The organism is Desulforhopalus singaporensis, from assembly GCF_900104445.1.
Classification (GTDB): domain Bacteria; phylum Desulfobacterota; class Desulfobulbia; order Desulfobulbales; family Desulfocapsaceae; genus Desulforhopalus_A; species Desulforhopalus_A singaporensis.
The window spans coordinates 115,344-173,014 of sequence record NZ_FNJI01000002.1; the positions used below are offsets into that span (position 1 = coordinate 115,344).

Sequence of the window (57,671 nt, forward strand, 5' to 3'; positions counted from 1 at the left end):
TCAGCAGGATAATGTGCAGCAGGTCTCCCAGTTTTTCGGCCTGGAACTCCCCTTCGTGAAGAGCGTTCAAAAAACGCAGGATCCGCGGATACATGAGCTGCAGAATGGGGACCAGCTCGTCGCGCAACTCAACGCCTGCACGCAACATGTCAAGCCCCTCGCCCATGGTATCCAGGTTGGTGAGGGTCTTGCGCAGCAGGATAATAACCTCGTCGATATGAAACTCCCCTTCGAGTTCGCTGAAAAATTCTATGGATTTCGGGTATACCTGTTTGACCACCGGCCCCATATCATCCTTGAATTCAATTCCGGACTTGACCGCCCGGACCACTTCATTGAGCTCTTCAAGACTTCCCAGGAGAGTGGTGGACAGGGTCATCAGGTTCTCCCTGGAATACTCTTCGTCCACTCCGCCGAGCAATTCCGCTACGTCCGCCTGCACTGCGGTTCCGGGAGTCAGCCTGAGCTCCTGCCTTACTTCCTGGAGGATGTCTGCTTTCATCGATCGTACTTCATCTGAGAGCTTGTCCAGCTTCTCCAGAATCAACGCTTCGTTCATTTTTTCTCTCACTGGTTAACCTTTACCAGAACTGTTCTATTCCACCCGCTCCCACTGTTTCTTACCGTCGACGGTGGCGCCAGGCGGTCATGGGGAAATGCAGGCGAACCATTACACCCGCCTGCGGCCGTAAAACAGTTCTGTGTGCGACATTGTAGTATTGCTACACTGTAGTACCATAATGCATACCAAAAGAAAAGTCGAATATCGGCCATTTGGACGAATTTTTATGCCAAAGCGTAATCGTGTATCGGCGTAAAAATAAAAAAAACCCGCTGAGACTGTGCCTGTCTCAGCGGGTTTTACACCTCACTACTCTTTTCGGCTGCGAGGGTGATCCCTGCAGCGCCTATCTCTTGTCGGTCATGAATTTATTGCGCCGCAGCGGCGACCGCTTCCTTGAACCTGGCCACAAGATAGTCGCCATATTCCCCGTCGTCTTCAAACATATCGAAACAATATCCGTCCTCTCCGCCAAGACCGCCGGGTATCACTTCTCCGCGCTGTTCGGGGTCACTGATCATATCGCCGTAAAAACAGACTGAGAGCCATCTCTCGCCGGGATCGTCATCGATCACGTCGATAATGGCAAAGAGTTCCCTGTCCGTCTGGTTCCGGTGCCTGGGGCGAACAGAGTAGCTCACTCCGGGGCGGGCGACAAAGCTGAGCGTCACCCCGTCAAATGATGCCACTTCGTTGACGAAAAGCTCAAATTTGCCGCGCATGGGCTGCTCCTGGGGCTGCCACTGCTGGAGAAAAGATTCAACTTCCTGTAACACCTTTTGATTTTCACTCATGCTGTCACCTCTTTAATTATGGTATATAGAGCGTACATATTGTATTAATTCAGTAAAACACCTGGCCAATGTTATCCTTTTTTCATCTTTGATTGCAACTATTCTCCTGCTATGCTCCTTATAACCGCTCCATCCAAAACGCAGCACCCCGAAGTCCGGGAAGACAAGATCTCTACCATCCCGCTCCTGCTTGACAAGACCCAACAGCTGATAGCGAGGCTGCAACAGATGTCCTATCAAGAGCTTGCCGGACTGCTGAAAACCAGTGACCGACTGAGACGTTCGACCATTGCCAAAATAAACGCCTTCTCCCTGCCTTTCACACAGAAAAACAGCTGCCCTGCCATCTTCACCTTCAAAGGCGATAGTTACGACGCCATAACCCCGCACAGCTATTCCACGGAGGAGCTTGCCTACTGCCAGGATCACCTGCTGATCCTTTCCGGGCTTTACGGTCTGCTCCGCCCTCTTGACCTGATGCAGTCCTATCGCCTTGAAATGGGCGCAAAACTCGAAATTTCAGGTTACAGTAATCTCTACCAGTTCTGGAAAAAAGAGGTGACAGCAGAGCTAGACAGGCTGGTTGCGGGCCACCGGGAAAAAACGGTTGTCAACCTCGCCTCGGCGGAATATGCAAAAGTTATCGACACCGGCCAGCTTGGTTCGGCTTTTATCACGATAGTGTTCAGGCAGCACCATGACGGGCGGATCAAGACCATCCCGATCCATGCCAAGAGGGCCCGGGGACAGATGATCCATTTCGCCATAACCAACAGGATAGAAGCCCCGGAAAAACTCAAGGAGTTTAATAGTGACGGATATGTCTACAGCCAGGCGGACTCTTCGCCCGCAAGCTGGGTCTTTATCCGGCAGGGAAAAAGTGCATAAAAACTTGGATCAGGTCCCCGCGTAGAAGACAAAAGTATCACGACGCGGGTACCGATGCTGCCGCCAGGGGGGCATCAGAACATATATTTTACCGTAAAAAATCCCGCGGCGAGAAGAACAACGAAGAGTATCGTCAGCAGATTGAAGTATCGGTCGATAAAGTATTTTATACGGGCGCCAAACCTTCTGATCAGCCAGGCGACAAGAAAAAAACGGGCGGACCGGGCCACAAGCGACACCAGCATAAAGGTTATGAAATTGGACTTCACAAACCCTGCGGTGATGGTAAACAGCTTGTATGGGATAGGCGTAAACCCGGCGGTCCCGACAATCCACACGTCATATTCCCGGAAATAGTTCTGCACCACCTGGTATTTTTCAGCCATACCGTACCAGTTAATAACGGTCATCCCCAGGCTGTCCATGAACCAGAAGCCGAGGCCATAACCGAGCGCACCGCCCAGAACCGAACCGATCGAGCAGATGGCACCATAGCGATAGGACAAATGCGGCACCGCTACGCACATGGCGATCAGGAACACATCCGGGGGCACCGGAAAAAAGGAGGACTCGACAAAAGCGATGAGAAACAGGGCCCAGACTCCGTATCTGGAACTGATCCATTTCATACAGAAATCATAGAGTCGGCGCATCATCCCTGGAGACACCGTTGTTTCACCTGCTCCAGCCATACTTTCCCACAAGGTTGACAAAGCGGACACCGGCCAGAGTGGTAACCGTCACCCGGCCGTCTTTTTTCTCGAGAAGCTGCAGTTCCTGGACATGCTGATCCCCAACCGGGATAATCAGGCGGCCGTTCTCGCTCAACTGTTCCACTAGCGGCTCGGGAATTTCCGGTCCTCCGGCGGTGACAATTATTGCGTCAAAAGGCCCCTTTTCCGGCCAGCCCAGCGTGCCGTCGTCAAACTTTGCCTGGATATTGTAATAACGCAGCTTATCAAATACTTTTCTTGCACTGACCAGCAGTGAATTCACGCGCTCGACGGTATATACCTGCCGGCACAACCGTGACAGTACCGCAGCCTGATACCCCGATCCGGTGCCGATCTCAAGCACCGTCTCATCCCCTTTGAGCCTGAGTGACTGGGTCATCGAAGCAACTATATACGGTTGGGAAATTGTCTGGCCGGCGCCTATGGGCAGGGGATGGTCGCCGTAGGCGCGCACTCTCATGGCATCGTCGACAAACCAGTGTCTCGGCACCTCCTCCATTGTCTTGAGCACCCGCTGGTCAACAATATCCCGGCTCAGAAGCTGCTCCTGCACCATCCGCAATCTTGCTTTTTGGTATTGATCCATCATTCCTTTCTCTTCTGCCAGGGAAAATCATCCGTCCATTCCAGTTCATCCTGGTCGCTGGATGAGTAGTCGATACTCTCGACCACCCCGTTGTTAAAGGTGACGACCACCTGGGTTATTTCCGGAGCCCCAACATATTTGCCGAAAAACGGAGTTTTTTCCATCAGGCTCATGTTCTTGTCCAGATAGAGCCATTTCACCCTGTTCCCGTCAAGTTGCACTTGGTCATCAGGGTCGCCCAGGAAGATGAGCACGTCCTCCTTGGTGGACTCGCCTTCGCTGAGCAGCGACACGTCGGCACCCAGATGGCGCACTGGTTTGGTATAACAGGCAGACAACGCCAACAACATCCCAATAAGAAGCAATATCATCGGCAGGCGTATCGTTCTCATATTATCCATGGCCATCTCCATTTCGTAAGATTGGTTCATTCAACATCCATATAGTCTGTGGTCGGCAAATTTTCAACGAATAACTCATTTCGTCGAATCCACACAAAAAAAACTCCATGCCGGATTTTTTCGGCATGGAGTTTTTTTTACTGCAAGCAACCGTAAGAATCTACCCCATGTTACCCAACCATACGATCAAGAATGGAATAGCTCCGCTCAACCATTTTCAGCGGGTCGACCAGCAATCCGGCCTGGATCATTGCATTATCGTGGATCTGAAACACCACCTGCCTGGCAAAATCCTCGTCGTTTTTACGCAGCTCGATAAGCCTTTTGATCAGGCTGTTGCCGGGATTGATTTCCAGTTTCTTCTTCGATTTTTCCATCCCCGGAATTCCATGCTCCTTGCGGCTGGCGGCCATGATCCGTTCCATGGAGGAGGTCATGAACCCGTCAGGGTTGACGATCATCGCCGGAGCGTCGACCAGCCGCTTGGAAACCACCACCTCGGAAATGGAGTCGGCGAGTATTTCCTGCATCCAGTCGGTCAGCCCGGCAGCGCTCTCTTTATCTATGGTCTCTTCCTCACTGTCCTGGGATTTTTCTGCGTCTTTTTCATCCTCCTTGTCCAGGGAGAGGTCCGCCCGGTCGGCAGAGACCAGCTTCTTGCCTTCGAATTCCCCGAGATGATTCAGCACGAAATCGTCAATCGGCTCAAGGGTATAGATAATCTCAATGTCTTTTTTGCGGAACATTTCAACATACGGCCCGGCTTCTATTGCCGCACGGCTGGGACCGTTGATGAAATAGATTTCTTCCTGGTCGGGATTCATCCGCAGCAGATAGTCGGACAGACTGACTACCTTGCCCGCCTCGGACTTGGAAGACTCAAACCGCAGCAGCTTGCTTATCTCTTTCTGGTATTCATAATCCGAGGTCGCCCCCTCCTTGATAAACAGCCCGAAGGTAGACCAGAACTTCTCATATTTTTCCGGTTCCTGTTTTGCCTGTTCGTCAAGATACTTAAGGAATCTTTTGGTGATTACCTTTCTCAGCTTGGCCACAAGAGCGTTGTCCTGGAGAGCCTGGCGGGAGATATTGAGCGGCAGGTCCTCGCTGTCTACCACGCCTTTTAAGAACCTCAGCCAATCGGGCAGGATGTTCTTGGAGTGCTGGTCTATCAGTATCCGCTGGCAATAGAGATTGACGCCGGGATCCATCTTGCCGAACCCGAAAATCTCGAAATTTTCCTCCGGGACGAACAGCAGCGCATTGATCGCAAGCGGGGCGTCAGCGGAAAAGTGAAGCTTGTACATCGGATCGGTTGCTGCGTTGCCGACAAACTTATAGAATTCGTTGTACTCGTCATCGCTGATTTCATTTCTCGACTTGGTCCACAGCGCCTGCACGGTATTGACCGTGTCGGCGTCAATCTTGATGGGGAAAGGGACAAAGGCCGAATATTGCTTGATGATCGATTCAATCTTCCATTTCTGCGCGTAATCCCCGGCATCGTCCTTGAGCTCGACGATAATTTTCGTTCCACGGTGCAGCCCTGGCATCTCGCTTATAGTGAACGACCCTGTCCCGTCTGACACCCACTCATGTCCCTCACTTTTATCCCAGGACCGCGTCTGCACCCTGACGGTTTTACCGGCCATGAACGCCGAATAGAAACCGACCCCGAACTGTCCGATGAGATTAACGTCTTTCTTTGCCGCTTCCACCAGTTCGGCCAGGTAGGTGTTGGAACCGGAGTGGGCAATGGTGCCGAGATTGTCCTCGAGTTCACTCCTGCTCATCCCGATGCCGGTATCGGTGACGGTAAGGGTCTTGTTCTCCTCGTCTATATCGATGGCGATCTCAAGGGGGAGATGATCGTCGAACACCTCGGTTTTGGTCAGGCTTTCGTGCCTCATCTTCTCGAGCGCATCGGCAGCGTTGGAGATCAGCTCCCTGACAAACACATCCCGTTCGGTATAGAGGGAGTTGATCACAATATCGAGCAGTTTTTTGGTTTCCGCCTTGAATTCATAAGTAGCTTTTTCTGCAGTCATCGAGTTCCTCATTCGTTGCATTTCGTTGTGGCTGGAAAAAACTGTTTTCCCGGCCATTGATTTTTTATCCAAAGTCGGCCAAAATGTTAAGCATCGATAATATGGTGTCAAGAGCCTGGAAACACTCCTGCCGGCACCGTGCAAAACTGAAAAATGAAAATAATTGCCTTTAGCGACATACATTCGGCCACCGCTGTCTTTGAGAAGATACCGGGACTGCGGGAGGCGGATCTCGTCCTGCTCAACGGTGACCTCACGAACTACGGCGGTATTGCGGAGACCAAGCACGTTCTTGATGCGGTAATGCGCATAAACCCCAACGTACTCGCGCAGTTCGGCAACCTCGATCACGGGGAGGTCAATGACTATCTGGAACAGCTGGACATCAACCTGCACGGCCAGGCCAGGCTGGTACAAGACCGGGTCTGCCTGATCGGCGTCGGCGGCTCCAATTTCACCCCGTTCAACACTCCGTCCGAATTCAGCGAAAAAGCGCTGCACCGCCTGGCAGTCGATGGTTTTCGTCAGGCGGCGGAATATATCCGGCTTGCCGAACCGCTTCTGCAGGCCAAAATACCGGTGATACTGGTCAGTCACGCCCCCCCCTTCAATACCGGCGTCGACAGGATACATTCCGGAAAACATGTCGGCTCAACCGCAATAAGGACCGTAATCGAACATTACAGCCCGGCACTGTGCATCACCGGTCATATCCATGAAGGAAAAGGTGTGGATCTTATAGGCCAGACACCAATCTACAACCCCGGCATGCTCAGACGCGAGGGATGGGTCACAGTCACGGTGGAAAATTCTCAACTCAAAGCAACTCTTCAATGAACAATCATTACCAGACGATCATCCTTGGAGGCGGAGTCTCCGGCTTGAGCTTTGCCCGCACCCTGCAAAAACTCGACCCCGGCCATGACTTTGCGGTAATCGAACAATCCTCCCGGCCGGGCGGCGCCGTAGGAACTCATCAGGAAAACGGCTTCATCGTCGAACTCGGGCCTCACGGATTCCTCGACAACTGCCCTGAATCGCAGCAGCTGCTCAAAGACATCGGCCTGGACCACAAGTGCGTCAAGGCCCCCCTGAGCAAATTCGTCCGCTACGTCTACCTCAACGGCAAGCTCAACCTGATTCCGCAGACTCCCCGAAAAATTCTCATGGCGCCTCTCATCTCCTGGCCTGACAAGCTGCGGATCCTCGGTGATCTTTGCAAACCGCCTCTTCAGGGAGAACCCACCGTCGCCAAGTGGGTCGACTACCGTTTCGGCCCGGCACTTCTGCCATACCTTGACGCGGTCTTCACCGGAACCTATGCCGGCGACTTCAACAGACTCACAATCGACAGCGTGATGCCGGGGGTACGATCGCTCGAAAAAGAGTACGGGTCGGTACTGAAAGGACTTCTTGCGCGCATGAAGGCGGCAAGAAAAGAAGGAAAAGTAAACAACCGGCAGGGCCTGCCCGCGATGACCAGTTTTGGTGATGGCATGCATACCCTGGTAACAACTATGAGCAGCTCGCTGAGCCAGGGCGAGAATCTCTTTGTCAACAGCGAGGTAACGTCAATTGACCGGACCAGCGACGGCTGGTCGGTGACAACTGCAACAAGATCCGTTTCAACCACCAATCTGGTTCTCTGTCTGCCGATCAACAGCACCCTGGAACTGCTTGCGCCCCTGGATCCGGAGCTGCCCCTGAAGTCGGTGCCGCAAACCTGGATCACCACCGTCGCGTTCGGCTTCACCGACGATGTTGTCATCCCTCCCGGATTCGGGTTTTTAACTCCCGAACAGGAAAACAGATTTCTGCTCGGCACGCTTTTCAGCTCAAACATGTTCCCCGATAGAACCCCCAAGGGCCATGTGCTTATCGAGACCCTCGTCGGCGGCAGAAGACACCCGGAAAGACTTGCGCTGGACGACAAGACCCTCACCCAAAAGGCGCTGAGCGACGTAAGCGATATACTGGGGATAACCAAGCTGCCGGTCTATTCCCGGGTTCTCCGGCCGACAAGCGGTATTCCCCAGCTTGAACAGAACTATCCGCAGCTGTTGCATTGGAGGGATGAATTTACCAGGAAAAACCCGGGTCTTTTCATCTGCGGGTTCGGCTGGGGAGGTATAGGGCTTAACGATATGATAAAAACCAGCGTGCGCCTGGCAGGCGAACTGGCCGACGGCTGCGCCAGAAAGATGGACGCCGAGATAAAAAAAATCTATTTCTGAGGCCGGCTGTGACAACAAGCCGCACCTGATCCGCCACAAATAGCTCCGCAGCGCGAAACACTGCGCAGCTATTTGTCAAACTGCCGGACGCTGTCGAGCTCAGAGCTGTTTGACCTTGTCGTCTAAAATCTCAAGCTGGGCATTGACCGACGTGTCACGGATGAGTTTGTTGGTGACCACCTTGATGGAGTGCAACACCGTGGAGTGGTCCCGGTTGAACAATTTGCCGATATCGGCCAGCGAGTCTTCGGTGTGCTTCCTCGACAGATACATCGCTATCTGCCGCGGCACCGTGACTATTTTTTTGCGTGATTTTGACTGCAGCTCCTTAACACTCACCTTGAACTGCCTGCTCACCAGGTCGCAGATCATGGCGGCGGTAAGGTTCAGGTTCTGACCAACCACCGAGGCGACCACCTCCCGGACCAGATCCATGTCGATATAGCCTCCGGTCAACTGTGCCTTGGCCCTTACCGCAATAACGGCCGAATCGATCTTGCGCACGTCGCCCCTGACGTGACTTACCAGATAATCAACCAGATCTTCGCCAAGGTTCAGTTGATGCTGAACCGCCTTTCTTTCGACAATACGGCGCCGTGTGGAGCTGTCGGGTGCGTTTATGGTGGTGACAAGCCCCGACGTCATCCTGGATCGGAATTCATTATCGATTCCCACCAGCTCCCCCGGTGCGCTGTTGCTGGTCACGATGACCCTTTTGCCGGTATTAATCAGAAAATCGAGGATATCGTTGAGTTCTTCCTGGGTTTTTTTCTTGCCCGTGAGGGAGTGGATATCTTCAACCAGAAGTATGTCACAGTGTTCCTGGTATTTTCTCTTGAACTCATCCATGGTCCTGGTCTTTATTCCCTGAACCATTTCCGCAGCAAACTGTTTTGCCGTGAGATAGTGCAGCCTGGTCATGGGTGATTCCCGCAGCACCTGGTGGGCGACCGCATGGGTCAGGTGGCTCTTTCCCAGGCCGGTGTCGCTGTTAATATAGAGACAGGGACCGACAAGTTCGCTGTCGCCAACCATTGATCTGCACGCAGACTCCGCCAGAATGTTAGATTCACCGACGGCAAACTCCTCAAACGTATACTTCGGATGGAGATTGCGAACCCTTGAACCCCCTACAGGAATATTAGGCAGACGCATCTGCACCTTCGGCGATTTTTTCTTTTTCGCGACCGCCGTGGAGACAACGGGAACCTGTTGCCGTCCTTCACAGAAAATCACATTGGCGTTGTCTATCCCGTTTTCCTGCAGCTTTTCCTCGATCGCAGATCCGAAATTCTGTTTCACGTAAGCACTGAAATATCGGTCCGGACTGGAGATATAAAACTGTTTTCCCTGACTCTCTGCGAATTCGAGCGGTTCTATCCATAGCTGATAGATGTTGTCCGACAACGATGATTTGAGCGCTTCTTTTACATTATTCCAAATCATATACGAACCTTTCTCTCTCCTCAAATTGACCCGTTACGATCAATATCTGACAATAAAAACCTGTAAGCACCACTAGTTTTGCCGAAACCGTACTACTTTAAAACTGATCTGATCTATGAGTAACACCTGCAATGAACCATAGCATGGGAGTCACACGACGAGCAAAAGTGACGCCTGTGAATAAACTCGAATTCCGAGTTGCCGTCAAAGACGATTTCACCATATTTTATCATGAGCCCATGCAGTTATACACATCTCTCCTCAACCCCAGTAATAGCGTGGCCTGCGCTTGTTCCTCTTGGCGAGCCCTTATTTTATGAGGATTTTCAACAACCCGGATATTTCGGCGACATTAAGCATGGTTAGAGCTTTATTAACAAAGTTACCAACAATTATATTTTTTAATTAAACTTAATATTACTAAATTTATCTAAAGATAAATCTATATTTCTCAATATCTCTTAACAATGTCTTTTGATTCACTGTAAACCGTGGGATTCAGGTCGTTCTATTTTTTTTAAAAAAAAATTAAAAAACAGTCAGTGCGACAGCCCCCAAACTCACGCCACTCACCTTAGCAAAACCCTTGCCAGGGTAACCACCGATACCGAGGCTGCTCCTCCCGCCAACAGGGTACGGCTGCACTCGGCCACGGTCGTTCCCGTGGTAAAGACATCATCCACCAGGCAGATGTTTTTCCCCGCTATCTGGTGTTTTCCGGTCAAAGAAAATACATTTTTCAGGCTCTTCTTTCTCTCATCGGCGCGAAGACTCGCCTGGGCCACAGTCTCCCTCTTTTTTTCAAGCAGATTCTGGACAATAAGCGGCTGCTGCCGACAGAAAATCAAACGTGCGATCAGCGCCGCCTGATTAAAGCCGCGCTGTCGCAGCTTTGTTTTGTGCAATGGAACCGGTACCACAAAAGTTGACGGCGCCAGGACCTCGATCCTGCACCGGGAAAGCAGCTTCTCAATGGCGCTGGCCACTGTCTGGTCTTTGCCAAATTTCAGGGCGGTCACGAGTCGCTGCATCTTGTCATCATAGGGGTAAAATGATCGTGCCCGGGTATATGGAGGAGAATCTTTTAAGCAGCTTCCACAGAGCACCTTGTAATCGACGCCTCCACCAACGGGCATTCCGCAACATCGACAGAGGGGAGGTGAAAGGGGTATCATGGTGGCGGCACAACCGTCACAGAGCCTGGCCCTGCCATATCCGATTATCCTTTTTTGGCAAAAAATGCAGGAATCGGGGAAAAAAAGATCGATAACTCCGTGGGCCGCATGCTTTAACAAAATACCACCTGTCATTTTCTTTCTCGGCGAAAAGTCTTTGCCAACCATCATGGCGTTTCAACCAAACAACGCAGCAGCGCCCCCGGTCCCCGCGCTCTCCCTATGTGTGTGCCATCGCCATGTAACTTATAGATACCATTACTATAGGTGCAGATTCCAATATTTTTCATGCAGGATCGACTGCGGGGTTTGCAATTGACAATAAACATGGCATAATGTGCAGGTTTTAGGTTTTTGCCTGATCAATTGCAGCAGGGACTGAAACTGAGCTACTACCAGTTTTCCACCACGCTTTAAAACTCGAACAGATCGGCAGCTCGCGCCACGGAGAAAACATAGAGGATAGATTTATGATTGTAACGACAAGAGATTCCAAACGAGCCCAAAGAGCGCAACATCAGGCGAAGAAGTTTTGCGCCCTGGCAACAGTTTTGGCGGTTCTGTTTTTCTGCAATACCATGATTTACGCCCAAACTCCGCCTACAGCCTTCCTGCCGCTCGACATCAAGAGTGGCGGCAATGCTGCGGAGCTGCAGACCATTGTCGACCGGGCACTGCAGCAAGCGCTCGGTGACACCTCCATCTCGTTTCTGATGCGAAGCCAGGCGGAACAACTCGTCGATTACAGTGGAACCTGGCCGCCGCCCCCGGACAAGCTGCAGAAAATAGCCGAGCAAACCGGCACCGAAAATCTTGGCGTGGGCCAGCTTACCGTGATCGGCAACCAGCTGAGTATAGATATCAAACTGTTCGACCTGCTCTCCCCCAAGACCCCGACATACTACTACAAGACCGCTGAATCGGTGGAGCAACTGCCGGATATGTTGCAGGCTCTGGTTGGCGAGATAGAGCGATACGTCCAGCGGGAGATACGCATAGGTTCCATCACCCCGGAGGGCAACAGCCGCATCGACTCTGGAGCAATACTGCGCAAGATCAAGACAAAGGGGGGGGACCTGTACGACCAGGCCCAGCTCAGGGAGGATCTTAAGGCAATTTACCGGATGGGATATTTCAACGACGTGCAGATCGATGTTTCCGACAGCCCGAAAGGGAAAAATATCGTTTTCAGGGTCCTTGAAAAACCTGTCATCAAGTCAGTGATATTCAAGGGAGTGGAAGAGCTCAACGAGGATGATGTGAAAGGAGCTGCAAATATCACACCGCATTTTATCCTCAACCCAACCAAGATAACCGAAGCGGAAGAGGCGATAAGACAGCTTTACAAGACCAAAGGCTTTTACAACAGCCAGGTAAACGCGAAGATTTCCTATCCCGACGACACCGGAGCGGTTGTCGAGTTTACCATCGACGAAGGCAATAAAATATATATCAAGGAGATCACCGTAGAAGGCAACGAAGCCTTTGATGACGATGAGATACTCGACCAGATCGAGACCGGCGAGAGGTGGTTTATGTCCTGGCTCACCAATTCAGGGCTGCTGGATATGACCAAGATAAAGCAGGACATGCAGAAAATAGTCGCCTTCTATGGCAATAACGGATATCTCGACGCCAAGGTTGCGGATCCGGTTATTACCCAGGAAGAGGAGTGGCTCTACCTGAAATTCGTGGTCGAGGAAGGGACCCGTTACCGGGTTGGAAGGGTCTCTTTTACCGGTGACAATCTCGGTTCAGAGGACGAACTGTTACAGCTTCTCTCCGTTCGCAATACCGAATATATCAGCAGGCAGATCATACGCGACGATATCCTCAAGCTCACCGACTATTTTTCGGAAGGGGGATACGCCTTCGCCTCTATCCGCCCGAGGGTGCTCAAGGCGCAGGACTCCGACCGCATGGATATAATCTTTGATATAGATAAGGGTTCACTCGTCTATATCGACAGGATTACCATCCGCGGCAACACCCGGACCAGGGACAATGTCATCCGCAGGGAACTGCGAATAGCCGAGGGCGGTATATTCGACTCCAAAGCACTGCGGCAGTCCACCCAGGCGCTGCAGCGTCTGCAGTTTTTCGAGGAAGTAAACATCACCCCGGAACCGTCCATTGATCCCAACCGTATGAACGTCATCGTCGAGGTAAAAGAAAAAAGTACCGGAACGTTCAGCATCGGTGCGGGGTACAGTTCCGTCGACAACGTGATATTCATGGGCCAGATATCGGAAAACAACTTCCTCGGCAGAGGCGACACCCTCGCTCTGAGCGCCAACATCGGCGGAGCAAGTTCACTGTACAACCTGGCCTACACCAATCCGCATGTCAAAGACACCGAACTCTCCTGGGGTATGGACCTGTTCAGCACCGAACGTGAATATGACGATTATACCAAGGAATCCCAGGGTGGCGGGGTGAGGATCGGCTACCCGATATTTGGTCAATGGCGGGCATACGGCAATTACAGTTTCACCAACACCGATCTCACCGACGTGTCAGAAAACGCCTCCTATATCATTCGCAACTCCGTGGATCTTCACGTTACCAGCGCGCTGAAATTCTCTCTGGTTCGCGACACCAGGAACAGACGATACGGCGCCACCGAGGGATCCCGCAACGTGGTAAGCGTCAAATATGCGGGAGGGCCGCTCGGCGGTGACGCGGAATTTACCAAGGTAGAAGGTTCTACCAGCTGGTATTTCCCCCTGATCTTCAACACCACCCTGCACCTCAAGGGCGCAGCTGGCCAGGTTTTTGAAAACGAAACCGACAAACTCCCGGTATACGAACGGTTCTACCTCGGCGGACTCAGCTCCATCCGCGGGTTTGAATACGGCAAGGTAAGCCCCATTGACCCCGTTTCCGGTGAGAGGATCGGCGGCGACAAGATGTGGTACACAAATTCCGAGCTTATTTTCCCCCTGCTGGAGACCCAGGGGTTGATGGGGCTTGTTTTTCTCGATTTTGGTCAGGTACTCGACGATGAGCAGAACTTTACCGAATTCAACGACTCCATAAAGAAATCCACCGGGGTAGGCATCCGCTGGCTGTCGCCAATGGGTCCGTTGAGCCTGGTATGGGGATATAATCTCGACCCACTGGAGGATGAAGACGATTCGGTTTGGGACTTCAGCGTCGGAGGAACGTTCTGAACAGTTTTTTAAAAAACAGTACTGTTTAATCCCTTAAAACTCAACGGTTGCCGGTTGTACCCTTGGTACAACCGGCAATTTTGGTTTATGTTAGATACAAAGTTCACCACCCTACTGTCAGGGGAAAGTCTCTTGGCTGTTACGGGACTCAGAGGGGCAAGCCCGGCAGGGCTTGCCGCCGTTGTTGCCCAATCGCGTCCCGTCTGCTGCATAGTTGCAGACGAAGACCAGATCTCAATTTTCGAACAGGATTTCAATCTGCTCTCCCCAGGACCGGCAGTACAGTATCCCGGCCACGAAATTCCCCCATACACCCCGCTCTCGCCCGACCAGAGGATAACCGCAGCAAGACTGGCCTCCCTCTACCGGATGCACGATGGCAGCGCCCGGGTCATGGTCACGTCAATTGAAGCACTCATACGAAGGGTTATGCCCAGAGAAGTGCTTACAACAGCGGTGGAATATCTAGAGGCGGGCGAGGACTGCGATCACGATGAACTGCTTGGGAACCTGGACTATCTCGGTTATGAGAAAGTTTCCCTGGTACAATCGGTCGGCGACTACTCCGTCAGGGGGGGAATAATCGACGTTTTTCCTCCACCCTTTATGATAGGAACGGACCAACTCCATGAAGGCCCCATCCGCATTGACTTTTTTGGCGACACCGTCGATTCTCTGCGTTCCTTTGACCCGTTCAGCCAACGCTCAGTGGGCGAAATAGAGGAAGCGACCCTGCTGCCGGTGACCGATATCCTCCTCAGTCCTGAACCGAAAGAACGCAGAACAATCGCCAGGACCATTGCGAGGATAGGCGAGGAAAACGACTGGAGCAGTGAAGAAACAGCGAGGATGATAGACAAGACCGAACACGGTGTGCGCTATACGGGGATGGAGTTTTTCCTTCCGCTCTATAACCACGGACTTGCCCGCTCCACCTCATCGGTGCTTGACTTCTTACCGGAACAGACCGTCATTTTGACCATCGACCCGGCGGGGGTTTTCCAGAGCCTGGACCTTACCCTTGAGCGGATCAGGACCAACTTTGATGCAGCACGGGGGGCTGGCTCGCCAGCGCTTGCCCCCGAAGAGCTTTTTCTGGCAAAAGAAGAGATCAATCGGCAGTTCAGGCTGTTTAAACAGATTCATGTAACAGATTTTCCCAAGGAGAACCACGACACCATCGGGGTAAGGACCACCGATCACCTGCTGCTCAAGCAGGATATTTCGCTCAAGCGCTCCAAGCTGGGTCTGCTGCCCCCTTTGACGGAGCAGATTCTCAAATGGCAAAAACTTGGCGACAGGGTCGTCATCTGCTGCCGATCGTCGCGGCATACAAAAAATCTCGCAGAGCTCCTCAGCAGGCACAGCAGCGAGGTGCAACTGCTGGAACCGCCGCTTGACCTGCAAAAAACTGTCAGCGAGACGGCCTCCGACCGGATCTATCTCTGTGACCACCCGTTATCCAGCGGTTTCTCGCTTCTTGACAACAAACTGCACTTGCTCTCGGAGAGCGAACTGTTTGGAGAGATGCGGCTCGGCACCAGGAGCCGAAGAAAACAGAAAGGGGAACCGGTCCAGTTTACCGAACTCAGCGAAGGTGATATCGTGGTCCACCGCGACCACGGACTCGGGATTTACCGGGGACTGTCCACCATTGAATTCAATGCGCTGACCAACGATTTCATGCTGATCGAGTACCGGGACGGAGACAAGCTCTACCTGCCGGTCGATCGGTTCAACCTGATCTCGCGCTATCAGGGGCTCTCTGATCGGGAGCCAAAGATCGACAAACTCGGCCACCAGTCCTGGAAGACGACCAAAGCCAAAGTCAAGGAAGAAGTGTGGAAAGTGGCCCAGGAGCTGCTCGACATCTACGCAAAGCGCGAGATACGGCAAGGACACCAGTTCACTCCCCCGGGCGAACTGTTCAACGAGCTTGAGGAATCCTTTCCCTTTGACGAGACCCCGGGGCAGCGCCAGTCGATAAACGATGTCCTCGATGATCTCACCAGCGACAAACCGATGGACCGGTTGGTCTGCGGAGACGTCGGGTACGGCAAGACCGAGGTCGCGATCCGGGCGGCGTTCAAGGTTGTCGAGGACGGTCGCCAGGTCGCAATCCTGGTACCCACGACAGTGCTTGCCGAGCAGCACGCCAAGACCTTTCGTGAACGGCTCGAAGGTTTCCCGGTTCGCATAAGCTGCCTCAACAGGTTCCGCTCAAGCTCCCAGCAGCGCAGTATCATCAAGGAAATTCGCGAGGGCCAGAGCGATATCGTCATAGGCACCCACCGACTGTTGTCAAAAGACGTATCGTTTAGCAAACTCGGCCTTTTGATCATAGACGAAGAACACCGATTCGGCGTCGCGCACAAGGAGAAGATGAAAAAAATGCGCGCTGAGGTTGACATCTTGACCCTCACAGCCACCCCCATTCCGCGCACCCTGCAGATGTCATTGCTGGCCATCCGCGATCTGTCGGTGATCTCCACCCCCCCCGAGCACAGGATGCCGGTAAAAACCTTCGTTGCCCGTTTTGACGACCTGGTGATCAAGGAAGCGGTCACCAGAGAGCTTCGCCGGGGCGGACAGGTCTTCTTCGTCCACAACAGGGTCAAATCGATCCACCGCATGGCGGCCATGATCCAGCAGCTGGTGCCGGAGGCTAAAATAGCGGTCGCCCACGGACAGATGGTCGGCAAAGATCTGGAAAAAATCATGGTCTCGTTCGTCAACAAGGATATCAATGTCCTGATCGCCACCACCATCATCGAATCGGGACTGGATATTCCCTCGGCCAACACCATAATTATCAACCGGGCGGACATGCTCGGGCTTGCCGAAATCTACCAGTTGCGCGGTCGTGTAGGACGCTCCACCACCCAATCCTACGCCTACCTGCTGGTCAACTCCCTGGACAGCCTGAGCAAGGATTCGCGGGAACGTCTCCGTGCCTTGATGGATTGCAATGAGCTGGGCGGAGGATTCAAGCTGGCGATGAACGATTTGCAGATCAGGGGCGGCGGCAACCTGCTCGGGGTGTCCCAGAGCGGTAATATCTCTGCCATCGGTTATGATTTGTACCTCGACCTTTTGCAGAAAACGGTTGCCGATCTCAAGGCTCAGGCCGCAAGCGGCGACAGGTCCGGGGCGGCAGAAGAGATCGACCCGGAGGTCAACCTGCAGATATCCGCCTACATCCCCAAGAGCTATGTCCCCGATATAAGTCAGCGCTACATCACCTACCGGAGGATTGCCGCCCTCATCGACAGCTCCGCTGAAATACGCGACGACCTCAAACTCGAACTTGAGGATCGCTACGGCCAGCTTCCCGGCGAGACAGTCAACCTGATGCGCATCATCGAACTCAAACAGAAGCTCAGAGTCCTGAGAATAAGCAAACTCGAACAAGGCAGCGACTCCGTTGTCTTCAGTTTTCTCGAAGACACCCCCCTTGCACCGGAGAAGCTGCTGGATTATCTTGTACGCATCAACAAAAAATCGCCAAAGCAACCGGCCAGGATAAACCCGGACGGCCGGCTGATACTCACTGGCAGGCTGACCTCCATCGAACACATTTTTGATACCATTTCAGGAGTACTGGATGACCTCGCAGACCTCGTACAACAAGCATGATGAGACAACCGGGCGAATAGCTCCGGACTTTTCCTGGTGCGACATCGACAAGGTATTCCTTGACCTGGACGGGACCCTGCTGGACAAATATTTCGACGACTATTTCTGGGAACATTTCGTTCCCAGAACATACGCCGGAAAATTCGGAATCTCCGAACAAAATGCCAGGGAAAAACTTATGGCGACATATGCCGCGGTCGAAAACACCCTCTACTGGACCGACCTCGACCACTGGTCCCAGCAGCTTGAACTTGACATTTGCGCACTGAAAAAAGAGGTGAGCGACCGCGTCGCTCTTCGTCCTTTTGTCATGGTTTTCCTCGACCATCTCCAGGAGAAAAACAAGGAGATCTTTCTCGTTACGAACGCACATCCGAAAACGCTTTCGATCAAGATGGACCGGATCGATCTGCGCGATCGCTTTACCGGAATAGTCTGCTCCAAAGAGGTTGGAGCCGCCAAGGAACAGCCTGAATTCTGGGACAGGCTGCACCGGTTCATCGATTACGACAAGAAACGGACCCTGTTCATCGACGACACCGAACGGGTCCTCGACTCCGCCACCCGGTCGGGGCTGGGCCACCTGGTACACATCGCCACCCCAAGTTCACACCTTGGGGCCAGCTACTCGGCCACCTATCCCTCCATATCCGATTTCAGGGAGCTTGTGTTCCAGTGAAGTACACATCGGTCGTTGGGAGCGGACTGCGCCGCAACCCTAACAAAAAAAAAATTCATTCCACCACAGATTCAGTTTGCATACCAGGGCGAGGATGAGTATTTTTGGGTGTGATAAGGTTTGTCTTTTTAAGTTGTTTCTTATACCACTGCTTTCGGAGAAAAAAATTATGAAGAAATTAGTGATCCTGCTGTTGCCGGTATTGATACTCAGTCTTACGTCCTGTGCCGACACTTCTTACAACAAGGGCCAGCAAGGTGCCGGGATAGGAGGAATAGGCGGGGCAATAATCGGCCAGGCCATAGGTGGCGATACCGAGGCGACCCTTATCGGCGCAGCGGTTGGCACCATGCTCGGCTACATAGTCGGCAATGAAATGGACAAGTATGACCGGCAGCGACTCAACCAGACCTATGAAACCGCCCCATCAGGGCAAACTACCCGGTGGAGCAACCCCGACAACGGCAATGTGTATCAGGTAACCCCGCAACCGGCTTATTATCCCGCACCGGAGAGACCGTGCAGGCAGGCCGAGATCCTGGCGACCATCGATGGCAAAACCGAAAAGACCTACACCACCGCGTGTAGAAACAGTGCCGGGCAGTGGGAGCTGCAGAACTGACCACACCTCCTTTGATAAAACTCTTTACGTGAAAAAAACCTCCGACCGGCAGGCCGGGGGTTTTTTTTGTGAGCACATAAATATTTCCCATGTTTTCACTTTCAGCCGCCAGGCAAAAAACCGGCTTTTCCACCCCAGCCCTTGCCACCATCGCCCTGCTGGGTGCCATGCTTCTCTGGTCCAGCTCCTTTATCGCGCTCAAGATAGCGTTTCGAGGCTACCATCCCCAGGTGGTCATCTTCGGCAGAATGCTGGTCGCCTCGCTCTGTTTTTTGCTGGTCGCCCCCAGGCTCGCCCGCGGGCTTCGCTACCGGAAGGGTGACTACAAGCTGATACTCTTCATGGTAGTTTGCGAACCGTGCCTCTACTTCCTGTTCGAGGCCGAGGCGGTTGTCAACACCACCGCCTCCCAGGCAGGTGTCGTCACCGCCATCCTACCCATCCTGACAATGACGGCTGCCGCGTTGTTTCTCAAGGAGAAAGTCGCATCCACCGCATGGATCGGTGCCGGGGTGGCCCTTGGCGGCGTGTGCTGGCTTACTCTCACCAGCAACCCCAGCAGCGATGCGCCCAACCCCATGCTCGGTAATTTCCTGGAGTTCCTGGCAATGGTGTGCGCCACAGGCTACACCATCAGCCTGAAACATCTCGCCGCAAGATACTCGCCCTTTTTCCTCACCGCGCTCCAGGCTTTCGCCGGTACCGTGTTCTATTTTCCCCTGCTGTTTCTACCTTCCACCACCATTCCCGACACTTTTCACCTCCAGTCGGGACTAGCAATTCTCTATCTTGGAGCGGTGATCACCCTGGGCGCTTACGGGCTCTTCAACTTCGCCCTGCAAAAGGTTCCGGCCAACAAGGCCTCTTCCTACGTCAACCTGATTCCGGTATTTTCTGTGGTGCTCGGGTGGCTGGTTTTGGGGGAGACTCTTTCCGCAGTGCAGATTTGTGCAACATTTGTCATCCTGGCAGGCGTCTGGTTCGCCCAGAAATAATGGCTAGGCACAAGCTCACGGATTCGGTCACCGGTTTGAAACTTCGATACGCTACCTGCCTTCTCGGGGTGATGATACTGATAGGCGGCAGTTCTATGGCTGCGGTCAGGTTCTGCCTCGACGGCGACTACCTGCTGATGTGTCTGGTTCTTGGCGCACTCTACCCGGCAACATTTTTTTTGGGCAGGAAACTGGAAAAAATGTTCTTTGTACTCGCCCTCATTAAATTTCTCAGAAACAACGGCGGGACGATGCCGGTCGCCGCCTGCCGTACCTTTATCGCACAACGAAAAAAAACAGCTCGCCAACAGACAGGAGAAAGAGCTTTTGGCGATGAGATTGTCGAACTGCTGATGGCGGAAAATATCGCGTCACTTTCCGGTGAAAACTTGATTCTTGTTCCCCGATAAACCAAAAGTAAATTCTTTATCGCCTCCGGTCACGTTGTGCGCAAGGGCAGCAAGGTCGCAGTGACCTGGACCGAACTGGCTAGCGACACCCAGTCGCTGATCGGTTAAGAGTCCGGGTGGCTGCCTGGCGGGATAGGTTGCTGTCACCTCGTTTTAGCCAGTATCATGTAGCCGGTTACGACCCGGATAATTGTCGTCAGTAAACAGAGCACCGCAAAGCAGACCGCGAGAACCGGAAACCATGACGGGCGAAAACAGGCGAGCACAAATACTACGATCGTTTCGGTCGATTCACAAATCCCGCTCAGGTAATAGAGAGACTTTGCGGGAAAGCGCATACAGGTTAACCCTCTTTTCTGCGCCATTACCGCAAAGGCGAGAAAACTGCTGGAGGTTCCGATAAAACTGAACAGAAGAAAGACCGCTGCCGGTGCGTTGGTGTCCGGCGCACTCAGGGCAAACCCCAGGACCACCGCAGAATAAAAGATAAAATCCAGGACGATATCGAGAAAACCGCCGCTATCGCTCATTGACGTAATCCTGGCCAGAGCCCCGTCAACACCGTCACATATCCGGTTGCCGGCGATACAACTGAGGGCGACCGGGTAGAGATGAAAATAGAGTGCCGGCACCACCCCGATCCCGATCACAAAACCGGTAACGGTCACCAGGTCGGCGGAAACACCGTACTTCTTGAGCTGGGAGGCAGCCCTGTTTAAAGGATGGTTGCAAAGCTGCCAGACATATCGGTCAAACATAGGGCAAAATGCGGACGAACCGCCATATCATATGAACGTTTTGCAAATCCTCCAGCACCGCTTCGTGTAGCCGCAACCCCACTATTTACTGGAACAATGCAGATTACTCAATAAAGCGAGCTGAAAAAACAACAGGTACAAAACCAAAAGGATGAGGTATATGGTATGATACCTGTAAGCTTCTCTCTTATGCGGTTGTGTAATGTATCTAGCAGAAATATATAAAAACGGAACATTTATCTACCAAATCCGTCAGTCTTACAGTCGTGACGGCCGCGGTTTTGACCATCGTCTCGTCTTCGATCTCGGCGACGATCCCAGACGCTACCTCCATCACTACGACGACTACGTAGTCCTCTTTGCAACGGTTCTGGTCGATGCGGTGAGCGCGGCCGGAGCCGAAGACCCGGAGGCGATGCTCGAACAGCTGCTGTGGCGATTTTTGCCGCAACAGGTAAGAACCAGGTTCGACCTCTTTTCCGCGAGAAAAGCGGCACCTGCAACCAGGCTCAGCCCGACGGAACTCGAGCAGATTGGTGCCCAGGTCCACCTGTTCGACCGGAGAAGACTCTACTATCTGCGATACGGCGCTGTAGACCAGAGCCGGCTGTACCGGCTTCATGAAAAATGCTGCCGGCCGCTGCTCGGCCAGTCAAGGGATGAGCGTGAGTTTTACTTTGTCCAGGAGGAAAAGGTCCTCGATCCCGGCAGTTACTTCCAGTATGTCTATGCAATCTTCAACCTGCAGAAACATTTTACCCAGTCATTTGCGTCCTGGATGCCGGAGGCGCTGGCGTTTGAGGAAATCAGCGAGTATCTCATAACAGCCGTATGTTGCCTGCAAGGTGATGAAACATTCTGGCAAAAAAAAACCGAAACAGACTCTTTGCACCCGCACCTTGCCCGCTACCTGATCATGTTTTTTGATTTTGCTCCTGGTCCTCGTTCTTTTATCAGTGACTTCGCGCGCGCCTTCATGAACTCCCACCGCCAGTTCAGGTGGCCCGAACACAAAACCGGTGCCACCGCCGAGCAGATCAGAAGACTGCTCGGAGTCGACTCCTTTGCCGTAAAGAAGATGACGAGAGAGGAGCTCAACCGGCTCTACCGGCAAAAAGCGATGCAGCTGCACCCGGACAAGGGGGGAGACCATGAACTGTTCATCGAGCTGACCGAGGTCTACAGGATGCTGGTTAAATCAAAGTAGTGGCATATTTTTTTCCTTTTCTTTTGCAAAACCCTTGGCCTATAATTTATTGGTATACAAATAATTTTCACTTTCTCATCCAGGCCGAAAAGAAAAGTTGTTCTGCTGTGCGAAAACGTCTTCTTGACAGATGTCTGATATGTGATATATCATAAAATTTTATATTCAACTCAAGCAAAAAGCAGGTGGAAGTTTAAAATTTTACTGTGAGGTAACTATGTCTTCGTCGCAACTTGCAATGAAATTTCTTTCGCAGATGGACATGATCGCAGCCGGCGTCACCGATATGGATAAATGTATCGAAGTGATGAGTGAAGTCTTTATCCTGGCCGGCAAGGGCGACTATGTAATGGGAGGATCAACACGTAATTCCCATGGCCAGAGGATCTGGTTTCCACCAGAGCCGAAATTTGACGGGATGCCTAAGGGGGGGCCTGACCAGCGATTCATGGCCCTTCCTGGATACCTCGGCGGCCGATTCAGGGTGTGCGGCAACAAGTGGTACGGCTCCAACGTCCACAATCCTGCCAAACACGGGCTGCCGCGGTCGATCCTGCTGATGACGCTCAATGACGCTGAGACAGCAAGACCTCTGGCCATCATGGAGGCGAATATTCTCAGCGGCATGAGGACCGGAGCCGTGGTCGGACTGAGCGCGAAGTATCTCGCCCGCGATGACAGTGAGACCTTGGGGGTAATCGCCGCAGGTCCCATCTCCAAATTCTCGGCCACCGCAATTATCAAGGCGTTGCCATCGCTTAAAAAAGTAGTGGTCTACGACATAAATGAAGAAGCGGCCAAAAGGTTCTGCACGGAAATAGGTGAGCAACTCGATATCGACGTATCCGTCGTCAATCGATTTGAGGATGCCGTCCGCGGCCAGGATGTAATCACCTCAGCCATCTCTGGTGACCACACCCCCCTGTTTGAGGATAAATGGTTGAAAGAAGGCTCCCTGCTCACCCTGCCGGGCAGGGCTAACGTCGAAGAGGATTACCTGCGCCACGCCTATATCGTCCCCGATTGCTGGGAAATGCAGAAAACCTACAAGATCGAGGGGATGATGCTGCCGAAAGAGGAGCGAACCATTCCCCACCTGCAGCTGCACAACATGATCGACAGGGGTGAAATCAAGGAAAGCGATATTCACGATCTCGGCAAGATTGCCGCCGGCATTGCTTCAATCGAAAAAAACAGCAACAAAAAGAGATATTTTATCTCAAACGGTACCATTCTCCAAGATATAGGATGGGGGATGACAATGTATGAAAGTGCACTTCAAAAAGGTCTGGGCCAGGATCTGGTTCTCTGGGAAAAGCCCTACCGTATTTAACAACTAAAGAGACTCCGATGGTTAACCAAAATAGCAGATTCAGCTGGAGCGACACGGGTGCTGCAGACAAAACGGTGAACGTAATCTTTGAAGGACAAAACTGCACCGTCCCCGAGGGGGTCACGGTCGCGGCGGCTCTTCTGGGCCACGATGACAACCACTTCTGTCATTCAGCTGCCCAGGGCGACAAGCGGGCCCCCTACTGTCTCATGGGAGTCTGTTTCGAGTGTCTGGTGGAAATCGACGGCCTGAAAAATCGTCAGGCGTGCCTTGAACCGGTTTACGAAGGCATGAACGTCAAACGGCAGCAGGTTGAGGGGTAACAGGATCAAATGAAAACTAAATATGATGCGATAGTGGTTGGAGCCGGTCCTGCAGGTCTTGCCTGCTCAGCGGAACTTACCGCCAAGGGCCTTGACGTTGCCCTTGTTGACGAACAGAGTTCTCCAGGTGGTCAGATCTACCGCAATATTACTCGGGCAACCGTCAACCGCCACAATATTCTCGGCAGCGACTATTCCGAAGGGTTACAGGTAGTAAAGGAATTCACCGAGGGCGGCGGTACATATCTGCCGAGAACCCGGGTGTGGCAGGCGGAAGCCACCGGCGACGTCTACTTTTCACGGGACGGCTACTCCGGAGCCCTGCACGGTGAATATATCGTTCTTACCACCGGCGCCATGGAGCGTCCGGTGCCGTTTCCCGGCTGGACACTGCCGGGGGTGATGACCTGCGGCGGGATGTCGAATCTGTTCAAAGACTCCGGCCTGGTGCCCAAGCAACCGGTAGTGATCTGTGGCAGCGGACCGCTGGTGTGGCTTGTTGCCGAGCATCTGCTGGCCCTTGACGCCCCGATCACCGCGATCCTCGACACCACGCCGATATCCCAGATCACGGCGGCGATGAAACATGTGGGGGGCGCATTGAAGCGGTTTGACTACATGATGAAAGGTATCAAGATGATAGCTGGTGTCGAGGCCAAGGCGCGCAAAAAAAAGGTGCCGCTTCACCGTAATATCAGCCACCTTGAGGCCATCGGCACCGACAGGGTTGAACGGGTGAGCTGCAAGAAAGGGGCGCGGACCCTCAGCTTCGAGGCGTCCACCCTGCTGGTTAGTGAGGGGATCATCCCCAATACCTCGCTGCTGCGCCAGGTTGGGGTAAAACATACCTGGAATCCGGTGCAGCGCTTCTGGCACCCCGACGTCACCCTCGAAGGACGTACCAATCTCGATTCGGTTTTCGTTGCCGGAGACGGCAGTTTCGTGCATGGAGCCAAGTCAGCTGAATACAAAGGCCGACTCACCGGCCTTACCATTGCAAGGGAGCTGCACCGGCTCAGTGATCAACAGTTTGCCGAACAGTCAGCGCCTGTAAAGGAGAAGCTCAAGCGGGAACTGCTTCCCCGTCCTTTTATCGACGCCCTCTACGCTCCGGCGAAAAAACTCTACGCACTCGCAGACGATACCATCGTCTGCAGATGCGAATCGATAACTGCCGGCAGAATACGTGAATTCATCGCCGAAGGATATGTCGATCACAATGAAATAAAAGCGATCATCCGTTGCGGAATGGGACCGTGCCAGGGCAGGATGTGTTCTTCGGCAGTCTTTGAACTTATCGCTGAAGGTTCTGGTCTTGCGCCGGAAACAATACGGCAGCACAGGTTGCGCCCGCCAATCAAGCCGGTAAGCCTGCAGGAGCTCGCCAACGCTAAAGTAGGAGAAAACGATGAAAGCTGATGTACTGATCGTTGGCGGCGGACTCATGGGCTGCGCAACGGCGATTGAACTTGCGCGAAAGGGAAAGAGCGTCACTGTTTTTGAAAAGGATGTGCCGGGAAGACACGCTTCGGGCAACAACTCAGGGGGAGTGCGCTGCCAGGGACGTGATCTCAGGGAAATTCCCTTTGCCGTTGAATCACGCAAGATGTGGGATCTCCACCCCAAGACCGTGTCCAGCGACTGCGGTTTTTACGTCTCTCCCCGGTTGCGACTGGCGGAAAACGATGCGGAAATGGAAGTCCTTGTCAAGAGACAGGAAAAACTCAACAGCCTCGGATACACCCATGAAGTGGTCGTCGACCTCAACGAGGTAAGGCGTCTCTCGCCAAACGTCGCCGACCACGTGGTCGGAGGTCTTGTCTGTTACACCGACGGGTTGGCCAATCCGATGCTCACATCCAAAGCCTACGCTGCCGCCGCAGGGCGCGAAGGGGTACAGATACTAACCCGGACAAGGGTGGTCGAAGTGCAGACCATGTCCTGGGGATTCAAGCTCAGGACCGCGGATGGCAAGGTTTATGAGGGCGAAACCCTGATAAATGCGACAGGAGCCTGGTCCGGCAGGTTTTCCGAGATGCTCGGTGACCCTCTGCCCGTATTCTCCGCAGCCCCCACCATGATGGTTACCGACCGCATGGCGGATATGATGAACGGCACTTCCCTTGGACTTACCGGCCGGCTTCTCGGGTTGATGGCGGCACAGAACGGCACAATCATCGTCGGCGGGGGATACCGTTCCCCCCATGACCTGGAAAAAGAGAAAATCTGGATAGATCCGATGCAGATGACCAAGGCCTCGAAGATTATGATCGAAGTTCTTCCAGGCCTCAAAGACGCCCAGATGATACGCTGCTGGGCCGCGTTTGAAGGATGCCTTGCCGATAAAGTGCCCATTGTTGGTAGTTCAAAACAGGTCCCCGGACTTTTCCATGTCTGCGGTTTTTCCGCCCACGGTTTCCAGCTGGCACCGATAATGGGCAGAGTCATGAGCCAGATCGTTCTCGGTCAGCAGCCGGACTTTCCCCTGGATGATTTCCGTCCGGACAGGTTTGAACAAAAAGTCAAGTAGAGCCCATTCATTTCATCCTGCGCAGAATAGCAGCAGCCACACGACATATGGCGCCGCCTTCAAGGAGGCGCCTTTTCAATAAGGAACACAAAGGAGAACATAGATGTCTGAAGGAAAAATCACAACCATTGGCAAATCGGAAGTACTCAAGCACACCTCGGCGCCGAAAGTAAACCCCAAAACAGGAGAGCCGCACGCCAACAACTGGACATATTTCGAGCACAGCTCAGGCAACTTCAAGGCAGGCATATGGGACTGCACCGCCGGCAGCTGGGAACACAACCATCCCAAACTTGAGTTCTGTTACATAGTGGAAGGCAGTGTGAAGGTGGTCGAAAAAGACGGTCCGACACACGAATACAAGGCCGGCGACTCTTTTGTCGTGCCAAAAGGCACCCCGGTTACCTGGATTGTCGAAGATTACGCCAAGAAAATCTTCGTTTCCGCGGCGAATCTGGAAAACGAATAACCCCCCTCCGGCGGCGGCCGCTTTCCCCTGTCACCTGCCAGGCCGAACGCACCGCCGCTTCTCCTTAAAGGCGCCGAAAACAAAGCTTTTTCCCTTTTCCCCTTACCGACAGCCCCCACTTCCGTCTTCGCTAAAATTCCCCTATGTCCCTAAGGTAAGGTTTTTATTTGGTTTTCAGATTATCTGGAGTTCTGCCAAAAATTACCTTTTATTTTGCCACGCAAAAATAGATAATTCTTTTAAATTTATCTTGACAACATCCTGGTATCTGATGTATCAGATATCTAACAGTAGTTTATGGCGATCCATAGATCGTATCCGGAATTCAGTATCTGGGATGATCGAGGCAATAGAACACAAAAAATTTTGGAGGCTTACAATGGCTAAAATCAAGATGACTACAGAAGAGGCGTTTATCAAGGTTCTTCAGATGCATGGTATTGAGCATGCTTTTGGAATTATCGGTTCCGCGATGATGCCCGTATCGGATCTTTTCCCGAAAGCAGGAATCACCTTCTGGGACTGTGCCCACGAAGGTAACGCAGGTATGATGTCTGACGGATACACCCGTGCATCCGGCAAGATGTCAATGATGATCGCCCAGAACGGTCCCGGCATCACCAACTTCGTAACTCCGGTTAAGACCGCTTACTGGAACCACACCCCGCTTCTTTTGGTTACTCCCCAGGCTGCCAACATGGCAATGGGTCAGGGCGGTTTCCAGGAAGTTCCCCAGATGGCAGCTTTCGAGGATATGGTTGCTTATCAGGAAGAAGTTCTGCATCCCTCCCGTATCGCCGAAGTTCTCAACCGTGTAATCATCCAGGCCAAGCGCGCTTCCGCACCTGCCCAGATCAACGTTCCCCGTGATTTCTGGACCCAGCAGATCGAAATCGAACTGCCGGTAGTCGTTGATTTTGAGCTTCCCGAAGGCGGATCCGACGCGATCGCCAAGGCGGCAAGCCTCCTTTCTAACGCTAAATTCCCGGTGATTCTCAACGGCGGCGGCGTAGTAATTGGTGGCGCGATCGAAGATTCCAAGGCTCTGGCCGAGCGTCTTGACGCACCTGTATGCTGCGGATACCAGCACAACGACGCGTTTCCCGGAAGCCATCCCCTGCACACCGGAACCCTTGGCTACAACGGTTCCCGTGCCGCTATGGAGCTGATCTCCAAAGCAGACGTAGTTCTCGCACTGGGTACCCGTCTCAACCCGTTCTCCACCCTGCCGGGATACGGCATGAACTACTGGCCGGAAAATGCAGAGGTTATCCAGGTAGACATCAACCCCAATCGTATCGGCCTGACCAAGAAGCTGGCCGTAGGCATCGTCGGTGACGCCAAGAAAGTTGCCAATGCCATTCTCGCACAGCTCTCCGATAACGCCGGCGACGCTGACCGTGAAGAGAGAAAAGCCACCGTTGCCAAAGTCAAGGCAGCCTGGGCAGCCGATCTTGAGACCATGGACCACGAGGCCGATGATGAAGGCACCACCTGGAACGCACGTGCACAGGAAGCCGATCCGAACAAGATCACTTCCCGTATGGCATGGCGGGCAATCGTGAAAGCTCTTCCCGAGAACGCCATCATTTCCAGCGATATCGGAAACAGCTGCGCCCTGGGTGCCGCATACCCCACTTTTGAAGAAGGACGCAAGTATCTCGCTCCTGGTATGTTCGGACCCTGCGGTTACGGCTTCCCGGCAATCTGCGGCGCCAAAGTTGCCAAGCCGGACGTTCCGGTCGTAGGTTTTGCAGGCGACGGTGCATTCGGTATCTCCATGAACGAGATGGTCTCCTGTGGTCGTGATTCCTGGCCGGCGGTAACCATGGTCGTTTTCCGTAACTACCACTGGGGTGCAGAAAAGCGTAACACCACCCTCTGGTACAGCGACAACTTCGTAGGAACCGAGCTCAACCGCGACGTGTCCTATGCAGCCATCGCCAAGGCGTGTGGAGTTGAAGGCGTTCAGGCATGGAGCATGGAAGAGGTAACCGAAGCGCTCAAAACTGCTGTCAAGGCGCAGATGGAAGAAGGCAAGACCACCTTCATCGAAGTTATGACCAACATGGAACTCGGCGAGCCGTTCCGCCGCGACGCCATGAAGAAGCCTGTTGCCGTTGCAGGAATCGATAAGGCAGATATGCGTCCGCAAACCGGTGCATAAGCGCAGTTAGTTTTCCCTCGGGCATCTACCTCACAGGGTGTCCGATTTTCTGGCACCGGCAGATCATCATTATGGGATCTGCCGGCTGCCAGTTGCAAAAAATATATTACGAGGATGCAGTAACCCGATACCTGGCGAGCTTCTTCGGGGCTGATTCGGTTACTGGCTGATTATACGTCAACGAAAAAAGGAATTTAGCTCATGAAAAACGCAGATTGGCTTGAATACAATGCGGACGAAATGGTCAAAGCGGACAAGGAATGTCTGTGGCACCACCTTAAGCCTCACAAAGTATTTGAATCCCAGGAACAGATGATCATCGTCGAAGGTGAAGGCATCAACGTAAAAGACATTCGCGGCAGGGAGTTCATCGATATGACCTCCGGCGGCGTATGGAGCGTCATGGTAGGCTATGGCCGCGAATCAGTCGCCAAGGCCGTCTATGACCAGCTGGTAAAAATGCCGTATTTCGCAGGTGTTTTCGGCAACGTACCGGCTATTAAGTTTGCTCAGAAACTTCTTGAGAAACTGCCTCGTCTCGACAAGGTCTACTTCTCAAACAGCGGTTCTGAAGCTAACGAAAAAGCTTTCAAAATTGTACGCCAGGCCTCCAATATCGTTCCCGAGAGAAAAGGTAAGTACAAGATCCTCTTTCGCGACCGCGACTATCATGGCACCACCATCGGCGCAATGAGCGCCACCGGACAGATTCAGCGGAAACAGGACTTCGGTCCGTTCGTTGAAGGTTTTGTGGAAGTTCCCCACTGCTGCTGCTATCGCTGCCCGTTCGACAAGACTTACCCCGACTGTAACATCGACTGCGCAAGAGCCGTTGAGGACGTCATCGCAAGAGAAGGCGCAGACACCATCGGCGCACTGATCGTTGAGCCGATCACCGCTGGCGGCGGTATCATCCCGCCGGTCAAGGAATACTACCCGATCGTTCAGGATATCTGTAAGAAGCACGACATCTGGCTGATCATGGACGAAGTCGTATGCGGATTCGGCCGAACCGGAAAATTCTGGGGCCACGAACACTACGAAGTGGATCCGGACATCGTCACCATGGCCAAGGGTCTTGCCAGCTCTTACGAGCCGCTTTCGGCAACCGTTGTAAAACAGCACGTCTACGACCTTTTCCTCAACACCACCGATGAAGCGTCCAGGCTGAATTACTTCCGCGACATCAGCACCTACGGTGGCTGCGCCGGTCCGATGGCCGCCGCCCTCGAATCGACTCGCATCATCGAGGAGGAAAACCTGCTTGAAAACACCGTGGTCGTTGGTGAATACATGCTTGAAAAACTGAACGAACTCAAAGATCTGCCCATAGTTGGCGATGTTCGCGGCCAGGGTCTTTTCTGCGGTATCGAATTCGTTCGCGACAAAGAAACCAAAGAGCCCGTTTCAGAAGCCGAAATGGCGACCATCATGGGCAACGTACTTGGCCAGGGCGTCATCGTTGGCCGGACCAACAGTTCCTTTGATGGACTGAACACCGTAATGAACTTCGCGCCCTCCCTGATTATCACCAAGGAACAGGTGGACACCGTCGTTGCGGCTATCAGAAATGCCATTGAAAAAGGAATTTAATATATATATAGCGGTCGCCCATCAATAGGGCGGCCGCTAACCCCCAAACTAACGCAGCCGGGCGGTTGCCTGGTTGCGAATTCAAAAATGTTTTTATAATACCCACGGAGGTGGATAATGAAAGTTGGAATTTTAAAAGAAATCAAAGTTCTGGAAAACAGGGTCTGCATGGTTCCTACCGGCGTTGCTACCATGATTGCAAACGGCCACGAGGTTTATGTAGAGAACAATGCCGGTGCCGGCGCAGGTTTTAGCAACGAAGAGTACGTGGCTGCCGGAGCAACCGTTCTCGACACCCCTGCCGACGTCTACCAGACCTGCGATATGGTAATGCATGTTAAAGAGCCGCAGCCTTCTGAATACGACATGATCCGCGAAGGTCAGATCGTTTTCACTTACCTGCATCTCGCCGCTGACGAGCCCCAGACCAAGGCACTGATGAAAGCCAAGTCGATCAACATCGCTTACGAGACCATCGAGAAGAAAGACGGTTCCCTTCCGCTGCTCGTGCCCATGAGTGAAGTTGCCGGTCGTATGGCTGCCCAGGAAGGCGCCAAGTACCTCGAAATGCCCCAGGGCGGCAGAGGCGTTCTTCTCGGCGGCGTAAAAGGTGTTGCTCCCGCAACCGTTGTAGTAATCGGCGGCGGTGTGGTTGGTATCAACGCAGCAAAAATGGCAGCCGGTCTTGGAGCCCAGGTATACATCCTCGACACCAACCTTGAAAGACTTGCATATCTTGACGACGTTATGCCGGCCAACGTTTTCCCGGTCATGTCCAACCCTGCGATCCTCAAAGAGTACGTAACCAAGGCTGACGTGGTAATCGGTGCAGTTCTCATTCCGGGCGCCAAGGCTCCCAAGCTGATCACCCGCGAAATGCTCAAGGATATGAAAGACGGTGCAGTAATCGTCGACGTTGCAATCGACCAGGGCGGCTGCTTCGAAACCTCCAAGGCAACCACTCACGCAGAGCCTACCTTCACTGTTGAGGGTGTTGTTCACTACTGTGTTGCCAACATGCCTGGCGCGGTCGCACGTACCTCCACCATCGCTCTTACCAACGCCACCTTGCCGTATGCTGTACAGATCGCCAACAAGGGCTGGAAAAAAGCAATGCAGGAGAACGAAGAGATCAAACTGGGTGCCAACGTCATCGACGGCCAGATCACCTACAAGGCAGTTGCCGAAGCATTCAACCTGGATTACACCCCTGTTGAAAAATTTCTTTAAACCCTGCTTTACCGTGTGGCCGAAGGTATCTGGTCCATTGACATGGTGTGAATCTATAGTATGTTAGAAGCAAAAGAACCAGAGAGCACCAACGCCACACTATTTGAACGAGGATAAGATGAATAGCGCATTACAGTTTTCGTCTCTGAGTGACCAGGTATACACCTACCTCAGGACGCAGATGAATCAGGGAGACCTGGTACCCGGATCAACCATCAATATCGGTGAAATCGCAAAGCAACTCGGTATCAGCAAAACCCCCCTGAGGGATGCGCTTATTCATCTTGAACTCGAAGGTTTCGTCACCATACTCCCCAGAAGGGGAGTACGGGTAAACCGGATGGGGATAGACGATGTAAAAAAAGCCTACGATGCCGTCGGACTCGTTGAAGCGTTCATCGTACAGACAAACTTCGAGTTGATCACCCCATCCCATATTGAACGACTGGAAGAACTGAATGAGCGTATCATCGCCGATCTTGAAAAAGACGATTTCAGCAATATTTTCCATACCAACCTGAAATTTCACCACGTCTATATCGACATCTGCGACAACGAACTGCTCAAAAAATTCATCCTTCCCATCAAGCACCGGTTGTACGACTTTCCCAGGCAGAACTATATCGCCGAGTGGGAGGTACGAAACTGCCAGGAGCACAATGAGTTCATCGAAGCACTGAAAAGAGGCGATGCCGGGGAAGCCGGCTCAATTCTCAAGGATAAGCACTGGTCCTTTGAGTACCAGAAAGATTTTATCTATGACTTTTACCAGGTGGCGGAAAACGAAGACTCACTCGTTTGACTCCCCTAAAAAAGGCCATAGCTCGCCATACTCATTCTTATAAATTGCCGGATGGGTGCGGCGGGGGTGTTAATCGGCAGTGGATATCATCCTGAGAAAAATGATTACGGTAACTGCTGAAAATGCTGCAACTATATGTAACTACCTGTAAAACCGAGGTTTCTTATTGTGTGAGCGTAGCAGATTTTGCTTGACAACCATATAAGCATCTGATATATCAGATATCAAATATTGAACATCAAACATTACGTCACTTCAGACTTTGCTTGATAACCTATGAACACGAGCGACATTCCTTTTTTAAGAACAGACCATAACGGACCGCCGCCGACGGCATCGCCGCCAGCTAGACTGCCCGCTTGGCCGCCCGCTTGGCCGCCAGTGCCCAACTCCACGCATCACCCTTCTTTCTCTGCCGTACCCCTTCTTTTTCTGCTTTTTTCAGCTTTTCACATAGTCCCAGATCTTTTAACTATCAATGCAATTGATGCATTGATTAACTCTTAATTTAACAAATAGGAGCAAACCATGAATTTTCACAAAGCGCGAATTCTCCCTGCAGTATTTGCTATCGTCGCACTGCTGTTTGCAGGCAGTGCAGCATCCGCCAAAACCTTTAAAATGGCTATCGGCGACGCCCAGGGCGGAACCCAGTGGGCGCTGGCCGAGAAATTTTCCGAACTGTTCACTGAAAAAACCGGAGGCAAGCATAAAGTTTCTTTGTTTCCCAACGGTCAGTTAGGCTCCGAGCAGGACACCATCAACGACGCGGCCATGGGAACCCTTGATTTTTCCCTGCTGGCGGTCAACAATATCACTCCCTTTTCTCCCACTGTAGGTGTTCTCACCCTTCCCTACGTCATCCTCGGTCTTGACGACGCTGTTACCCTCACCCATGGCGAGGTAGGCAAGGAACTGGTTGAAAACACCATCAGAGACGCCGGCGTCAGGATCATCGGCTGGGCATATTCCGGTTTCCGGGTACTCACCAACTCCAAAAAGCCGGTTGCAACTCTTGATGATCTCAAGGGACTGATTATTCGGGTACCGAAAAATGAGATCATGATCGCGACTTATCAGGCATGGGGCTGCAACCCCACCCCGATGGCCTGGTCCGAAACCTTCACCGCCCTGCAGCAGAAGGTTGTCGACGGACAGGACAACCCGTTCATCACCGTCAGCGCCATGAAGTTTTACGAAGTACAGAAATACATAACCACCATCCGCTACATCTTCTCTCTTGAGCCCCTCGTAATCAGTGAGGCAGTATTCCAGGATCTCAAGCCCGAGCTGCAAAAAGCGGTACTTGACGCAGGACAGGAAGCAACCCTCTACTCCGAGCAGTATCTCAAGGATAGCGAAGCTGCCATCATCAAGGATCTGGAAGCCAAAGGCATGGAGATCAGCGCTCCTGCAGACGACGAGAAAGAGTGGATCGAAGCGGCAACTTCCGCGGTATGGCCGAAGTATTATGACTCCATCGGCGGCAAGGATAAATTTGACAGCATCATGAAAGTTCTCGGACGCTAAGTCCGGCATTGCTGCTCAACGCTGATGCACCGGGGATTGCTGTTTTTCTTATGCGAAAACCACCAATCCCCCTTCTCCGGTTCACTTTTTTCAACACTATTCTGGACCGGAGAGCTTTTTAGGAAAATTCCACCTGTTTGCATTTTCCCTACATAACGCCCAGGTGCCTGTCCGCAGACCCGTGACGCAAAGCAGACCCGTGATGCAAACCATTCGTCCAACCAAACTAGGAGCTAAAAATGAACATGAAATCACTGTTCACCAGGCTACTTGACAATTTTGAAAGTTACATCTGCCGGCTGCTGCTGATCACTTTTGTATCACTTCTGCTGGTTCAGATAATCTCGCGCGAAGTCTTCGACCACTCCTCATCCTGGATTGAAGAACTGTCGACCTATCTTTTTGTCTGGTTCGCCTATTTCGGCCCAAGCCACGCCGCCAAAATGGCTGCTCACAACAGGGTTACCTTTCAATTCAAGCTGTTCCCGAAAATTGTCCAGACCGTGTGTGAATTCATCGCCGACATGATCTGGCTCTCTTTCAACTTATATTTTGTCTACCTCAGTTACGATTTTGTTTTCCACAAGATGAACGCTTTCTGGAAATCGCAAACCCTCGGCGTTCCGATGAAGTATTTCTACATAGTGCTCCCCGTTGCTTTTGTACTCATGTCGATTCGAGTTATCCAGGTAAATTACCTCAAACTTGTCAAGGGAATCGATATCAGGGATCCTGATTCCTCAGAGCTCGAGAGTCTTTTCGAGGACATGAAGGATTCACCGGAACCGGCAGCGGCTCCAAATACAAAAACTACTAACTGATCCGGAGAAAGAATATGGAAACCACCGTAGTCCTGGTCTTATTCGGCGCCTTCCTCGGTCTCCTGATTTTTGGAGCCCCTATTACCGTATCGCTGGGTGTTTCAGCGATGGCCGCCTTTATGTACCTAGATGAAAACCCAATCAAACTCGTGCAAATCGCCTTTAGATCCGTCGGATCTTTTCCGCTGATGGCCCTGCCGTCTTTTATCCTCGCAGGAGCTCTAATGGAGGCGGCCGGCGTTTCCAAACGGCTCGTTAAAATTGCCGAATCATTTGCCGGCCCAATCACCGGGGGGCTTGGTGCTGCAACCGTTTTCGCCTGCATCTTTTTCGGCGCCATTTCCGGATCAGGGCCTGCCACCACCGCAGCCGTCGGCATGCTGATGATCCCCGCCATGGTCAATCGCAACTATGACCGTGGTTACGCCTCCGCCATCACCGCATCCTCCGGGGGCCTTGGCGTAATCGTTCCCCCCTCAATTCCGATGGTTATCTTCGGAATCTCCGGGATGGGGCTGCAGCCGCCGGCGGAAGCGATTGAAAAGTTCGGCCAATTCCAGTCCCTGTCTATTCCCAAACTGTTTATAGCCGGATTTTTGCCCGCCATGCTTATTGCCACCGGGGTGCTGATTGCCAACTACTTCAGGAGCAAGAAAGCCGGCTATACCGGTATCTCCGAGAGCTGGTCTTTCAGGGAAATGATCGGCACCATCAAGAGCGGCATCTGGTCGGTACTTGCCCCGCTCATCATCCTCGGCGGAATCTACAGCGGTTACTTCACCCCGACCGAATCGGCTATCGTAGCGATTTTCTATACAGTCTTTGTCGGGGTATTTCTGCACAAGGAACTCAAGCTCAAGGATTTCTTCCACTCCCTTGAGACCACTACCTGGATCACCGGCAGGGTTCTTCTGATACTCTTTACCGCGACCGTATTCGGCAGGCTGCTGGTGGAAAACGAGATCCCGGCAATCGTCGCCCAGGCGCTGCTCAATTTCACCAGCAACATGTATCTGATCTGGGCGCTTATAATCGGTTTTCTGGTGTTTGTCGGCATGTTCATGGAAACCCTTGCCACCATCATGATCCTCACCCCGGTACTGCTCCCGGTTATGTATACCCTTGGAGTCGATCCGGTCCATTTCGGCGTTGTCATGGTCTCCACCCTGGCCATCGGTTTCCAGACGCCGCCTCTTGGCGAGAACCTCTTTGTCGCCTCCGGTATCGGCGGCTCCAGTATCGAGGAAATCTCAGTCAAGGCATTGCCGTTTTCACTGTTGTCGATAGTGGCCATTTTCCTTATAGCATTCTTCCCGCAGATCTCGCTGTTTATCCCTGGATTGCTCGGATATTGACCGGAGATATCCCCTCCACTTCGATGGCCGTTAGTTGAAATGCCGGGACCAACCGGTCCCGGCATTTTACCTTGATCCCTGTAAGTTCCCCCACCCGGCAACCATGTTGCCGATCATATCGCTTTTGCCATAACCTCAAATAATTGTTGCGTCCTTTTCTGCAAATTCGTACCATTTTACCTGTTGCCGAATAAAAACGGCAGTTGCCGCCTCTTTTCACCGCAGGCAGCTGACCGATCAACCCAATAGGACAGGAAGCTGTATGAACAAAAAGGTAGGCGTTGTCATAGGAGGCTCCGGCCTTATCGGCGGAACCATCGTCAATTATTATAAAACAGTCCACGCAGATACCATCGATATCCGGGCGCCAAGCAGCAAGAAACTTTCTCTTCGTGAGGAAGATGATATTCGCCGCTACATGATCGAGGTGAACCCGCACTTTATCATCAACGCCGCCATGGCCAATCTCGGCTCCGACGGCCAGCTCGCCTATGAGGTCAATTACCGGGGCCCCGTCAACCTTGCTCGCGCCGCCGCCGGTCTCGGGGTGCCGCTGATCCACATGACTTCTGCAGCCACCCTTCCACCAGGAAAAAATCTCACCGAACAGGACACCCTCTCGCTCAGACCGAACCTGAGTAACTACGCCAAGTCAAAATTGATGGCGGAGAAAAGCCTCCACCTCATGGCCCGGACCGGCAGTCTTGACTATTCCTGCGTCAGACTGGCGATAGTTTATGGTGCTCATGACCATAAAATCCAGGGATTTCACCGATTGCTGTTCTCCGTTGCCGACGAATCCATGCCGGTACTGTTCACCAAAAAAAACACCCTGCATTCGTATACTAATGCAAAAAAACTGCCCTACCTCGTCCACCACATGCTGGAGCACCGCGAGGAATTCAGCGGCCAGACCTTCAACTTTGTCGACCGCCAGCCGGTGGATCTTTCGGCGCTGATTCTTGAAATAAAATCGTTTCTCAACCTCAATCTGCCCAAGAAGATCTACGTCCCTTTCTGGTTCGCCACCTCAGGCAAAAAGACGCTTGAAATCATGCTGCGCCTTTTCCGCAGGGTGGGACTGAAAGCAAACCTTCCCCCTGAACTCATCTTTCTCGACAGTTTTTACAAATCCCAGACCCTGTCGATCACCAAGCTCGAGAAATCTTCTTTTGTTGACCCTTACCCCTGGGAAACGATCCATACCATGCTTCCGGAGCTTATCTACTACTATCTTTCGCGCTGGACCAGGGAAAACCTTATCACCACCTACAAGGACAAGCTCGACCATGAAAAATCGGTGGAAGACATCTTCGACCAGGACCCGCAGCGTCTTCTTGACCTGGTTCACGCCCAGGGGCTGAACGCCTATTCTGATCTTAGTGAAAACTAGTCCCTGTCCTTTGCTGAAATACAGGGACCTGGTCCTATCCGACGACATCCGGTTTGCAGGTAATGCTCCAGCCTTTTCTAGCGGAATCTGCCCCTGGTGCCGGGTATAAACAAGCTTATATGGGAGGAGCGATCGTCACCAGAATTCTCATCCTGGTGGATGCCAGCACCCCGTGGGGCTCCCTGATCTGGGAAATAAGAATATCGCCTCTGGTTGCCGGTATCCTGCTGTCACCGTGGCCGAGGAAAAACCCCTCCCCCTCAAGAACCTGGATTGTCAACTCCCCGTCAAGGTCATGGGAGTGCACCGGGAAAGTCACGCCTTCGTCGAGGTTGAAATTGATAATTTTGAAATTGGGCGAATCCTCGACCAGAAAATAGCGCTTCATCTGTTTCGGGGTAAACTCCCTGGTGTCGTCAAGCTGTATTACTTTCATATCGATCTCCTTTATTCTATGGACTAGCTCACTCGTTAAGCTGGCTGTTGCCTTTTGAAAAGCAACTCCCGTGCCATACCTTTTCTCGCGTATCTTCAGGGTGTTAGCCAAAGTGTTATTAAATATACAACACCTGTACGTTGTAATTTAAACATCATTGTTATCACATGCACAACAACTGCACCTCAATTTCGCTAAAGGGCGCCGCTAGCCGCCACTTGTAGTGATAACATTACATTTTAATTACATTTCCCTTCCTTGTCCTCTACCCTCTTGATTTGCAGGAACTTCTTTTTATTATGAGAGTAAATCCGTTACCTGCAGGATAGTACTTCACATAGAACCTAACCATCGCCCATGGAGTCTCGACAATGATTCAAGCTAGCAACATCATCCGCAAATATGGCGACTTTGCAGCCGTTAACGACATATCCTTTACGGTTAAAAAAGGGGAGATTGTCGGCCTTCTCGGCCACAACGGCGCCGGGAAGACCACCATTATGAAAATGTTGACCGGCTATCTCGAACCGACCGGCGGCACCATCAAAATCGATGGGCTTTCAATTTCTGAAAACAGAAGTCTTGTCCAGAAAAAAATCGGCTATCTGCCGGAGAACTGTCCCGTCTATCCGGAGATGACCATCCTAGGCTATCTCGATTTTGCTGCTTCACTGCGAGGAATAAAGAAAGCAGACAGGGAGCCCCTTATCATCGAGGCAGTCAGGCGGACCGCCTTGAAGGAGAAAGCAACCGCCCCCATAGCAACCCTGTCAAGAGGGTACCGCCAAAGAACCGGGGTTGCCCAGGCTATTCTCCATAAACCGGAAATTCTCATCCTGGACGAACCGACCAACGGTCTTGACCCTACACAGATCCAGCAGATGAGGAGTCTCATAACCGAGCTGGCGAAAAACTCAACGGTAATAATTTCAACGCACATTCTCCAGGAAGTTCAAGCCATATGCGACCGGGTAATAATCGTGAAAAACGGCAAGATAGCACTCGATTCGCCTTTTGGTGAGCTGAACAAAAGCAGCCGGCTGTTGATCAGGGTAGGGGCTCACCAGGACGATGTTGAACCCTTGGTTACAACCATAACCGGCGTCAAATCGGTGGCTGTTCATAAAAACGACAGCGTTTCCGGTCCAGGGGCAACTTTCGCCCTCACTCTTGAGAGCAATGGTGACAGGGACGCCACAACAGCTGAACTTGCCAGAACTGTCAACGACCAGGGGTGGGACCTCTACTCCATGCATTTTGAAGCCAGGAATCTGGAAACCGTTTTTGCGGAAATAAGCGAATAAGGGGGGAAACATCAGATGAACATATTGAAACGGACCGTCGCCAAAGAGTTCGGAACCTTTTTCTGCTCTCCGGTGGCGTTTATCTTTCTCGGCTCCTTTCTGGCGATCAACCTGTTTATTTTCTTCTGGGTTGAAACATTTTTCGCTCGCAACATTGATGAGATACGCCCGCTTTTTGAATGGATGCCCATCCTTCTCATCTTTCTTTGCGCAGCCACAACCATGCGCATGTGGTCCGAAGAGCACCGTTCAGGCACCCTGGAGTTCCTTTTAACCTCCCCGGCAACCCCCTTCACTCTCGTCGCCGGCAAATTTTTCGCGTGTCTTAGCCTTCTCACGATTGCGCTTGTTCTCACCCTGCCCCTGCCGATCACCGTAAGTTTTCTCGGCCAGATGGATTGGGGACCGGTGTTGGGAGGTTACCTCGCAACTCTTTTTCTCGCCGGGGCCTATATCGCCATCGGTCTTTTCGTAAGTATACATTCAGAAAACCAGATCATCAGCCTCATTACCACCGTCGTAATCTGCTGGCTGTTTTACCTGATCGGCTCGGACGCGCTGATCGGATTTTTCGGAAACAGGAGTTCCGAGATACTGCAGCTGCTGGGCAGCGGATCGCGATTTGAATCGATTACCCGCGGGGTTGTCGATTTTCGCGACCTCTACTATTACCTCAGTATCACCGCGGTATTTCTCTGTCTCAACCTCTACGGGCTTGAGAAAATTCGCTGGGCGTCCAATCCCACCAGTTCCATCCACCGACGCCTGCGCCTCTGCTGTGCGCTGATTATCGCCAACCTCATCGTCGCCAACTTCTGGCTGGCACCGATCACCAATTTCCGCAGTGATATAACCTCGAGAAAAATCTATTCCCTTTCCGACGGAACCCGCAGCTACCTGCAGCAGCTCAAGGAACCCCTGCTTATCCGCGGATATTTTTCTCCGCAGACCCATCCGCTGCTGGCGCCGCTGGTTCCCAGACTTCGTGACCTGTTAAAGGAATACGCCATAGCCGGAAAAGGCAAGGTTCGCGTAGAGTTCGTCAACCCTATCGAGAATCCTGAGATGGAAAGAGAAGCCGGCCAGAAATACGGCATACGCCCCGTCCCGTTCCAGACTTCGAGCAAATACCAGGCTTCGGTGACCAACTCATACTTCGATATCCTCATTACGTATGGCGACCAGTTTGAAACACTTGGATTTCGGGACCTGATCGAGATTAAAGCCAAGGATGAACAGGATTTTGACGTAGATCTGCGCAACCCGGAATATGACATCACCAAGTCCATCAAAAAAGTGCTCTACAGCTACCAGGGCGGCGGCGACATCTTCACCACCCTGTCCCAGCCGGTCAAGTTTATCGGCTATTTTTCCGCGGATAAGCGGCTGCCAAAGGAACTGGCTGCGTTTAAAAAGGAAATCATGGTCCTGGTCGACGACCTTGCAAAGAAGAGCGACGGCAAACTTGACGCCACGATCATGGACCCGGAGGAAAATGGCGGCGAACTGGCGGATAAGCTCGAATCACAATACGGGTTCAGGCCGATGAGCGCGAGCCTGTTCGACCAGAATACCTTCTGGTTTTACATGACTCTTACCAGCAACGACCAGGTAGTTGAGATACCGCTCCCGGAATCTTTTGACAAAGAAAGCCTCCAAAGATCGTTCATGAGCGGTCTCAAACGTTTTGACCGTGGGTTCACCAAGACCATTGCCTTCAACACGCCTCCATCGCCGCCACCGATGCCGCAATACGCAATGAGGCAACCATCCGGTCCGCAGTTCAACGCCCTGCGCGAAATACTCTCCCGGGAACATATCATTACCGAGGAAGACCTGAAAAGCGGCCAGGTGGCCCCCGAAGCAGACCTGCTGCTGGTGGTCGCGCCCGAGAACCTTGATGAAAAACAGCTCTTTGGTATCGATCAGTTCCTGATGCAGGGTGGCACGGTGATCATCGCGACCTCATCGTTCAATGCGTCATTTACCAACAAGATTACGCTGGCAGAGCAGTCGTCGGGTCTGGACAAATGGCTCGCCCACAACGGGGTAACCATCGGCAAGACGATGGTTCTCGACCCAAAAAACAGCACCTTTCCCGTTCCCGTAGAAAGAGATGTCGGGGGATTTACCGTCAGAGAGACCCATATGGTAAACTATCCGTACTTTGTCGATATCCGCCCTGACCAGATGAACGACAACAGCCCCATAGTTACCGGTCTGAATCAGGTGACGATGAACTGGCCATCACCGATTACAGTCGACGAAAAGAAAAACCGGAACCGTAAGGTCACCCCGCTGCTCAACAGCTCGGACAGGAGCTGGCTCTCAGGTTCAAACGAGGTCCAGCCCGATTTCAAACGGTACGACGAGCTCGGGTTTCCGGTCGAAGGCCAACAGGCCAGCCATCTTCTGGGTGTCGCCATAGAAGGGAGTTTTACCTCCTATTTTGCCGGTAAGCCGTCCCCCTTGAATACGGCGACGGCTGGTGGGGATGATGGTCCGCCACCAAAAGATGGTGACAGCAACAACGTTCAATCCCCCGAAAAGGAACTGATCGTCCGGCAGGTCGACAAGTCTCCCGGTTCGTCCAGAATAGTAATCTATGGCTCAAACTGCTTTTTAAACGACACCACTCTGGGCATCAACTCAAGTGCCATGCAGACAGGATATCTGGAGCCGATGCAGCTCATTGCCAATACCATCGACTGGGCTCTGGAAGACCAGGGTCTTCTCGACATTCGCGGCAGAAGCCATTTCGCCCGTCCGCTTGTTCCCATGACCCGCGATATGCAGCTGTTCTGGGAATACCTCAACTACGCCCTGGCGATCCTGGGCCTGGTACTGGTGTGGATTGTAAAGACCGTTGTAAAGAAAAAGAGCGGTGCAAGACAACTTGAACTCCTGCAACAACTCGAGGGGAGGATGTGACAATGATCAAGAAAATAACATATGCAGCCGCGATCCTGCTGGTTATACAGGTTGGCCTGACCCTGTTTCTCAACACCAGGCCTACCGGACTTGAAGTGGGTCAACCCGATTCCTTTTTCTCCCGCTTCAGCCAGGGAGATGTTACTTCGCTCACAATAACCGATGATGACGGCAACAAACTCGCTCTTGCCAGAAAAAATTCGGACTGGTTTATCGATCGTGACTACCCAGTCCCGGTTGACAACACCATGGTAAACACCCTGCTGGAAAAACTCGCAAAAGCCAGGACGGGTCTAGCCGTGGCCACATCATCCGGTTCAGCCAGGCGGTTCGCCACTGCCGATGATGATTTCAATCGCCATGTCATTGTGAAAAAACAGCAAGATGTTGCCGCAGATTTCTATCTCGGTACCTCCGCGGGTCTTCGCCAGAGCCACGTGCGAAAATCCGGTGAAAAAGCTGTTTTCACCATTGCCATTAGCGATTTTGAGATGTCAACGGCCGAGGACGACTGGATCGATAAAAATCTTGTTAAAATAGACGGACACCAGCTAACGGAAATCGGTGTCAGGAAAATAGTCCTGAAAAAGACAGATGCCATATGGGAACAGACCGAGCCCGAAACAGCCGCTCTCGATCAGGACAAAGTCGGTGAGCTTGTGGATACCGTGACCGGATTCACCGTACGGCATATCTTCAATCCCGCCGAGGTCTCGTCGCTTTTTGCCGGTGCCACCGCCGAACATATTGCGATAACGCTCGACAACGGCAACAAGCTTACCTACTCGCTGGTAAAAAAAGATGATTCCTACGTCCTGAAAACATCAGACAGCGATCTCTATTTCGAAGTGCCGCCGTGGCAGGTGGAGCCGCTTGTTGAACTTGACCCGGAACAACTCAAGGCAACGGCTAAAAGCAAAGATTCCGGCGCTGAACCGGTTGCTTCCAGCGGGACCTGAGATTCGGCGCCGCCCAGGGCGTTGTCTTTTTTCTTCACATCAGACAGCGCCCCGGGATTTTCCTTGAGCCTGCCGGCTACCCCCACCGGTGACTCCCGACCATGTGTTGATGAAAAAACGGACTTGACTTCCCCTTCGAGTTACAACGCAAGGTTATATTTTTCCCGCAGTTTCCGGTGGCGAAAAACCGATGCGGACGCGGCAGTGAAGAGGGCAACTCCGCCGACAATGAGCACCAGGCGGCCCCACGGCAGCCCCGCATCCTGTCGCCATTGCACCAGGATATAAAGAGTCCTCAGCCATTCCGCCGCCGCCAGATAGATGAGCACCTGAATGGTCCTGACACTCCATTTCCTGGTCCAGAACAGCAGCAGCGGAGCCAACAACCAGCAGAGGGTAAGTAACTGGTTGCCCATCCTGGTAAAATGGGCGGCTATCAAAAGAAAACTGAAGAACACGGGCAGCAGCCTGAGAAAATTCATATCCAACCTCCGACAGTTCATTGCGGTGAGCGGAGAAAAGCGGCCCGGACATTATCCCAATCGGCGCCACACCACATAATATTTTTATTTTCAATATGTTGCACAACTTATCTCTATTTTATAGCATTGACCGGACATTTCCTTGACCCATGTCAATAATTTCTTTCTCCCATCGGCTTTCACTCCCTGCGCAGCCGGTTTTATCGGTGTTATTACTGTGCCGCAGCAGCTGTGGCGTACCGGAAAAAAAACCAGGTCTTATGGCGACAAAGACGGATTTCACGAAAGTGATGGCCGTTGCCGTTATTTTCCGACACGGTTGACACTACCCGGCCGATGTTATTGATTGAAATAACTATCCAATCGTGTATATGAAAACAACACCGGGTAATTATCAGAGCTATGGGGATGTGTTATGGTCCGCAGGATAAAATCGCTTTTTGCCAACGTTCAAGCCCTTGAAACCGTGCTGGTCACGGTTCTGGTCGTTCTTTTGCTGAGCGGCTGCATCGGTGTGACCAAACGAGACGACCTGCCGGTTGCAATCCCTGAGAACTTCTCCGAAGGCGGGAGAGTTCCCTATGACCGGAAATGGTGGCTCGAATTCGACGATCCCCAGCTGCAAACACTGGTCGAGCAGGCCTTGGGCGGCAACCTCTCCCTTCTGGCGGCAAGTAACCGTATCGCCGAAGCACGGGCGATAGCGGCAAAGGCTGGCGGCGATCTCCTGCCTCAGGCAGAGGCGGCCGGCTCTGTTGATTCGGTGCGCGATCATCGCCGGGGGAGCAGTGCCGACTCTTTTGTTCTCGGGATCGGCGCATCCTATGAAATAGACCTGTGGGGAAGGCTTGACGCCACCAGGAACTCCCTGGTCCTCGAATCCGAGGCCAGCGAATCAGACTATTACAACGCTGTTGCCGACCTGAGCGCCCAGGTCGCCACCGTCTGGTTCAGACTGTCCGAGGCGTTGCTGCAAAAAGACCTGTTGCACCGACAACAACAGACAAACAGTAAGCTGCTTGAGCTGATAACCACACAATACCGTTTCGGCCGAGCCCAGGCGGCAGATGTACTGCAGCAGACACAACTGGTGGAGGGGGCCAACGCCGATCTAGCGTCGGTGCGGCTGGATATAAAGCTTCTCAATCATCAGCTTGCCGCCCTGGTCGGAACCATCCCCGAAAGTGAGCTTCCAGCGCCAGCGCTTTTACCCGAACTTACCGCTCTGCCCGTAACGCCCCTGCCCGCCGACCTGCTCCTTAAGCGACCGGATGTGCAAAGCCGCAGGAAAAAACTGCAGGCTGCCGATTACAGGGTCGCGGCCGCTGTTGCCGACAGACTGCCGCGGCTGTCGATATCGGCCGATATTTCAACCGGAGGGAGCAGGAGCAGCGACCTGTTCTCCGACTGGTTCACGTCGCTTGGCGCCAACCTGCTCGGCCCATTGATCGACGGCGAAAAACGGGCAGCCGAAGTAACCAGGACCAGAGCCGTCGCCAGGCAGAGATACTACGAACTGGGCCAGACAATTCTCAACGCCCTGGTTGAGGTGGAAGACAGCCTTATACGGGAAAAGGAGCTGCGAAACGTCATTGCCAGCCAACAGATTCAACTGCGGCTTGCAAAACAGACAATCACCCAGGTCACCACCCGCTACCGCCAGGGTGCCGAGGAGTACCAGCGGGTACTCCTGGCCTTGATCTCCAGCCAGAACCTGGAACGGCAAATTCTCACAAGCCACAGACAACTCCTGGCCAACCGGGTCGAACTCTACAGGGCTTTGAGCGGGAGAATCGACGGCACCTGGACAGCACCGCACAGGCAGCCGGATAGACAATCCGGCGCGATCCCCGAATCATCCCCCCAGTTACCCACGCTTTTACAACAAAAAGGGTGCGAATATGCCGACACCGCAACAGAGTAAACAACCAGCGAACCCGCAAGGGAAAAAGAAACTCTCCACCGCCGCACAGGCAGTGGCTGTCTTTCTCATTATCGGTGGTGCGCTGCTGGTGGGGCGCCACTATACCGCTTCCCCGCCCAAGGTCGCCACCGGAAATGTCGTCAAGCGGGTACAGGCCGTTACCGCTGAGGCGGTTGAGGTCGCCTCCGGACATTTCACCATTGAGGCGATGGGTACGATCATTGCCGCACAGAAGATCGATCTTCTCTCCAAGGTGGCCGGAGACATCGTCCGGGTAAGCGATGAGTTTACCACCGGCGGGAGCTTTCACCGGGGAGATATGGTGATCGATCTGGACCAGGAGGATTTCAACCTAACACTGAGGCAACTGCAGAGCGAGGTAATTAAAGCTCAGAGCGATTACCAGCTGGAACTGGGAAACCAGCGGATCTCCAGAAAGGAATATGAGATCCTCGGGGAACAGGTCTCTCCTGAAGAGCAGGAGCTGATGCTGCGCAGGCCGCAGCTGGCCATCGCCGAGGCAAACCTCATGGCCGCCCGGGCAAAACTGGACCAGGCGCAACTCAACCTTGTGCGCACCAGGATCACCGCCCCCTTCAACTGTGTCGTGCTCAGCAAAAACGTCGACGTGGGAAGCAGGATAAGCCAGGCGACGGCGCTGGCCCAGCTGGCAGGCACCGACGTTTTTCACCTGGAATTGACAATTCCCACCGGACAGCTTGAAAGGGTCGCTCTTCCTGACCGAAATGACGGGGTCGGCTCCAGTATCCGCGTATTTATCCAGCAGAAAAACGAAGCTGGGAAGTGGCGCACAGGAAGAATCATCGGGCTGGCACCCGGGCTTGAACCAAAGGGCAGGATGGCGGTGGTTATCGGTGAAGTGGCCGATCCGCTGTCGCTGTTGCCGGAAAATAAAGACAAGACCAGGCTACTGCTCAACTCCTATGTCCGGGCGGAAATCGACGGCAAGGAGTTTTCCGGCCTGCCGCAGATATCCAGGGCCTATCTCCGGGATAACAATACGGTGTGGCTGCTCACCGGGGATGGCAAGCTTGAAATCAGGGAGGTCAAAACGGCCGGGTTGAACCGGGACAAAATTATCGTGTCTAAAGGACTTTCCGGCGGCGAGCTGCTGATCACCTCCGACATAAACAGGCCTATCGACGGCATGGCGCTGAAGCCGGTCCGGACCGAGAAGACACCGCAGATCCAGGGTCCGACACCGGACTCCGGGGTGTCTGCCACCACACAACCACAACAATAAGGGGGCGGCTTTGCAGACTGTTTTACCTAAACAATCACCCCAGTCACCAGGCGGTGGTGTTGGTTGGATGTTGCACAACCGGGTCACCCCGAATCTGCTGATGATCATTCTCCTGCTCGGCGGTTTCTACATGAGTTCGAAAATAACCAGGGAGGTGTTCCCCTCCTTCGAGCTCGACTATATCTCCATCCGCGTCCCCTATCCCGGAGCGAGTCCGGAGGAGGTTGAACAGGGAATAATCCTGGCGGTGGAAGAGTCCATCCAGTCCCTGGAAGGAATACATGAGATAGTTGCGACCGCTGCCGAGGGCAGCGCGCTTGTGAGGGCTGAACTGGAGGAAGACGCCAAACCGCAGAAAGTTTTGCAGGACATCCAGCAGGAAGTCGACCGGATAACCACCTTTCCCGATGATGCGGAAGATCCCATAGTCTCACTTGATGCCATCAAGCGCAGTGTCCTCCAGCTCAACCTTTTCGGCGACACCACTGAAAGGCTGCTGCGCGATACCGCTGAACGGGTCCGTGACCGGCTGCTCCAGCAGAAGTCCATTACCCAGGTGGACATTCGCGGCGGCAGGGACTATGAAATCGACGTGGCCGTTGTCCCCGGCATGCTGAGAAAATACAATCTGACCCTTGATGACATCAGCAACGCGATCGGGAGCCATTCCGTGGAGATCCCCGGGGGAAAGCTGGAGACCGGGGGCGGCGAAATCCTCTTGCGGGTAAAAAACAGAAGCAGCTGGGCGTCCGATTTCGCCCGGTTGCCGATCCTCGCCAGTGAGACGGGAGCGACAGTCCTGCTTGGCGAAATAGGGGTGGTGCGGGAATCTTTTGCCGACGCCACCCGCTCGGCGACCTATAACGATAAACCGTGCATCCAGCTCGATGTCTTTCGTGTCGGCGACCAGACTCCTACCGGGGTCTCGGAACAGGTTAAAACCGCGATGGCCGAGATCGCCAGGGATCTGCCGCCGGGTATAGACTGGGCCGTCTCCAGCGACAGGTCGGAAATCTATAAGCAGCGCCTTGAACTGCTGTTAAAAAACGCCGCCATCGGTCTTTTTCTGGTGCTTATCCTGCTGGGATTGTTTCTTGAACACCGGCTCGCCTTCTGGGTGACCATGGGAATTCCCATCTCGATCCTTGGCAGTCTTCTTTTTCTCCCTTTTTTCGATGTCTCGATAAATATGATCTCGATGTTTGCCTTCATTATATCGCTTGGCATCGTGGTCGACGACGCGATCATTGCCGGAGAAAACATCTATGAATACAGGCAAAGGGGATTTTCCTATGTCGATGCGGCTCTTGCCGGCGCAAAAGACGTCATGGTGCCTATCACCTTCAGCATCCTTACCAACATCGTCGCTTTTCTGCCGATGGCTTTTGTCCCTGGGGTGATGGGCAAGGTGTGGCGGGTGATACCGCTGGTGGTAATCACCGTCTTTACCATCTCGTGGGTCGAGGCGCTGTTTATTCTTCCGTCGCACCTGGCCCACTCGAAAAAAAAAGGGAAAAGTATCCTCTTCGCCCCGATAGTAAGACTGCAGCGCGGTTTGAGCAGCCGCCTGCACCGGTTCGTCAAGAACAGATACACCCCGGGTCTCAGGTTCAGCCTCAGGTATCGATATATAACAGCGGCTGCTCTTGCCGCGGTCCTGATCATCACCTTCAGTTATGTTAAAAGCGGCAGGGTGCGCATGATTCTCTCCCCCCGGGTTGAATCCGACCAGGCGGTTGTCACCGCCACCATGGTGGTTGGCAGTCCACTGTCAGCCATGGAGGCGGCGCGGGACCAGCTGGTTGACGCGCTGGCTGAGGTAGCTGACAGCAACGGCGGCGACCGGCTGGTTCAAGGGGTCTTCGCACTGATTGACGGCAACAGTGTCCTTGTCAACAGCTATCTGCAGCCCCCCGACATCCGCCCTCTCACCACCGCCGCCGTGGTCAGGAAATGGCGCGAGGCGACCGGGGGGATCGTCGGCGCGGAATCGGTACGTTTTGAGTCGGACAGGGGCGGGCCGGGACACGGCGCTTCCGTTTCCGTTGAACTCAGCCATCGCGATATCGCAATCCTCGAGCAGGCAAGCGCGATGCTGGCGGACAACCTGCAGCAGTTTTCTTCCGTCAAAGATATAGACGACGGCTACACCCCCGGGAAAATACAGTACAACTATAAACTCAACCGCTGGGGGGAAAGCCTCGGCCTCACCTCCTACGATATCGGCCGCCAGATACGCAACGCATTCCAGGGCGGTATAGCCGTCCGTCAGCAGCGGGGAAACAACGAAGTGACCGTGCGGGTGCGTTATCCCGAAGACATGCGGCAAAACGAATTCACCATCGAAAATTTTCTCGTTGCCACCCCGGCCGGGACCTATGTGCCCTTAAACGAGATTGCCACCCTTGACAAGAGCCGCGCCTACACCAGTATAACCAGGAGGGACGGCAGGAGAACAGTCACCGTATCGGCCGATGTCAACCCCATCGGGGATTCTGGTATCGTCATGGCCGAACTCAACAAGACGGTGCTGCCAGGGCTCGCCAGGACTTTTCCCGGCCTCACCTACGAATATACAGGCCGCCAGGCGCAGAGAACTGAAAGTGTCGGTAAGCTGGGAGAAGGATTTCTTTTCGCCCTCGGAGCCATCTATTTCCTGCTGGCCGTGCCGTTTCGCAGCTACATCCAGCCGGTTATTGTCATGATCGCGATCCCTTTTGGCATTATCGGAGCTATATTCGGCCACATGTTAATGGACTACCACCTCAGCCTGATGAGCATGATGGGGATAGTCGCCCTGTCAGGGGTCGTGGTGAACGATTCACTGGTGCTTGTCGATTTCGCCAACAAGCAGATAACGCGAGGCGCCGCCCCTCTAGAAGCCATCGCCAGTGCGGGAGAGCGCCGTTTCAGGCCGGTCATGCTTACCACCCTGACCACCTTCGGGGGACTGGCACCGATGATTTTTGAAACCTCACGTCAGGCCAGATTCATGATCCCCATGGCTATATCACTCGGTTTCGGCATCGTTTTTGCCACCCTGATAACCCTCATCCTGGTGCCGTGTCTCTATATGATCGTAGAGGATCTGAAAAAAATGGGCAGGTAGAACCAATCCCCGGACATTGAGGTTCATCTGATTGTTTTCACAATTCAAAGCGTTTGGCCTGCCAATACCGTTTTTGCCAGTACGGATCGTGAATGCTCGATTTTACCACCCCCCTGGAGCTGGAAGCGTGGACGAAAGAACCTTCACCATAATAAATTCCCACATGCCTGGAAAAAAAGCCGGTCTTGAAAAACACCAGATCTCCCGGGCGCAGAGATTCACGTTTCACCCGCACCCCCATCCTGGCCTGCTCATTCACCGTGCGAGGCAGATTTTTGCCAAAAAGCTCCCGGTAGGTGAGCATCGCAAACCCGGAGCAGTCAACTCCGCTGCTTGACGTTCCCCCCAGCCGATAGGGCACTCCCAGCCACTGTCCGATATAAGCGTCTATCCGGATTTTCAGGTCACCGCCGACACTCTGTTTTGGTGTTGACAACAGCTGGTCACCGGACGCAACGTATCCCACCTGGTGGTACCGCAGGCATCCGGCCTGGGCTACTATCAGCAATAAGACGGCGCCCCACCTTGTGGCCGTCCTGAACCACACCACGTTCACTCTGCTTTCCATGTCCCTGTTAAAAAATTTTCTGCAAGCCGCCCGCCGACAGCCAGCGCATCGGCCGACCCGGCGGAACTTTAACCGTTCCAGGCCGTCGCCCCCGGCTGCCACTTCAGAACAGCCACCGGACGATACTCGTTTATCATCCCCGTGATAACTGGTATGATATCATATCCGATTTCAGCACCAAAGTACCGAACAATAAATACGACCAGGCTCAACACACCACAGGGGCTGAACCACAGACAACTCTTTTTAGGAGCAACCATGAAAGCGGTTTTTCTCGATCTCAAAAGCCTTGACGATATTGATCTGACAAAACTTGAGCGCCGTTGCAGCGAACTGCAGCTCTACCACACCACAGAAGCAGAGGAAATTATCGACAGAATTGCCGGCGCCGAACTGGTAATAGTCAACAAAGTCAGGCTGACCAAGTCGGTGTTCGAGAACGCACCTGCCCTGAAGCTGGTCTGCGTCGTAGCCACCGGAACCGACGTGATCGATCTTCAGGCGGCGTCCGACTGCGGGGTGGCTGTCTACAACTGCCGTGCTTACGGCACCAGCTCGGTGGTACAGCATGTATTTTCCCTCCTGCTCTGCCTGCAGACAAACATCATCGCCTATCACCGCGCAGTGCAGCAGGGCCGCTGGCAACAATCCAGCGGTTTCTGTTTTCTCGACTATCCGATCAGCGAGCTGAGCGGCAAGACCATCGGTATTCTCGGTTACGGCACCCTTGGCAGAGCGGTGGCCGAAACCGCCCATGCGTTTGGCATGAAAACAGTGATAGCGACACGACCGGGAGCCCCCCCCGACGATCGGCCCACCCTCGATGAGATACTCCCCGAAGTCGACGTACTCTCCCTTCATTGTCCGTTGACACAACAGACCAGAAACATCATCGACGCAAGGGCGCTGAGCCTGATGAAACCCACCGCAATACTTATAAACGCCGCGCGGGGCGGCCTCGTGGATGAACATGCGCTTCTCTCCAGCCTGCGACAGGGACAAATCGGCGGAGCCGGCATTGACGTATTGTCCGAGGAACCTCCGAAAAATTCCAACCCCCTGCTGGAAGCCTCCCTGCCAAACCTGCTGGTCACCCCGCACATCGCCTGGGCCAGCAGGGAGGCAAGAGAGAATATCATTGAGCAGACGGCGGAAAATATAACTGACTTTCACCTTGGCAAGAGTACCAGACGGGTTGTCTGAAAAAATCGTTTTTCGTCCTGTTTCTGTCACGGCAGACCTCCGGCTGCTCCCTCAAAAGGACCACATTGTGGCGGCTGTGAATTTGAATTTATCTCAATCATAACTATATTTTTCCCACCAAGACACGCGACAGCCATTTCCGGCGGCCCTTGCGGCCAAAGGAGATGGCAACAGGCGGTAAACCCTGACTGTACTGCATGCTTCGTATAACTATTTTAAAAGAGGTTGTGACATGGGCAGAAATAAACTCGACATCAACCATCGGCTCGACTACCTCTCTATCCTTGATGAAAACGGAGTAGCCGTTCCCTCTCTTGAGCCGGACATCGACGAAGAGCTTCACCTGAAGATGTATCGCTTCATGCTGCTTGGCCGACTCTTTGACGAACGGATGCTGGCTCTCCAGCGGCAGGGCCGCATCGGGACCTTCCCCCCCATTTCCGGCCAGGAAGCCGCCCAGATCGGCAGCGTCGCCCTGCTCAAAAAAAGCGACTGGTTTGTTCCGTCCTTCAGGGAGACGGCGGCGGAGCTGATGCGCGGCCGCTCAATGGAGAATGTACTGCTCTACTACAACGGCTACAACGAGGGAACAATCATTCCCCCTGACCAGAAGGATCTGCCGATGTCTGTCCCGGTCGCCTCGCAGATCCTCCACGCGGTGGGGATCGGCTGGGCTGCCGGATACAGGAACAGCGGTGAAGTAGTGATGACTTTTTTCGGCGACGGCGCCACCTCCGAAGGCGATTTCCATGAAGGGCTCAACTGCGCATCCGTCTACAACACCCCGGTTGTTTTCATCTGCCAGAACAACCAGTGGGCGATTTCGGTACCCATAGCGCGGCAGACCCACTCCACCACCCTGGTACAGAAAGCGCTCGCCTACGACATGGCGGGTATCCAGGTGGACGGCAACGATATTCTCGCGGTCTATTCGGCAACAAGGGAGGCGGTGGAACGGGCCCGGCGGGGCGATGGCCCGACCCTGATCGAATGCGTCACCTATCGGGTGATGATGCACACCACCGCCGACGATCCCAAAAAATACCGCAGCCAGGATGAGGTTGAGAGCTGGAGAGCGCGGGATCCCCTGACGAGATACCGCACCTACCTGCTGAATAAGTCGATCCTCACCCCGGAAAAGCAAGAGCGTCTTGAACGCGAGATCAACGATCAGATCGAGAAGGCGGTGGCGACGGCAGAACTGAAGATGAAAGATCTGGGAGATCCCCTGGACATGTTCGACCACCTCTACCAGAGTCTTTCTCCTGAACTGCAGGAACAGAAGAAAAACCTGGCGACCTATCTTGAAACTGCACACCCTGTGACAGGAGGGGAAGATCATGGCTAGGATGACAATGGTTGAAGCACTTAATCTTGCCCTGAGACAGGAAATGGAAAGAGACGACTCCGTCATCCTGCTCGGTCAGGACATTGGACTTGACGGGGGAGTGTTCAGGGTGACCGACAAGCTCATCGAACAGTTCGGCGACAGCCGCGTGGTCGACACCCCCCTCGCCGAAGCGTCCATCATCGGCATGGCCGTCGGCATGGCCGTCCACGGACTGCGCCCGGTTTGTGAGATTCAGTTTTCCGGATTTGCCTACGAAAATTTCCACCAGCTGGAAAACCATGCCGCACGGATGCGGTGGCGCACCAGGGGGCGCCTGACGGTGCCGATGGTGATGCGGGCCCCTTACGGCGGCGGGGTCCGGGCCCTTGAACACCACGCCGAAAGCAGGGAGGCCTACTGGGCCCACACCCCCGGATTGAAAGTGGTCGTCCCATCGGGCCCGAGAAATGCACGAGCCCTGCTCGCCAGCGCCATCCGCGATCCGGACCCGGTAATCTTCTATGAAGCCAAGGCACTCTACCGGGCCTTCCGCGAGGAAGTGCCGGAAACGGAAGAACTGATCCCCCTGGGTGTGTCGCAGGTGGCCAGGCCCGGCAAAGACCTGACCATCATCAGTTACGGCGCCATGCTCCGCCATGCCATTGAAGCGGCGGAAGAACTGAGCAACCAGGACCGGATAGAGGCGGAAGTGATCGATCTTCTCACCCTGTCCCCTTTAGACGACACCCTGATGGCCAGATCGATCGAGAAAACCGGCAGATGCGTCGTCGTCCACGAAGCGCCGAGGAGTTACGGCCCGGCGGCTGAAATCAGCGCACGGATCATGGAAAAATCGTTCTATTATCTTGAAGCGCCTATAGAAAGAGTGACGGGATATGATATTATTATCCCATATTTCAGTCGGGAAAAGCACTACATTCCACACTCCGGGCGCATAGTTCACGCCGCCCGTAAATGTTTGAATATATAACCAGGGAGAATCAATGAGCCTGTCATTCCAGTTGCCCGACCTGGGCGAAGGAGTCCATGAAGCCGAAATACTCGCGATACGGGTAAGGGTCGGACAAGATGTCAAGGAAGGCGACATCATTCTCGAGATAGAAACCGACAAGGCCGCAGTGGAAATTCCCTCGCCCTACACCGGTACCGTAAGCGATATCCTGGTACAGCAGGGGGACATGGCCACAGTGGGCGACACCCTGCTCACTTTTGCCCTCCAGCCCGAGGGTGAAGTCGCCGAGACAAAAGAGGCGCAACAACGGAAAGAACAACCCGACCAGCCACCGGCAAGGACGAAAGGACGCCCCGTTCCCGCGTCCCCCTCCACCCGCAGGCTTGCCAGGAAGCTCGGGGTGGATCTTCACCAGATCTTAGCCACGGGGCCCGGAGGATTGGTCACCAGGGAAGATGTGGAAAACCATGCGCGTCACCAGGCGGACCCATCTGCTGAACCCGTAAAAAAAGACTCCGTTTCCAGCGCCCGGACAGAACCGGTGGCCCCACAGCCCGCTGTGGACCAGGACGAAGAGCTGACAGGAGCAAGCGAGCCTGGAGCGATTGAGAGAATTCCCCTTCGCTCGATCCGGCGGGCAACAGCCGTAAAAATGGCGTCTTCCTGGTCCAGAATTCCCCACGTGTTCTGCCGGGACAATGTCGACATTACCGACCTCGAAGCGTTTCGCCAGAAACATAAACAGGAGATCGAGGAGAAGGGCGGCAGGTTGACGGTGACGATCTTCGCCATCAAGGCGGTGGCCACCGCGCTGAAGAATTTTCCCCACTTCAACGCAAGTCTTGACGAAAAGAAGCAGGAGATCGTGCTCAAGCACTATTTCAACATCGGTCTCGCCGTGGACACTGAAAAAGGGTTGCTGGTGCCGGTGATACGTGATGTCGACCGCAAAAGCATAAAGGAGCTGTCCGTTGAGGTCAACAAGGCGATAACGGCGGTCAGCAACGGCAAACACACTCCCCAGATGATGCAGCAGGGGACCTTTACCATAACCAACGCCGGGGCGCTGGGCGGATATGAGTTTTCGGCAATAATAAACCACCCGGAGGTGGCTATCCTCGGTCTGGGCCAGGGCCGGCTGCAGCCCGCCGTGAGAACTGACAGACGCGGCCGTCAGGAAATTGTCCCCCGGCTGCTTATGCCGATCATGCTCTGTTTCGACCACCGGGTTGTCGACGGCGCGGACGCTGTCAGGTTCCTGCGTGTTGTCATCGATGCGCTCGAAGACCCGGAAGAGCTGTTGATGAGTATGATTTAACCTACAGAAGACAGTGGAGTGCAGTGGTATGGTAATGGGCGATATGGAAATGCGCACCGATCTCCTGGTTGCAGGCGGCGGTCCGGCAGGATACAGCTGTGCGATCATGGCCGCATCCCTGGGGCTTGATGTGACCCTGGTGGATACTTTTTCTCGGCCGGGCGGAAACTACCTGCACCGCCACTGCATCCCGGCAAAAATTCTCTATCGCCTGGTAGAGGGGCTTGAGGAGACGCGAAAGTTGCGCCAGGCAGGAGCCAGGGGACTGGAGCCGGGAGTCGACCTCGATATCCTGGCCGCCTACCGTAAAACAGTCACAGACCGGCTCGCCGAAAGGATTGAGCAGCAGTGCCGGCAGCAGTCGGTGCTGGTGCTCACCGGACGTGTCTTTTTTGAGAGCAAGACATCGGCCAGAATCCTTGACTCGGACATAAACCGACTGCGTTTTGGCCACGCAGTTATCGCCACCGGCACCAGGCAAAAACTGTTGCCGCCAGAATTCTTGGCCGATAACAGTGGAATACTCGACCCGGCAAGGGCCCTTGACTGCGGCCGTATCCCTGAAAAGCTGCTGATTGCGGGGGGGGGACATACCGGACTTGAACTGGGCACCATCTATGCCGGACTGGGAAGCGAGGTCACGGTTATCGAACAACAGTACAACCTGCTCCCAACCCTTGACCGGGACATGGTGGCGCCGCTTGCAAACAGTCTGAAAGACCAGTTTGCCGCTCTTATTCTCGGCGGAGTGATCCAGGAAATTGACAGGACAGGGACCGCCTTCAGGGTGACCTGGAGCAGTCGGGACAAGACCCACGTCGCTGACTACGACTGCGTCATCAACGCGCTGGGCCGACAACCAAACAGTGACGACCTCGGTCTTGAAAACTGCGGCGTTCAGGTCGACGAACACGGCTTTATCGTGACCGACCAGCGCCAGCAGACAACCTCTCCGACTATCTTTGCCGCAGGCGACGTGACCGGAGGGGAGCTGCTGGCCCATAAGGGGATGCAGCAGGCCATTGTCGCCGCCGAAAACATCTGCGGCCGCCGGAGCGTCTTTGACGCAATCGCCATCCCCAACACTCTTCACACCCTGCCGCAGCTCAGCTGGTGCGGGTTGACGCAGACCATGGCCTTGTGCAACGACATCCCCTGCGACATACTGAAATATCCATGGGATCTTGCCGACGGGCCGCAGGTGGACGGCACCCGCGACGGATTGACGAAGCTGGTGGTCGACCCCGGTTCCGGCAGGATACTGGGCGGCGCAATAACCGGAGCCCGGGCGGAATTCCTGATCAACGAGATCGCTCTCGCAACCGAGATGGGAGCCCTCGCCGAGGATCTTGCCCTGACGCTTCATCCCCAGACCGGTATTGCCCGGACCATAAGCGAGGCGGCGAAACTTTTCGACGGCTGAAAAGACTCTTTCTTGAGAGCCGGCGTGTTTTCCAGGCTGGATCGGTGCAGCCGCAGCAGCCACCGGTTTGCATTAACAATGCGCTCAAGATAAAATATATAGTGCAGATTCAAGTTGCAAACAGCATACACCGCTGGTTGCATCCACTCTGGTCCGGCAACTGTCGCTGCCGGCTCAACCATCTTTTAGCAGGAGGGGATATATGCGGATTGTTATTCTCGGGGGCGGAGCGATTGGCAGACTTTTCGGCTCGTTTCTCATCAAGGGTGGCAATAACGTAACCCTGATAGAAAACAACAGGATAACCCTTGATGCGCTGCAGAAACACGGGATCGGGCTTCAGCCGGACAACAGTTCCGCCGAGGAGGTGGACCGCTATCCGATAACCGCCCTGGAGTCGGCTGATTCGATCGATGCTGCCGACCTTGTTCTCGTTCTCGTCAAATCCCAGGCGACGCTCGCCGCAATAAAGGATGCGGCCCACCTGATCGGCAACGACTGTCCCCTCCTCTCGATCCAGACCGGGCTTGGCAACCTGGAAATTGCCAGCCAG

General features: G+C 53.5%; 47 protein-coding genes (2 of these 47 cut by a window edge). 35 read left to right on the forward strand and 12 right to left on the reverse strand.

Annotated features, from left to right (window positions below; translation table 11 throughout):
* Both BLQ17_RS01660 and BLQ17_RS01665 read right to left on the reverse strand, forming a co-directional pair.
* Nucleotides 1–559, reverse strand: the 5' portion of a protein-coding gene (locus BLQ17_RS01660; RefSeq protein WP_143005410.1) for a DUF1641 domain-containing protein. The gene continues 401 nt to the left of window position 1, outside the view; the window shows 559 of its 960 coding nt (coding positions 1–559); it begins with the start codon at nt 557–559; the stop codon falls past the left edge of the window.
* A 371-nt stretch (nt 560–930) separates the two neighbouring features.
* Complete coding sequence (locus BLQ17_RS01665) at nt 931–1,356, reverse strand: hypothetical protein (protein ID WP_092219127.1); 426 nt, start codon at nt 1,354–1,356, stop codon at nt 931–933.
* Between the two features lie 111 nt (nt 1,357–1,467).
* On the opposite strand from BLQ17_RS01665, the gene yaaA reads away from it, so the two are divergent.
* On the forward strand, nt 1,468–2,244 hold the full coding sequence (gene yaaA, locus BLQ17_RS01670; protein WP_092219128.1) for a peroxide stress protein YaaA: 777 nt from the start codon (nt 1,468–1,470) through the stop codon (nt 2,242–2,244).
* 74 nt (nt 2,245–2,318) lie between these two features.
* Here yaaA and BLQ17_RS01675 read toward each other — a convergent pair whose 3' ends face one another.
* From BLQ17_RS01675 to htpG, 4 genes are all read right to left on the reverse strand, one after another.
* Nucleotides 2,319–2,936 (reverse strand): YqaA family protein, encoded by a 618-nt coding sequence (locus tag BLQ17_RS01675; protein WP_245694931.1) that lies wholly within the window; start codon nt 2,934–2,936, stop codon nt 2,319–2,321.
* Nucleotides 2,920–3,567 (reverse strand): protein-L-isoaspartate(D-aspartate) O-methyltransferase, encoded by a 648-nt coding sequence (locus BLQ17_RS01680; RefSeq protein WP_092219131.1) that lies wholly within the window; start codon nt 3,565–3,567, stop codon nt 2,920–2,922. Before BLQ17_RS01680 ends, BLQ17_RS01675 begins: the two co-directional genes overlap by 17 nt.
* Complete coding sequence (locus BLQ17_RS01685; RefSeq protein ID WP_092219133.1) at nt 3,564–3,995, reverse strand: hypothetical protein; 432 nt, start codon at nt 3,993–3,995, stop codon at nt 3,564–3,566. The genes BLQ17_RS01680 and BLQ17_RS01685 overlap by 4 nt, the downstream gene beginning before the upstream one ends.
* A 140-nt stretch (nt 3,996–4,135) precedes the next feature.
* Nucleotides 4,136–6,013: a molecular chaperone HtpG gene (gene htpG / locus BLQ17_RS01690; protein WP_092219135.1), complete on the reverse strand. Its 1,878-nt coding sequence runs from the start codon at nt 6,011–6,013 to the stop codon at nt 4,136–4,138.
* Nucleotides 6,014–6,166: 153 nt separating this feature from the next.
* On the opposite strand from htpG, the gene BLQ17_RS01695 reads away from it, so the two are divergent.
* Together BLQ17_RS01695 and hemG are read left to right on the forward strand one after the other, a co-directional pair.
* Complete coding sequence (locus tag BLQ17_RS01695) at nt 6,167–6,850, forward strand: metallophosphoesterase family protein (protein WP_092219137.1); 684 nt, start codon at nt 6,167–6,169, stop codon at nt 6,848–6,850.
* Nucleotides 6,847–8,247 (forward strand): protoporphyrinogen oxidase, encoded by a 1,401-nt coding sequence (hemG, locus tag BLQ17_RS01700; protein WP_092219139.1) that lies wholly within the window; start codon nt 6,847–6,849, stop codon nt 8,245–8,247. Before BLQ17_RS01695 ends, hemG begins: the two co-directional genes overlap by 4 nt.
* A gap of 99 nt (nt 8,248–8,346) precedes the next feature.
* Here hemG and dnaA read toward each other — a convergent pair whose 3' ends face one another.
* Both dnaA and BLQ17_RS01710 read right to left on the reverse strand, forming a co-directional pair.
* Entirely contained in the window at nt 8,347–9,693 is a 1,347-nt protein-coding gene (gene dnaA / locus BLQ17_RS01705) for a chromosomal replication initiator protein DnaA (protein ID WP_092219141.1), read from the reverse strand.
* 569 nt (nt 9,694–10,262) lie between these two features.
* Nucleotides 10,263–11,003, reverse strand: a complete 741-nt coding sequence (locus BLQ17_RS01710; protein WP_143005411.1) for a ComF family protein — start codon at nt 11,001–11,003, stop codon at nt 10,263–10,265.
* A 335-nt stretch (nt 11,004–11,338) separates the two neighbouring features.
* Between BLQ17_RS01710 and bamA the strand changes: the two genes are divergently transcribed.
* The 6 genes from bamA to BLQ17_RS01740 all read left to right on the forward strand — a co-directional run bounded on the left by bamA (nt 11,339) and on the right by BLQ17_RS01740 (nt 20,383).
* Nucleotides 11,339–14,041: an outer membrane protein assembly factor BamA gene (gene bamA / locus BLQ17_RS01715; RefSeq protein WP_245694933.1), complete on the forward strand. Its 2,703-nt coding sequence runs from the start codon at nt 11,339–11,341 to the stop codon at nt 14,039–14,041.
* 132 nt (nt 14,042–14,173) lie between these two features.
* Nucleotides 14,174–17,677 (forward strand): transcription-repair coupling factor, encoded by a 3,504-nt coding sequence (gene mfd, locus BLQ17_RS01720; RefSeq protein WP_245694935.1) that lies wholly within the window; start codon nt 14,174–14,176, stop codon nt 17,675–17,677.
* Nucleotides 17,646–18,356, forward strand: a complete 711-nt coding sequence (gene yrfG, locus BLQ17_RS01725) for a GMP/IMP nucleotidase (protein ID WP_092219146.1) — start codon at nt 17,646–17,648, stop codon at nt 18,354–18,356. Before mfd ends, yrfG begins: the two co-directional genes overlap by 32 nt.
* A gap of 169 nt (nt 18,357–18,525) precedes the next feature.
* The gene (locus BLQ17_RS01730) at nt 18,526–18,978 is read left to right on the forward strand and encodes a glycine zipper domain-containing protein (RefSeq protein ID WP_092219327.1); all 453 of its coding nucleotides are present in this window, start codon (nt 18,526–18,528) and stop codon (nt 18,976–18,978) included.
* A gap of 89 nt (nt 18,979–19,067) precedes the next feature.
* The gene (locus BLQ17_RS01735; RefSeq protein WP_092219148.1) at nt 19,068–19,973 is read left to right on the forward strand and encodes a DMT family transporter; all 906 of its coding nucleotides are present in this window, start codon (nt 19,068–19,070) and stop codon (nt 19,971–19,973) included.
* The gene (locus tag BLQ17_RS01740) at nt 19,973–20,383 is read left to right on the forward strand and encodes a hypothetical protein (protein WP_092219151.1); all 411 of its coding nucleotides are present in this window, start codon (nt 19,973–19,975) and stop codon (nt 20,381–20,383) included. The genes BLQ17_RS01735 and BLQ17_RS01740 overlap by 1 nt, the downstream gene beginning before the upstream one ends.
* Before the next feature lie 143 nt (nt 20,384–20,526).
* On the opposite strand, the gene BLQ17_RS01745 is transcribed toward BLQ17_RS01740, so the two are convergent.
* Nucleotides 20,527–21,141, reverse strand: coding sequence for a CDP-alcohol phosphatidyltransferase family protein (locus BLQ17_RS01745; RefSeq protein WP_092219153.1), 615 nt, complete (start codon nt 21,139–21,141; stop codon nt 20,527–20,529).
* A 202-nt stretch (nt 21,142–21,343) separates the two neighbouring features.
* On the opposite strand from BLQ17_RS01745, the gene BLQ17_RS01750 reads away from it, so the two are divergent.
* The 14 genes from BLQ17_RS01750 (at nt 21,344) to BLQ17_RS01815 (ending at nt 37,894) form a co-directional block, all read left to right on the forward strand.
* Nucleotides 21,344–22,348: a J domain-containing protein gene (locus tag BLQ17_RS01750; RefSeq protein WP_092219155.1), complete on the forward strand. Its 1,005-nt coding sequence runs from the start codon at nt 21,344–21,346 to the stop codon at nt 22,346–22,348.
* Between the two features lie 217 nt (nt 22,349–22,565).
* Nucleotides 22,566–23,681, forward strand: coding sequence for a tyramine oxidase subunit B (locus BLQ17_RS01755; protein ID WP_092219157.1), 1,116 nt, complete (start codon nt 22,566–22,568; stop codon nt 23,679–23,681).
* Nucleotides 23,682–23,698: 17 nt separating this feature from the next.
* Nucleotides 23,699–24,004 (forward strand): (2Fe-2S)-binding protein, encoded by a 306-nt coding sequence (locus BLQ17_RS01760; RefSeq protein ID WP_092219160.1) that lies wholly within the window; start codon nt 23,699–23,701, stop codon nt 24,002–24,004.
* Nucleotides 24,005–24,013: 9 nt separating this feature from the next.
* A complete protein-coding gene (locus BLQ17_RS01765; RefSeq protein ID WP_092219161.1) occupies nt 24,014–25,423 on the forward strand; it encodes an FAD-dependent oxidoreductase in 1,410 nt (469 codons plus the stop codon).
* Complete coding sequence (locus BLQ17_RS01770; RefSeq protein WP_092219163.1) at nt 25,413–26,534, forward strand: NAD(P)/FAD-dependent oxidoreductase; 1,122 nt, start codon at nt 25,413–25,415, stop codon at nt 26,532–26,534. Before BLQ17_RS01765 ends, BLQ17_RS01770 begins: the two co-directional genes overlap by 11 nt.
* 103 nt (nt 26,535–26,637) lie before the next feature.
* Complete coding sequence (locus tag BLQ17_RS01775; protein ID WP_092219164.1) at nt 26,638–27,003, forward strand: cupin domain-containing protein; 366 nt, start codon at nt 26,638–26,640, stop codon at nt 27,001–27,003.
* Between the two features lie 388 nt (nt 27,004–27,391).
* Nucleotides 27,392–29,170, forward strand: a complete 1,779-nt coding sequence (gene xsc / locus BLQ17_RS01780) for a sulfoacetaldehyde acetyltransferase (RefSeq protein ID WP_092219329.1) — start codon at nt 27,392–27,394, stop codon at nt 29,168–29,170.
* Nucleotides 29,171–29,371: 201 nt separating this feature from the next.
* Nucleotides 29,372–30,763, forward strand: a complete 1,392-nt coding sequence (locus BLQ17_RS01785) for an aminotransferase family protein (protein WP_092219166.1) — start codon at nt 29,372–29,374, stop codon at nt 30,761–30,763.
* Between the two features lie 117 nt (nt 30,764–30,880).
* Nucleotides 30,881–31,993, forward strand: a complete 1,113-nt coding sequence (gene ald / locus BLQ17_RS01790) for an alanine dehydrogenase (protein WP_092219168.1) — start codon at nt 30,881–30,883, stop codon at nt 31,991–31,993.
* Nucleotides 31,994–32,111: 118 nt separating this feature from the next.
* Nucleotides 32,112–32,795 carry a GntR family transcriptional regulator gene (locus BLQ17_RS01795; RefSeq protein WP_092219169.1) on the forward strand — a complete coding sequence of 228 codons (684 nt, stop codon included), beginning with the start codon at nt 32,112–32,114 and terminating at the stop codon, nt 32,793–32,795.
* 528 nt (nt 32,796–33,323) lie between these two features.
* Nucleotides 33,324–34,325 (forward strand): TRAP transporter substrate-binding protein, encoded by a 1,002-nt coding sequence (locus BLQ17_RS01800; protein ID WP_092219172.1) that lies wholly within the window; start codon nt 33,324–33,326, stop codon nt 34,323–34,325.
* Between the two features lie 239 nt (nt 34,326–34,564).
* Nucleotides 34,565–35,146: a TRAP transporter small permease gene (locus BLQ17_RS01805; protein ID WP_092219174.1), complete on the forward strand. Its 582-nt coding sequence runs from the start codon at nt 34,565–34,567 to the stop codon at nt 35,144–35,146.
* A 14-nt stretch (nt 35,147–35,160) separates the two neighbouring features.
* Entirely contained in the window at nt 35,161–36,501 is a 1,341-nt protein-coding gene (locus BLQ17_RS01810; protein ID WP_092219176.1) for a TRAP transporter large permease, read from the forward strand.
* A 262-nt stretch (nt 36,502–36,763) separates the two neighbouring features.
* Nucleotides 36,764–37,894, forward strand: a complete 1,131-nt coding sequence (locus tag BLQ17_RS01815) for an NAD-dependent epimerase/dehydratase family protein (protein ID WP_092219178.1) — start codon at nt 36,764–36,766, stop codon at nt 37,892–37,894.
* Between the two features lie 115 nt (nt 37,895–38,009).
* Here the strand turns inward: BLQ17_RS01815 and BLQ17_RS01820 are convergent, their stop codons facing one another.
* Nucleotides 38,010–38,330 carry a cupin domain-containing protein gene (locus tag BLQ17_RS01820; RefSeq protein WP_092219180.1) on the reverse strand — a complete coding sequence of 107 codons (321 nt, stop codon included), beginning with the start codon at nt 38,328–38,330 and terminating at the stop codon, nt 38,010–38,012.
* A 371-nt stretch (nt 38,331–38,701) separates the two neighbouring features.
* Here BLQ17_RS01820 and BLQ17_RS01825 point away from each other — a divergent pair, with 371 nt between their 5' ends.
* Genes BLQ17_RS01825 through BLQ17_RS01835 form a run of 3 tightly spaced genes read left to right on the forward strand, consistent with a single transcriptional unit; the run spans nt 38,702 to nt 43,524 of the window.
* The gene (locus BLQ17_RS01825) at nt 38,702–39,634 is read left to right on the forward strand and encodes an ABC transporter ATP-binding protein (RefSeq protein ID WP_092219181.1); all 933 of its coding nucleotides are present in this window, start codon (nt 38,702–38,704) and stop codon (nt 39,632–39,634) included.
* A gap of 15 nt (nt 39,635–39,649) precedes the next feature.
* Entirely contained in the window at nt 39,650–42,565 is a 2,916-nt protein-coding gene (locus tag BLQ17_RS01830) for a Gldg family protein (RefSeq protein ID WP_092219183.1), read from the forward strand.
* Nucleotides 42,566–42,567: 2 nt separating this feature from the next.
* Complete coding sequence (locus BLQ17_RS01835) at nt 42,568–43,524, forward strand: DUF4340 domain-containing protein (RefSeq protein WP_092219185.1); 957 nt, start codon at nt 42,568–42,570, stop codon at nt 43,522–43,524.
* A gap of 140 nt (nt 43,525–43,664) precedes the next feature.
* Here BLQ17_RS01835 and BLQ17_RS01840 read toward each other — a convergent pair whose 3' ends face one another.
* Nucleotides 43,665–44,006 (reverse strand): hypothetical protein, encoded by a 342-nt coding sequence (locus BLQ17_RS01840; protein ID WP_092219187.1) that lies wholly within the window; start codon nt 44,004–44,006, stop codon nt 43,665–43,667.
* 415 nt (nt 44,007–44,421) lie between these two features.
* On the opposite strand from BLQ17_RS01840, the gene BLQ17_RS01845 reads away from it, so the two are divergent.
* The 3 genes from BLQ17_RS01845 (at nt 44,422) to BLQ17_RS01855 (ending at nt 50,303) form a co-directional block, all read left to right on the forward strand.
* Nucleotides 44,422–45,930 carry an efflux transporter outer membrane subunit gene (locus BLQ17_RS01845; protein WP_092219189.1) on the forward strand — a complete coding sequence of 503 codons (1,509 nt, stop codon included), beginning with the start codon at nt 44,422–44,424 and terminating at the stop codon, nt 45,928–45,930.
* The gene (locus BLQ17_RS01850) at nt 45,908–47,194 is read left to right on the forward strand and encodes an efflux RND transporter periplasmic adaptor subunit (protein ID WP_092219190.1); all 1,287 of its coding nucleotides are present in this window, start codon (nt 45,908–45,910) and stop codon (nt 47,192–47,194) included. Before BLQ17_RS01845 ends, BLQ17_RS01850 begins: the two co-directional genes overlap by 23 nt.
* Before the next feature lie 67 nt (nt 47,195–47,261).
* On the forward strand, nt 47,262–50,303 hold the full coding sequence (locus BLQ17_RS01855) for an efflux RND transporter permease subunit (protein WP_092219192.1): 3,042 nt from the start codon (nt 47,262–47,264) through the stop codon (nt 50,301–50,303).
* A 37-nt stretch (nt 50,304–50,340) separates the two neighbouring features.
* Here the strand turns inward: BLQ17_RS01855 and BLQ17_RS01860 are convergent, their stop codons facing one another.
* Entirely contained in the window at nt 50,341–50,871 is a 531-nt protein-coding gene (locus tag BLQ17_RS01860) for an NlpC/P60 family protein (RefSeq protein ID WP_143005412.1), read from the reverse strand.
* 258 nt (nt 50,872–51,129) lie between these two features.
* On the opposite strand from BLQ17_RS01860, the gene BLQ17_RS01865 reads away from it, so the two are divergent.
* The 6 genes from BLQ17_RS01865 to BLQ17_RS01890 form a co-directional block, all read left to right on the forward strand.
* Nucleotides 51,130–52,074, forward strand: coding sequence for a D-2-hydroxyacid dehydrogenase (locus BLQ17_RS01865; RefSeq protein ID WP_092219196.1), 945 nt, complete (start codon nt 51,130–51,132; stop codon nt 52,072–52,074).
* A 232-nt stretch (nt 52,075–52,306) separates the two neighbouring features.
* Nucleotides 52,307–53,422: a pyruvate dehydrogenase (acetyl-transferring) E1 component subunit alpha gene (gene pdhA / locus BLQ17_RS01870; RefSeq protein ID WP_092219198.1), complete on the forward strand. Its 1,116-nt coding sequence runs from the start codon at nt 52,307–52,309 to the stop codon at nt 53,420–53,422.
* Nucleotides 53,415–54,395 (forward strand): alpha-ketoacid dehydrogenase subunit beta, encoded by a 981-nt coding sequence (locus BLQ17_RS01875; RefSeq protein WP_092219200.1) that lies wholly within the window; start codon nt 53,415–53,417, stop codon nt 54,393–54,395. Before pdhA ends, BLQ17_RS01875 begins: the two co-directional genes overlap by 8 nt.
* Nucleotides 54,396–54,408: 13 nt before the next feature.
* Entirely contained in the window at nt 54,409–55,695 is a 1,287-nt protein-coding gene (locus BLQ17_RS01880) for a dihydrolipoamide acetyltransferase family protein (RefSeq protein ID WP_092219202.1), read from the forward strand.
* Between the two features lie 28 nt (nt 55,696–55,723).
* On the forward strand, nt 55,724–57,118 hold the full coding sequence (locus BLQ17_RS01885) for a dihydrolipoyl dehydrogenase family protein (RefSeq protein WP_092219204.1): 1,395 nt from the start codon (nt 55,724–55,726) through the stop codon (nt 57,116–57,118).
* 202 nt (nt 57,119–57,320) lie between these two features.
* Nucleotides 57,321–57,671 carry the 5' end (the start) of a ketopantoate reductase family protein gene (locus BLQ17_RS01890; RefSeq protein WP_092219206.1) on the forward strand. 588 nt of this gene lie beyond the right edge of the window, so the window shows 351 of its 939 coding nt (coding positions 1–351); its start codon is at nt 57,321–57,323; its stop codon lies beyond the right edge, outside the window.

Bases quoted from the DNA above. Each gene is read 5' to 3' on its own strand.
- ald (WP_092219168.1), top strand. From the start codon at position 30,881: ATGAAAGTTGGAATTTTAAAAGAAATCAAAGTTCTGGAAAACAGGGTC.
- BLQ17_RS01840 (WP_092219187.1), bottom strand. From the start codon at position 44,006: ATGAATTTTCTCAGGCTGCTGCCCGTGTTCTTCAGTTTTCTTTTGATA.
- BLQ17_RS01680 (WP_092219131.1), bottom strand. From the start codon at position 3,567: ATGATGGATCAATACCAAAAAGCAAGATTGCGGATGGTGCAGGAGCAG.
- BLQ17_RS01835 (WP_092219185.1), top strand. From the start codon at position 42,568: ATGATCAAGAAAATAACATATGCAGCCGCGATCCTGCTGGTTATACAG.
- BLQ17_RS01710 (WP_143005411.1), bottom strand. From the start codon at position 11,003: ATGACAGGTGGTATTTTGTTAAAGCATGCGGCCCACGGAGTTATCGAT.
- BLQ17_RS01755 (WP_092219157.1), top strand. From the start codon at position 22,566: ATGTCTTCGTCGCAACTTGCAATGAAATTTCTTTCGCAGATGGACATG.
- BLQ17_RS01665 (WP_092219127.1), bottom strand. From the start codon at position 1,356: ATGAGTGAAAATCAAAAGGTGTTACAGGAAGTTGAATCTTTTCTCCAG.
- hemG (WP_092219139.1), top strand. From the start codon at position 6,847: ATGAACAATCATTACCAGACGATCATCCTTGGAGGCGGAGTCTCCGGC.
- BLQ17_RS01875 (WP_092219200.1), top strand. From the start codon at position 53,415: ATGGCTAGGATGACAATGGTTGAAGCACTTAATCTTGCCCTGAGACAG.
- BLQ17_RS01805 (WP_092219174.1), top strand. From the start codon at position 34,565: ATGAACATGAAATCACTGTTCACCAGGCTACTTGACAATTTTGAAAGT.
- BLQ17_RS01750 (WP_092219155.1), top strand. From the start codon at position 21,344: ATGTATCTAGCAGAAATATATAAAAACGGAACATTTATCTACCAAATC.
- BLQ17_RS01815 (WP_092219178.1), top strand. From the start codon at position 36,764: ATGAACAAAAAGGTAGGCGTTGTCATAGGAGGCTCCGGCCTTATCGGC.
- BLQ17_RS01740 (WP_092219151.1), top strand. From the start codon at position 19,973: ATGGCTAGGCACAAGCTCACGGATTCGGTCACCGGTTTGAAACTTCGA.
- pdhA (WP_092219198.1), top strand. From the start codon at position 52,307: ATGGGCAGAAATAAACTCGACATCAACCATCGGCTCGACTACCTCTCT.
- BLQ17_RS01845 (WP_092219189.1), top strand. From the start codon at position 44,422: ATGGTCCGCAGGATAAAATCGCTTTTTGCCAACGTTCAAGCCCTTGAA.
- yaaA (WP_092219128.1), top strand. From the start codon at position 1,468: ATGCTCCTTATAACCGCTCCATCCAAAACGCAGCACCCCGAAGTCCGG.
- BLQ17_RS01825 (WP_092219181.1), top strand. From the start codon at position 38,702: ATGATTCAAGCTAGCAACATCATCCGCAAATATGGCGACTTTGCAGCC.
- BLQ17_RS01865 (WP_092219196.1), top strand. From the start codon at position 51,130: ATGAAAGCGGTTTTTCTCGATCTCAAAAGCCTTGACGATATTGATCTG.
- BLQ17_RS01770 (WP_092219163.1), top strand. From the start codon at position 25,413: ATGAAAGCTGATGTACTGATCGTTGGCGGCGGACTCATGGGCTGCGCA.
- dnaA (WP_092219141.1), bottom strand. From the start codon at position 9,693: ATGATTTGGAATAATGTAAAAGAAGCGCTCAAATCATCGTTGTCGGAC.
- yrfG (WP_092219146.1), top strand. From the start codon at position 17,646: ATGACCTCGCAGACCTCGTACAACAAGCATGATGAGACAACCGGGCGA.
- BLQ17_RS01765 (WP_092219161.1), top strand. From the start codon at position 24,014: ATGAAAACTAAATATGATGCGATAGTGGTTGGAGCCGGTCCTGCAGGT.
- BLQ17_RS01760 (WP_092219160.1), top strand. From the start codon at position 23,699: ATGGTTAACCAAAATAGCAGATTCAGCTGGAGCGACACGGGTGCTGCA.
- BLQ17_RS01830 (WP_092219183.1), top strand. From the start codon at position 39,650: ATGAACATATTGAAACGGACCGTCGCCAAAGAGTTCGGAACCTTTTTC.
- bamA (WP_245694933.1), top strand. From the start codon at position 11,339: ATGATTGTAACGACAAGAGATTCCAAACGAGCCCAAAGAGCGCAACAT.
- BLQ17_RS01685 (WP_092219133.1), bottom strand. From the start codon at position 3,995: ATGAACCAATCTTACGAAATGGAGATGGCCATGGATAATATGAGAACG.
- BLQ17_RS01695 (WP_092219137.1), top strand. From the start codon at position 6,167: ATGAAAATAATTGCCTTTAGCGACATACATTCGGCCACCGCTGTCTTT.
- BLQ17_RS01675 (WP_245694931.1), bottom strand. From the start codon at position 2,936: ATGGCTGGAGCAGGTGAAACAACGGTGTCTCCAGGGATGATGCGCCGA.
- BLQ17_RS01730 (WP_092219327.1), top strand. From the start codon at position 18,526: ATGAAGAAATTAGTGATCCTGCTGTTGCCGGTATTGATACTCAGTCTT.
- BLQ17_RS01880 (WP_092219202.1), top strand. From the start codon at position 54,409: ATGAGCCTGTCATTCCAGTTGCCCGACCTGGGCGAAGGAGTCCATGAA.
- BLQ17_RS01785 (WP_092219166.1), top strand. From the start codon at position 29,372: ATGAAAAACGCAGATTGGCTTGAATACAATGCGGACGAAATGGTCAAA.
- BLQ17_RS01860 (WP_143005412.1), bottom strand. From the start codon at position 50,871: ATGGAAAGCAGAGTGAACGTGGTGTGGTTCAGGACGGCCACAAGGTGG.
- BLQ17_RS01855 (WP_092219192.1), top strand. From the start codon at position 47,262: ATGTTGCACAACCGGGTCACCCCGAATCTGCTGATGATCATTCTCCTG.
- BLQ17_RS01795 (WP_092219169.1), top strand. From the start codon at position 32,112: ATGAATAGCGCATTACAGTTTTCGTCTCTGAGTGACCAGGTATACACC.
- BLQ17_RS01820 (WP_092219180.1), bottom strand. From the start codon at position 38,330: ATGAAAGTAATACAGCTTGACGACACCAGGGAGTTTACCCCGAAACAG.
- BLQ17_RS01775 (WP_092219164.1), top strand. From the start codon at position 26,638: ATGTCTGAAGGAAAAATCACAACCATTGGCAAATCGGAAGTACTCAAG.
- BLQ17_RS01745 (WP_092219153.1), bottom strand. From the start codon at position 21,141: ATGTTTGACCGATATGTCTGGCAGCTTTGCAACCATCCTTTAAACAGG.
- BLQ17_RS01735 (WP_092219148.1), top strand. From the start codon at position 19,068: ATGTTTTCACTTTCAGCCGCCAGGCAAAAAACCGGCTTTTCCACCCCA.
- BLQ17_RS01800 (WP_092219172.1), top strand. From the start codon at position 33,324: ATGAATTTTCACAAAGCGCGAATTCTCCCTGCAGTATTTGCTATCGTC.
- BLQ17_RS01885 (WP_092219204.1), top strand. From the start codon at position 55,724: ATGGTAATGGGCGATATGGAAATGCGCACCGATCTCCTGGTTGCAGGC.
- BLQ17_RS01810 (WP_092219176.1), top strand. From the start codon at position 35,161: ATGGAAACCACCGTAGTCCTGGTCTTATTCGGCGCCTTCCTCGGTCTC.
- BLQ17_RS01850 (WP_092219190.1), top strand. From the start codon at position 45,908: ATGCCGACACCGCAACAGAGTAAACAACCAGCGAACCCGCAAGGGAAA.
- htpG (WP_092219135.1), bottom strand. From the start codon at position 6,013: ATGACTGCAGAAAAAGCTACTTATGAATTCAAGGCGGAAACCAAAAAA.